Raw genomic sequence first — 57,671 nt, 5'->3', positions numbered from 1 at the left:
ACCCGCGCCCCCACCGTGTAGATGCCGAGAGCGGCGACGCCGTAGAGCGACAGGATGATCATGTCGATCGTGCGGACGATGGCGAAGTCCAGCAACCGGTTCAGCATGACGTGGATGCTGTAGCTTGAGAGCTCGCGAAAGCTCGTCAGATCGTACCCACGCATCGGCAGCCATCGCGGCTGGCTCCAGAGCCACAGGCCGCTGATCGCGCTCTGAACGACCACCTGGATCACGAGGCTGAGGGCGCCAAAGCCGGAATAGGCGCAGGCTATCCCCACGACGCCGGAGACGGCCGTTGCCACCATGGTCCTGACCGCGAGCACGCGAAAATCCATCTGGCGCTTGTAGAGTGCCTCCTGGAACAGGGTGGCAGTGCCGATCGGAAGAGAGAGAGAGGCGGCCGTCAACAGCGGCGCGAGCCCCTTGACGTCGAGCCAATGCTCGATATGCGTCGCGAGCAGAGCGATCAGGGCAGCAAGGAGCGCCGAAGCTGCAAACGAGCAGAAAAAGGGCAGCGTCACATCGGCGGGTTCGAGCGTCCGCCGCTGGATCAACGCATCGCCGAAGCCGAATTCCGCGATCGAGCTCAAGAGCAAGAGGATGAAGGCGACCAGCGCCGCAAGACCGAAATCCGCGGGATCGAGCAGCCGCGCCAGCACCAGGAACAGCACGAACGACAACGCACGGCCGCCCCAATTCTGTGCGAGCGACCAAAACAGCGCCACTACGACCTGATGTTGCTTGCCCCGAACGACGTTCATCAACAATTCGACCCAATTCCGACAGATCCAACCACAATCTCAAACGAGACCGCGCGGTGAGCGATGACGACACGCGATCACCTGTCTCCGCTCACAACGGCGACCGATTGCTCGCGACAATACGACGGAGTGATGGCAATCAGATGATCGCCATCACGATTCGATTTAGAGTGGAAGTGAGTTCAAATCGTGGACTACACTTCCTCAGTCTCTGCGATGTGATGCAAAATGGATGCCTTGATGAATTCGTCCGCCCCGCGTTCGTTCACTAACTCCAGACGCCTGCGTGTGGCGATCTACGCACCGCATTTTGCGGAATATTCCTACCGTCTCGCCTCGGGATTGGCTCGCCATTGCGACGTCCGGCTGGTGCTCAACCGCAAAGATGCCAACCAGCAATGGGAACTGGCCGATATTGCCGTGACGGCTCCATTCGAGACGAGAGTACGCGACCTGAGCCTGCGCCGCGGCGGCGCGATCGGCATCCCAGCCTCCTTCCTGGACATAATTTCGTTTCGCCCCGACGTGATTCATTGTCACGAAGTTCCGGAAATCTACACGTCCAGGCTGATCCAACTCCTTCGTCCACTCGGCATTCCCCTGGTGTTGACCGTTCATGATGCGATTCCGCATTCGGAAGGCGGCTCCGGTACTTCGCCACGCGAAGATGGTTGGCGCGGACGCATGCGCGCAGCCGCGTCGATCGTCACGACGCACGGAGAGAGCTGCATTGCCGATTTTCGCCGTGCCTCGCCCGACTTCAGGGGCGAGACGGTCTCCAGCATGCACGGCGTGCTCATGGTTCCACCGGCCGGTGGCGCGATGACTGCGCCCGAAGCCGCACGCATCCTTTTCTTTGGACGGATGTGGGCTTACAAGGGCCTGGACGTCTTCATCGACGCGATCGACATGTTGGCCCGGCGCGGTGTCGCGCACGAGGCGATCGTTGCCGGGCGCGGCCCCGAGATGACGCGGCTCGGAGCGCGCATGGAGGCGATGCCGACGGTCAAGACCATCAACGCATACATTTCGCCCGCGGATACCGGGCAGCTGTTTCAATCCGCCACCGTGGTCGCCTTGCCTTATAAGGATGCAACACAGAGCGGCGTGCTCGCATCCGCTTACGGCAATTCTCGTCCCGTCGTCGCCAGCGCCACCGGCGGCATTCCCGACGTGGTGACGGACGGCGTGAACGGCCTCCTGGTTCCTCCCGGCGATGTCACTGCATTGGCCGATGCACTCGAACGCGTGCTGACCTCGAAGCCGCTTGCCGCGACGCTGACCGACGGCGCGCGGCAAACCGCGACCGGCATCTTGAACTGGGATCGCATCGCCGAGGGATTGCTGGGCTCCTATCGCAAGCTCGCCGGCCGTACCGTGAGCTGATACGACGGGCAGATGGTCTCTCAGACCGATTGCCCGATCTTCAGCGGTCGAAAGACCATGCCGCGGATCGCGCCGTCCAACAGGCGCCGCAGCCTCACCTCGATCAGCTCATGGCTGATCGCGCTCGCAACCAATGACATCACCAGCCCGAGCCCGATGAAGGCGGCCCACAGCAGCCATCGATCGACACCGACGGCGACCAGCTTCAGGCCGATCACCTGCAAGGGGAAGAGCACGAAGGGATGCACGAGATAGAGGCTGTAGCTGATCTTGCCGACATATTGCAGGGCCGGCGCGCTCAGAGCCTTGCCGAGGCCGGACCCCGGAGCAAGCACCATGCCGAACAGCAGGAAGCCGGGAACGAGCCCCACGAACGGGTGAAACAACACCAGACTCGCATACATGGCTGCTCCGCAAGCAAGGCCTGCGATCAAGCCGAGACGCCCGGGAATCGAGATGCGAAAGCCGGTGGCGCTGAACAGCATGCCGATGCAGAAGAAGGCCGTGATCGGCCAATGCAGCAGGCAGGCGACGCCCAGAAGGATAAGCGGCGCGGCCAGCATCTTGCCACCAACGCGCAGCATCGAAAACGTCGCTGCGAACCAGATGTAGAACGCCCATTCGTAGGTCAACGTCCAGGCATTCTGCTGGGCAATGGGCAAACCAAGCGCATCCTGCACGAAGAACAGATTGGCTGCGAAGATTGTGAGATAGCTCGTCAGATCGATCCCACGGAAGAACTTGTAGGCCACGATCGGACCGATCGCGAACAGCGCGATATGCAGGACGACGAACACCGGCATGATGCGCAGGACGCGATCGAAGAAGAACCGCGGCAGCGATCCATGCCGCACCAGGCTGGCCGGGATCAGGAAGCCGCTGATCATGAAGAACAGCTCGACGCCATGCCCGCCGACATTGATCACCGATTGCAGCCAGGGCCAGAGCGGCGGCAGGAACCCCGGATTCGCAATGTCGTACATGCCGCCCTTCGGCATGTCGTAGAAATGATCCATCAGCACGCTGAGCGCCGCAATGCCGCGAAGCCCCTGCACCGACGGAACGAACGACCCGTCGTAGGCGCCCCCCTGGTGGTGCGGAACCCCGGTCACTCTGCGGCGCCTTGCGTACTGAGGGCAGGCTCGAGAACCACCTTCTTGCGCCGCGCCGAGCGGAAACGGTGCCCAAAGGCAATGCTGGGTTTCTCGACGAACGTAAACGTCATCCAGCTGACGAGAAGCGACAGAGCCAGGATCACAGCCAGGAAGATCGACCATCCGAGCGGCCCATCGCCGAACCAGACGAGGCGATGGACCAAGACGATCGCGAACGGCGACATCAGATAGACCGAGTAGCTGATGACGCCAACGAACGCCATCGGGCGCCAGGCCATTCTCTCGCCGAACACGGCGAAGCCGATGAAGACCAGCGCCGCGCAGACATAGGCAGATCCTATCGAATAGCTATGGAAGAAATTCTCGTGATACACGCCTCCGAACCGCCGGTCGGACAGGGTGATGGCGAAGATCGTATAGAGGAACGTGCAGCCGAGCACATGGGTCCATCGCAGCTTTCCGCCGATGACGGTGTCGCGGATGATCTTGCCCAGGAACATGGCCGACAGGTTCAGCCCGACCTCCATCACCGAGGAGACGGTCCTGTTCTCCACCAGCAGCGCAGCGGTGGTCCCGATCAGCGCGGCGGCAACGACGATCGTCACCGCCGTGAAGCGCTGGTTCAGCAATCCCAGCGCAAAGAGGATGGTGCACCCGACGTAGAACAGCAGCTCGATCGCCAGCGTCCAGTAGAACACCCACAGGTTCGGGACGTTCACGAAGGTCTGCAACATCGTCACGTTGGCGGCGACCTGCCCCAGCGGATAGACCTTCGACTCCAGCAGCTGCATCGTCACCAGCCCGACCACGAGCGAGGTCCAGTAGGCCGGGTAGAGCCGGAAGAAGCGACTGATCGCAAAGTCCCGCCCCGGTGTGGCGCTGTCCGGAAAGCTGAACGGAATGACGAAGCCGCTGACGAAGAAGAACAGCACGACGCCGAACCGGCCGAAGTTCATGTAGTAGCCGAACACATCGTGGATCGGCCAGTAGAAGGCGCCCGTCGGGTGCTTCTCCACGATGATCTCGAGCACATGCTGGACCAGGACGGACAACACGGCAATGCCGCGGAGCGTATCGATGAAAGCGAGCCGTTTATGCATCATTCGTTCTCACCTGCTTCCGCTCGCCGCCGGTAGATCCGGGCGGAATCCTTCCAATGACGGCATCGGCGGCCGCATGACAACTGGCACGGTCTCCCCCGCCCGTGCGGAGGTCGCACGGCGAGAGAACACTTCGCTGAAGCTCAACGCGATGATCAGCAGGCCTGACGCCGGGCCGTAGTTCAACACCGTGATGGTGAACAGGTTGACGACGAAGATCAGCGTCAGCTTGTAGACGTCGGTCGCTCCGAACGTCGCCCGGAACACCATCACCATGAAGGCCACGAACGGAAGACCGAACATCAGGTAGGTCCCGATGTAGAAATTGTCGACCGGCACCCAGAAATGTGCCAGCGGCGAGAACAGTTTCTGCGGATAGTTGAAGCAGCCCGCGCCGCAGCCGGTGATGAGACCTATCGGCATCAGCTGGTTCATGTAGACGAACGGCAGCTGCCAGCTGTTGTTGATGCGATCGACGATGCTGAACAGCGTCGAATGCGGCACGGCAGCGGTGCCGGACGCGACCACAATCATGAAGAAGGGCACAAAGATCGCGGCAAACGACCAAAGCGCGATGGTCCGAATGGCGGGAAAACGCGACTTCTCGGGCAGCATCCGAACGAGTACCAGCAGGAGCAAATACAGCACGAGGACGATCATGGTCGTCTTGCTCGTGGTCAGCTTGATGGCATAGATCGCGATGGAACCGAACAGGATGCACCACGTCGTGCTCATGCGAATGGACGTGATCGCGAACGAGATCAAGATGAAGAAGGCCGCCATCGTGCTCTCGGCGGCGAAACCTGTCAGACGTTGATCGTCGCCGCCATAGGCCCACCAGAGACGGCCAGCCTCGCGAACTGCGCCGAAGGACTCATATTTGTAGCCCACCCAAGGCATGAGGTAGAACTTCGTTAGAAAAACGCCGACCAGCGAGAGATAGAAGGTCGTGGAGATGACCGACAGTAGCTTCCGGTACCCGCCCAAACTCGAATCACAGAAGCAGAAACCGACGAAGACCGGCAGCATCATCTTGAACGACGACATCGCGGCGTTGACCGTTCCCAGCATGAAGTAGCCGAGCACCAGCGACAGCATGATCTGCACCAGGACGACGGCGGCCATGATGCTGCGATTGCGCAAGATGCAATGGATGACGAACTGCACCAGACACAGAAGTGCAATGCCATCGGGCACGAACCAGAGCGCATCAAGATGCAAGATGCTGGTGTAATAGCGCATCACACCACCGAAAGCGTCCCGAACCAAGTAAGCCGCGAGCGCGATCGCCTCGATGTTGAGGCTGACCACCGTCATCCGGGAGCGCTGCAACGTAAGAGACGTCACGTCTGCCTCAATTCGTCAGTTGCGCCGACGGCGCATGAGAGGAACCGAATCCCGACCGGCCTCCAAGCAGATTTCGCAGCAGCCTGCTTCCTGGAATTTCGACGTAGAGGTAAGTCAGGTTGGCGACTGCCAGCACCGCAGCCAATGAAACAATGAGGTTTAGCGTAGAGGGCAATCCCGCCCAGATCCGATCCAATGCCGCAATCGGCCCTGCTCCGAGCGCCCTCACGGCGTACTCGGCAAACAGAACTACCAGCGCATGAACCATATAGATGGAGTACGAACGGCGCCCGAGCCAAACGAGAGGCTTGGCGGCCAGAATACGGGGTAACGGCAGCGCATTGGGAAAGGCCAGCAGACTACCGAGGAAGATCGCAAAGGTCACGGGCGCAAGGATGGTTGACGCAGGATTGGCCTCTGCCAACGACACCAGGGCGATACTGGCGATCATGGCGACGAATTGCAGCACACCTTCGACCGCCCGACCCGGCTTGACCGGCAGCCGGTCGACGATCCTGACCGTGAGCACACCCAGAAAGAAGCTCACGAAACAGCGCAGAATGCCAAACTCGGTTTGCAGCTCGAGGCTCCTCTTGCCGAGCACGAAGATGATGACGACCAGACTTCCGACCGCGAGCGCGCCGCAGAGCACGTAGAACCACAGCAACGAGCGCATGCGCTGGGCAAGGAGCACGATCAGGCCGAACACCAGATAGGTGTAGAACTCGACGCTGATGCTCCAGCTCGGCCCATTCCAGCTGAGATAGTCGATGAACCCCATCGAATGCAGCAGCAGGACGTTGAGAAAGAAGGAATAGGCGTTGTTCACCTCGAACGCCGCCGGCGCGGCGACGACGACGCCCGCCATGACCAGGCTGATGCGCAGAAGGCGAAACAACAGATTTGCCATCAGCATGACGATGTGCAGCGGATAGACCCTCGCCAGCCGCCGAACCATGAACTCGCGCAGCGAGAAGCGCCCGAAGTCGCTCTCGACGTAGCTGAGCGACATGACCATCCCGCTGAGAACGAAGAACAAATCGACCAGCAGCCAAGCGCTTCTGAAGAACGAGCAGTTGATCCACGCATTGTGCGGGAACGCCGCAAGAAAAGTCGGCATCAGCAGGAGATGGTGAATCACCACCGAAGTCGCGGCAATCCCCCGGATGCTGTCGAGCGGCAGGACATGCGTCTTCTCACGATGAACCAACTCCGTCACATCAGCATTCCATAGCTATTGCACCGCAGCAGTGTGTATCAGGTCTCGGGCATGTTCAATCTCTGCGATCGCGGACTCGCACTCGATGCATGACAACCGACGATTCTTTCAATGCTCGCAGATCATTCGGACATGCGAGCGCCAACTTCATGCCATTTTTTGTTTGAGGCCCGCGTGCTTCGGGCGCAAATGTCATCAGCTGTGATGATTGCGAGTGTTTGCGTGGAAAGTGTGCGCGAAATTCGGCGCTGTTGCGATGGAGGCCAGTGCTGAGACATTGATCTCTCCGCATGCAAATGTCGCACATGTCGCGCGGAAACTTTTCTGCAGACAAGGAACAATAGTCGCGCCTGGCGCTTGTGTCGGTTTTGCGACGCGTGCTTGCGGCGCCTCGACATGCGAACGCCTCTTTTGTTTTCAAACTGCAACATTCCTGTGCGCGAACATGCCGATCTCGCAGGCATTGCACATCCTCATTTTGCAACCGGCCGGAAGCAGCTCACGCATTCGGTGTCGGCGATCGATGCATCCAGCTTTTGCGTCGCACAAAAATTGACACAGTTAGCTGCCAGGTTTCGGGTGTTCTCCTACTGCAACAGGGAGGAAGGGACACGGATGGGCTGCGGAGCAACACGTCGTCATATGAAGCCGCGATGGCTCCCGGTCGCCTTGGCAGGTTCTGCTCTGATCGCCATGAGTGTCGATGTTTGCCACGCCCAGTGCGTCGAATTCTCGGACCGAGCCTCGCAGCTCGAGCTCGACACCTTCGTAAAGTCGCCGTCGTCGCTTCTGGAGCGACTGCGCAATGACAAGGAGAAGTTGCGATATCGGCTCTCTACTTATATCGCGACGAATCCATCGGTGTTGCCGTCCGTGCAGACGCTCATCTCAGCATCGGCTTCAACCGATCGGTCAGCCATCGGCGCCGCGCTGCGGATTGCCGAAGGACGGTGCACATCGACGAAACCTGACGCGGCGCGCAAGATCAGGGATTTCGTGCAGCGGATCGGAGATCTCAACGTGCAAGCAGGCTATTCCGCGGCGGGAGAGGACAACTCCGGCGCCCAGCAGGCCCAATCGCAAGGCAAGGGCCTTGCACAGCCGCCCCGAGGCGGCGCCCTGCTCGACGGCGAATGGAAGACCAAGCTGGCCAACCCATTCAAGCCCGTCCCCCTACCGAATTGATCAGCGATCCCCAAAGGCAGCGAATTTACAGATGTACCAGCCCAGAGAACATTTCCAGTCGGGCCACCGCTTCGGCATCGAATTCGGCGGAGCGGTCCTCAGCTTCGAGCGCGTGGCCGACGTGCTGCGCCGCCAGTGGCCGATCATCGCGGCTTGCGTCGGAGCTTCGCTGGCCCTGGTGATCGTGTACCTGGCCACGGCGCAGCCCATGTATACGGCGAATGCCCGCATCATGATGGATACGCGTCAGGCGCAGGTGCTCGACAAGGACAGCAACACCAGCAGCGCTCTGATCGATACCGGCTATGTCGACAGCCAGGTCGAAATCATCAATTCGGACGACCTGATTCTGTCCGTTGTCCGTCGCCTGAAGCTGACGGAGGATCCGGAGTTCAATGGTTCGAATCCGGGCCTCCTCTCCCTCATCCTCGGCAAGGTCATGTCGCCGTTTCGCTCCGGCGAACCGGCGTCCCAGGAGCGAATCGAACATGCCGTGGTCGAGCAGGTTCAAAAGAATCTGCGGACGGAACGCGTCCTGACGACGTATGTCTTGTCGCTGAACTATCGCGCGCGGAGCCCTGACAAGGCCGCCAAGATCGCCAATGCCGTTGCCAATGCCTACCTCGTCGGCGCCCTGGAAGCCAAATATCAGTCCACCAAGCGGGCAACCGAGTGGCTTCAGCAGCGCAGCCTCGAGCTGAGCGAGCAGGCAACGGCAAGTGACCGCGCCGTGCAGACCTTCAAGGCCGAGCACAACATCGTCGGAACCAGCCGCGGCCTGATGTCCGAGCAGCAATTGTCCGACCTGAATACGCAGCTGGTTCAAGCGCGGGCTGCAACGGCCGAGGCCAAGGCCCGCCTCGACCGGATCACCGCGATCTCGGACCAGGACGTCGCACAATCGACGGTGACCGACGCTCTCAACAACTCGGTCATCACGCGACTGCGCGCGCAATATCTCGATCTCGCGGCCCAGTATGCCGACTGGTCCAAGCGTTACGGCAAGACCCATCTTGCCGCGGTCAATTTGGCCAACAAGATGGAGGAAATCCGCAAGAACATGGCGGACGAACTGCATCGGATCGGAGACGCCTATCGCAGCGACTACGAGATCGCGAAGAGCCGGGAGGCTTCTCTCGACAAAAGCGTGAAGGATCTCGTCGCCCAAGCCGGTCACACCAGCCAGGCCGAAGTCAAGCTGCGCGATCTCGAAAGCGCCGCCGACACCTACCGCAACCTCTACAACAATTTCCTCGAGAAGCTGCAAAGCGCGACGCAGAATCAGAGCTTCCCGCTCAGCGAGGCCCGTCTCATCAGCACCGCCACCAAGCCGGATCGCAAGAGCTCTCCGCGCACGGTCCTGGCGCTGGTGGGCGGCCTGGTAGGCGGCCTCTGTCTCGGCTTCGGCGTCGCATTCGCGCGTGAACTGCTGAGCGACGTGTTGCGTACGCCCGGCGAGGTCGAGGACGAGCTCGGCGTGAAGTGCCTCGGCGTCCTGCCCGATATCCGACCGTCCACGAAGGCCGGCCCCTCCGATCTGTCTCGCTACGTCGTCGATCATCCGTTCTCGCGGTTTGCGGAGACGCTGCGTAACATCAAGGTGTCGATCGACGTTGCCCGCCTGACCCGCGAGATCAAGGTGATCGGCATCGTTTCTTCCCTCCCCAAGGAAGGCAAGACGACCGTCGCCGCCAACTTCGCGCAGTTGATCGCTCTCACGGGACACCGCACGGTTCTGATCGACGGCGATCTGCACACGCGCTCGCTGACGCGAGAGCTCGCGCCCAATGCCAAGAGCGGACTGGTGGAGGCGCTGAACGATCCCGCGAGCCTCGGCTACCACGTGCAGCGGAGCAAGGAAACGGGACTGGATTTCCTCCCCTCCGTGGTAGCTTCCCGCATGGTGAATTCGGCGGACGTCATCGGATCGAAGGCGATGGCCGAACTGCTCAAGGTGCTGAGAGAGCACTACGAGTACATCGTGATCGATCTCGCCCCGGTGATGCCGGTGGCGGATTCGAAGGCCGTCAGCTTCCTGATCGATGCCATGGTCTACGTCATCGAATGGGGGCAGACGACACGAAGCGCCCTCCAGGAGTCGGTTTCCGGGTCGGAAGTCCTCCAGAAGAAACTGCTCGGCGCCGTGCTCAACCGCGCCAACCCGAAGATGCTCAAGCGCATCGAGGCCTATAAGGGCAAGCACCACAACAGCTACTACGTCGAGCATGCCTGAGCGGAGGCAGCGCGCCTCCCGTTCGCGCGGGTGGAGGAGGTCGGGCGCCGTGGTTCACCCTCTCCGACACCGATGCGGAGCCTCCCCGGCGGGGTGAGCGGCTCGGCAAATCAGCGCTGATCGTGCTTCAGCTGGACTGGCTCGGATCTTGCCGGCCACAGGGCCGCGCGCTTGTTCATGGGATCGTTGGTCGAGCCAAATTGCTGCGGGGGAGGATCTCTCTCGTTCGGGAGCTGCCAAGCGGACTTGGTCCCCTGCGCGTCCGGCTCGTCTCCGTATTCGTCCGGAATCCACAACTTGCAGTTATTGCTCTAAAGCGCGATGCGATTAGGATGAATCGTCATCGCGCTTTAGGTTGTTGTTTAAGCATGATCTTTTCGGAAAACCGCTGCGCACTTTTCCGGATCATGCTTTAGCCAAAAGCAAGGATTGACGACAAAGATGGTGGCCAGGACAGTGCGGCCATTGGCGACCATCCGTCGAAAAGACGAGACAATCCTGGCCTTGACGCCTCAAATTGCCGAAACTTTAGGCATCTTTCCTTCTCGGCGCCCTGAGGCTAATCTCGCCTCATATTCCTTTCCGGTGGCTCGGATGCTGATCGTGCTTACGATTCTGACTATTTGGGTTCTGCTCAACATTCTATTTGTGTTGATCGTAGTTCCCCCGCGCAAGCCGCTCCGGCAGCCGATGACGACGACGCTCTCACCGGCGCCCATCGACCCAAGCCGGCGAGAGATCGAGCAGGACGAACCCTTCTCGATCCGCCACGTCATCGTCTCCGTTGCAATGGGGGCCTTCTTCGTGCTCGTGCCGCCGCTGCTCGCCCTGCGCGATGCCATCATGCGGCTGTTCGGCAAGCCGCCGCGGAATGGAACCTGAGGCCCTCGGGTCGCAGGTTCCGGCAACTCAGAAATTGAGCGACTAATAGGCTTCCTGGAACATCACTGCGGATGCTGTGCGGGCCATGATCTTCAGGTCGAGCCAGATGCTCCAGTTGCTGACGTACCAGACGTCATACTCGACACGTTTCTCCATCAGGTCGATCGTCGGCGTTTCTCCCCTGAAACCGTTCACTTGGGCCCAGCCCGTCAGGCCCGGCTTCATGTGATGGCGGTAGACGTACTTGCTGATGAGCTCGTCGTAGTAATTGTCATGGGCGAGCGCGTGCGGGCGCGGTCCAACCAGTGACATGTCCCCACGCAGCACGTTCCAGAGCTGCGGCAGCTCGTCGATGCTGGTCATCCGCAGGAAGCGCCCGATCTTGGTGACCCGAGCATCCCTCTTGGTCGCCTGGGCAATCGTTTCGCCGTTCTCGCAAACGGTCATGGTTCGAAACTTCCAGATCTCAAACGGCCTGCCGTTAAAGCCGCGGCGCGACTGCCGGAATATGACGGTTCCCGGTGAATCCAGCTTGATCAGCACGGCAACGGTCAGCAGCAGCGGCGTCAGCATCACGAGCGCGAACAGGGCGACACCGATGTCGAGACAGCGCTTTTGCAGCCGCTCGAGAATAGTGAGCGGGGGACGCTGGATCTCAACCGCTACGGTTCCGCTGACCGGCAGAAAAGGTCGGGTCACCAGGTCAGCGACCGGATCGTCCGGCAGCAGGCGAATGGGCTGCGGGACGGCGCGCAGATATGGACCGAGCTTGCGCAGCATCGGCAATTCGTTCCAGTCGATCGCAAGCAGATATTCATCGACATCAGCCGAACGCGACTGACGGATGACGTCGCGGATCTGTCGCTCCCAGTGCCCATCATCCCGGTCGGTTCCGAGCACGAAATGGCGCATGACGTCGAAGCCGTTCCTCCGCAGATCCTTGAAGCGGTTCGAGGTGAAGTCGAGCGGCTTCAGGCTGAGCAGGATCACCTTGCGGTCGACCAGGCGGCTTCTCGCAAAGCTCGTGCCGAACACCGCCTGCCAGCCGAAGCGGAGGCTGATCAAGCCAAGCCCGCCGATCAAGGCGAACACGATGACGGTGCCTCGCGACAGATTGTCCGTCGATTTCAGCAGGAAGGCCGCAACGGCAAGGATCGTGAGCGACGTCAGCCAGATAAACACCGCCATTCGAAGCTGCCATACGAGATTGAGCAGGCGGTGCGTGGAATAGACGTCCCGGAAATAGGCAATCCCGACGAACACCACGCCGACAAACAATCCGGCTCCCACCGATGCGCCGTCGGGAGGCGAAGCGACGGCCATACCATACAACGAAGCACCCGCCGCATAGCTCAACAGGATCAACAGAAAGTCAGCAGCGATGACGACGATCTGAAAAGGCCTCTGAAGAGCGCTGCCGCGCGCGGATGACAGCGCATGAGCGTTCTCAGAACCATAAGTTGCAACAGCCATTCGAACCTCTGCTTATCGAGAGAGTGCCTGACGCTCGTCGTGATGCTGAAGACTCGTCAATTCCCCGCACGGAAAGTGTTGATTGATCGCAGCGACATTGTGGCGCTGCACGCAAAACTTTTGCGGCGCACGGACGATGCGTCGTGCTGAAGTACGCACGCGAATTCGACGCGCTGAAAATCTCGTCACAGTGCTGACATATGAGCGAACGGACTGCCCTATTTTGAATCAAGTTCCGCGTCCGATGCGATACCGATCGTTGCATCAACGCTACTTCGCTCAACTTTGAGGCGCTGCGTTGCTCCCGCCGAAGCAAAGCCGAGGCCGGCACGAGAACTTTCCCGGATTTCTATCTATGGATGCATGCGAAGATTTGCTCCGAGTCATGCAGACTTGCCGCAAGCTTCGAAGCAGCGATGCAATTCCTGCGGGCCACTCCTGTTCCTGGACCCCCGCCGTCCCTGCCGCCGAAACAGGGTCGGCAAAAGATGCCGCGCCCTTCTTTTGGCGCGATCAGGTCGGAGAACAAAGGCGCGGCCCCACCGAATTCGCGTTGTTCGTGTTGGATGGAAGCTCTCCGGTGCCTGCGACTTGGGGACATTTTTTCGACCACCCGATCGATTGAGCGCCATGAACCCTCTCGCGCGACCACGCCCGCCGATTCCCAAACCGCAATTGCCGGACGGCGTCCGCATCTATGCGATCTCGGATATTCACGGCTGCGCGCATTTGCTCCAGCCCATGCTGCGGGTGATCGACGCCGACGTCGAGCGCAGCCGGCCGCGCTATGCCGTCGAAGTGTTCATGGGCGATTACATCGATCGCGGCCCGGATACGCGCTCGACCCTCGACATCCTGGTCGAGCGGAGCCGCCGGGGAAATGCGGTTTTCCTCAAGGGCAACCACGAGGCCTTTCTGGTGAGGGTGTTCGAAGACCCTTCCCTGTTCGAGGACTGGATTGCCTTCGGCGGGGCCCAGACATTGATGTCGTACGGACTTGCCCCGCCGGATCTCAAGCGCGACGAACCGGCGTCGATCATGCGCGATTTGATTCGCGCGATGCCGACCGAGCATCTGGAATTCCTGGACAACCTGCGGCTGAGCTTCAGTTGCGGAGACTTCTTTTTCGTCCACGCCGGCGTTCGCCCGGGCGTTCCTTTGGCCGAGCAGACGGAGCGCGATCTGCTCTGGATTCGCGAGGAATTCCTCCGGAGCGAGGAGCAGTTCGGCAAGTATATTGTCCACGGTCATACGCCGGTCCGCAGCGCGGAATTCCTGACCAACCGCGTCAACATCGACACCGGCGCCTATGCGACCGGCAACCTCACCCTGATGAGCATCCAGGGAAGCCGCATGCTCGCGGTGTGACACGGACGCGGCATGCCCGCCATGGCGAAGGGCTTCGCCTAGTTCAGCAAGCGGGGCTTCTCCACCCGGGCACGGGTTTCGGCCATCCAGTCGTTCCAGGCCCGCTCATGTTTGACGTAGAGCTCGAGCCAACGCTCGTTCTCGCCCTCGCGAACACAACGCTGCTCGTCAGCCAAACCAGCGCTCAAGCGAGCATTCGGATTGTCCAGGGTTTCGAATTCGATTGTCTCGGAGATCGTCAACCCAACGAGCACACGCTGTCCGGCGCCATCGACGATGTAGCGCCGAGGCGCGTCCTTCTTGGGTTCACTCATACGTCATGCCCCATTCGTTTCAGTGAGACCCCGGATCCCTGCGCCCCAATCGGACCTTACCTAAAAGGCTCGCCGGGCATGGCCGAATGTCGAGGTGGGAGTCGACCGGGCCACTCGACGCGAGATGCCGCAGGATGAGTTCGCAGGTCCTCGCTGGACGCGCCAGGCGCGCAATGCGTATCCCAAGATGAGGCCTGTGCCGAAAATGGAAGCGGTGACAAGTGCAGAAGCCATAGGAGTCGTCCCGGATAGTGCGAGACTTATCAAGGCCAAGCAGTGTGTCGACATCATGGTTTTCATCGATTCCTGGCGCCGAAAGATTGTTCAGACGTGATCTCTCGTGCGCATGCAGCGCTTGTGCCGGCCCGGCGGGCCTCCCGTGCATCTCATCTCGGCAGCAACGCTCGAGTTCTTTCCACAAGGGCCACTCTCTATATAGAGAGGGAGTGCTCGATATAGAGAGAGTGCTCGCGGCCTTCGCATCCTGTTGCCGTCGAACGGACGCCTCTTTCTCGCGCACGAAATTTAGAACAATCGAGCCAGCCCACGCCCTTGCAACCATCTGGAACCCGTCGCATTATTTCGTATCTCATTCACGAGGGATACAATCCAATGAACTTCCGCGCCGTTATCTCATCCATTGCCCTGTCTGCCCTCGGCCTCACCTTGGCGGTATCCGTCGCTCCGGCCGCCGAGCTCTCCCTTGCTCCGGCACATCAGCGGTCGGCCCACGTCCAAGGCGGATTTGTGCTATGGGATGACGTCTACCCGCCCGCAATTTACGGCCCCCAGCTTCGCCCGGTCGAGGAAGTCGCAGCCATGAAGGCGCAGGCGCGCCCGGTGTCCCAGCGCTGGTGGGGATATTGGTACGTCCGGTAGGAAACCGGAGCGAATCGACCTCAGCTACTTGACGCTGAACACCAAAGGCCCCGGATTGACCGGGGTCGATCGCCTGATCTGAGCCGGCGCATTCTCCAAGGCTGCTTCTCGTCATTTTGGCTCGAGCAAGGTATCGCCCAGATGCCTCGCGAGTGACAGCAGGTAAACCTGCAAGCCGAAGGCATAGTCTGACGGATCGTACCCAAGCTGGGTGATGCGCAAGACGTCACGGCGCGCCATTTCACCGCTGCAACCCCGGGTCGGCTCTCGCTCACAGATCACCTGCATCCCGACTGAGGAGGGCTAGCAGTATCGGGCTGCCGTCATGGACCTTCTCGAGGTCCTGGGCGATACGCGACCACATGCGCTCGAACTCGTATCATCCGCGCTGACGATCGCGATCCGTCAGCCACGGTCCGCTGCCGGATTGATCAATCGTTCCGATGGCGGCGTGCCGTGTGCCCCCAAGGAACATCCCACGCGGCAAAGCAACCAGGAGGCGAATTCGGGTAAGATTGAAACGGGTCATTGTTGAAGCAGGATAAGGGAGAGCCGCCATTTCTCCCTTGCGGATTGCAGCGTCCCCAATCGTCGGTTTTACAGATCCAGCTGGCTGCGCAAAGCGTCACGCTCGTCGAGAAGTTCTCGTAGTTGTCGAGCATTGTCGGATTGAGTCTCCTGCCACTCGATGCGGTCCTCGGCAGTCCACAGGAAAGACTCGCGATTGAACCGAGCTTTCTCTGCCCTATCAAACTCCGTAAAGAGCTTGATGTCGCGCTCAACCTGGTCCAGTTGCTCCTGGAGAGTTCTTGGCATCAGCCGTTCCCTCGGCCCTGCCTCTAGCCCATTTCGATTTTCCGAGTATTCGGCGTAGCGATCAATAGGCATTCACTCCCCTCGGGCGCATGGATCGTCGCTCGGACATCACCGCAGAGGTTGCATTTTCTGGGTCTACATATCCCTACTTTTCGATTGAGGTCAAACGAGGACGGCTGCGGCGCGACGTTTGATCTGGAGCGGCCGAGAGCCGTGGGTTGTTCGATCCGGGATACCTCACCGGTCATGCCGAGGCCCGAGCATCGAAGGTCATGACCTTCCGACAATCCCGTGGACGCGCACTTGGGACTTGCCCGCTTCGCAGGAGCCGCAGTCAGCCGAGCCTAGGCTCTGGCCGCGAGTGCCGAATGAGAGTGCAACAGGATTGCTGCAAATCACTTGCCCTGAGAACAGCTCGCAAGAGCTGCATGTAATTTAACGTTGGTGTCGCGCGAAATCTCTCCGGTCGTCGATTAGCCACGGCCGAAGCTCCGAAAATCGCGATGAACCGGTGATGTTCATATCGGACTCCGCGATGATGTCGGCCCAAACGCCCGAGCTTATTGATCGCATCGCCCAACCAACCAATCGCTTCGTTTCATTCCATGGTTGGTGCATCAACGCCCTTTGGTTGACCGGATGGTGCTGGATCTGTTGCACGTCGTCCGCCGGAAGACGACGCAGGACCAGGAATCCCAGACCCGGAGGTCAAGCTAACTAGCTAGCGGCGCGGATCGGATTGCTCTGAGAGTGCATTGCGGGACTTGTCCCCACCGGACGCGCGGCGATCGCGCACGACCCGCGCGGGCTCGCCAATGGCCACGACCTCGGGAGGAACGTCCCTGAGCACGGTGCTCCGCGCGCCGACGACGGCGCCTCTGCCCACCTTCACGCCCGGCGCAACAAACACGTCGCTGGCGATCCAGACTTGATCGCCGACCTTGATCGGGGCGGTGATGTAGCTGAACGTGATGTCGTCCATGTCATGCGATCCCGTGCAGAGATAGGATCGTTGCGAAATTACCGAATGAGAGCCGATCGAAATGAAATCCAGACTATACAGTTCGACGTGATCACCGACCCAGGAAAAGTCCCCTATCTCGGTCTTCCAGGGGTAGGTCACGCGGACCGTCGGGCGCAGCAGCACCTTACGGCCGATCTTTGCTCCGAACAGACGCAACAGAAAACGCCGCCATGCAAAAAAGGGCTGAGGCGAAAGTGCAAAGAGCGTCGATTGAACGACCTGCCAAAGCACCACGACGACCGCTCCCCGTCCGCGAAACCCCGGCGGCACACGAAACTGATCCAACTTCTGGAACTCGCGCATTCTGGTAAATTCGGCCGAGAGGGAGGATTATGTTTCACCCGTTGTCTATGGCGGATGCCTGGGTCGTCAGGTAGGCCTCGTAGGCGCGCCGCATCCCGGCCTCCAACGGAGTCCTGGCCTGCCACCCGAGTGCTGAGAGACGACTGACATCAAGCAGCTTGCGCGGCGTTCCGTCGGGACGCGTCGGGTCGAAGACGACGTCTCCCTGATAGTCGACGATACCGGCGATCACATGGGCGAGCTCAGCGATGGTAATGTCGCTGCCAGTCCCGATGTTGATCGGCCTCTCGTCGGAATATTTCTTCATCAGGTGAATACAAGCATCCGCCATGTCGTCAACGAAGAGAAACTCGCGGCGCGGCGAGCCGCTCCCCCAGACGACGACGCTCTTGTTTCCGGCGACCTTGGCTTCGTGAAAGCGTCGGATCAGGGCCGCTGCGACATGGCTGTATTCCGGGTGATAGTTGTCCCCGGGGCCATAGAGATTGCTCGGCATCACGCTGATGAAGTCGGAGCCATATTGGCGCCGATAAGCCTCCGCCATCTTGATGCCGGCGATCTTGGCGATGGCATAGGGCTCGTTGGTCGGCTCAAGCAGACCAGTCAAGATCGATTCTTCGCGCAGCGGCTGAGGCGCGAATTTCGGATAGATACAGGATGAACCGAGAAACATCAGCTTCTCGGCACCGTTTGCATGTGCAGCGTGGATGACGTTAGCCGCGATTGCAATGTTCTCGTAGATGAACTCGGCGCGAAGCTTGTCGTTCGCGGCAATTCCTCCCACCTTGGCCGCTGCGACGAACACGACCTGCGGCCGCATCCTTGCGAACCAATCGAACACCTGAGCTTGGTTGGTCAGGTCGATTTCGCTTCGCTTCGCGGTGAGCAACCGTACGTCTTCTTGCGCGAGCCTGCGCACCAGCGCAGCACCGACCATCCCACGATGCCCGGCGACGTAGACGCTCTTGCCCTTCAGATCAAACTCCGTGGCTGGCACTCGATCGCTCCCGCCTTGCATCCTTCAGATCGCTTGCCACCATCTCGTGCACCAGCTGGCCGAACGTCCGCTTCGGCTTCCAACCCAGCACCCGGTTCGCCTTGCTGGCATCGCCAACCAGAATGTCCACCTCGGTTGGCCGGAAGTAGGTCGGGTCGATTCGAACCACCGTCTTGCCGCTGCTTCGGTCGACGCCAATCTCATCAACGCCCTTGCCGCGCCATTCGATCTCGCGTCCCACCTCCCTGAAGGAGAGTTCAACCATCTCGCGCACCGAGCGGGTCTCACCAGTGGCAAGCACGAAATCGCCCGGCTTATCCGCCTGCATGATCAAGTGCATCCCTTCGACATAGTCCTTGGCATGCCCCCAGTCTCGTTTCGCCTCGAGATTGCCGAGGTAAAGCGTATCCTCGATCCCGACCTCGATGCGGGCCACAGCGCGCGTGATCTTGCGGGTTACGAACGTTTCACCGCGGATGGGGCTCTCGTGGTTGAACAGGATGCCGTTGCTGGCAAACATCCCGTAGGCCTCGCGGTAGTTGACCGTGATCCAGTATCCGTAGAGCTTCGCGACACCGTAGGGCGAGCGCGGATAGAACGGCGTTGTCTCCCTCTGCGGGATCTCCTGCACCAACCCATACAGTTCGGACGTGGATGCCTGGTAGAACCGCGTATCCTTCTCCATGCCCAGGATGCGGATCGCCTCCAAAAGCCTCAGTACCCCGATTGCGTCGGCGTTCGCGGTGTATTCGGGACTCTCAAAACTGACGCCGACATGGCTCTGCGCCGCCAGATTGTAGATCTCCGTCGGCTTGATCTGCTGCACGAGCCTGATCAGATTGGTGGAATCCGTCATGTCGCCGTAGTGCATCAGGAATGGTACCTCACCAACGTGCGGGTCCCGATATAGATGATCGACACGAGCCGTATTGAAGGAAGACGAACGCCGTTTGATGCCATGAACGACATAACCGAGCGACACGAGGTGCTCGGCGAGATATGCACCGTCTTGTCCAGTAACGCCCGTAATTAGCGCAACACGTCCACTCATATGCGAAAACCTGCCGTTGACCGCCGGGATTGGAGACAAATACGATGATGATAGAATGGCTCAACCACCGGAGACATGTAGAAGCGACCTTCCATGCAGGTCAATCGTAGCCGGCACGGATCATTAACGCAGGAGACATCCTGACGTGTCGCGTCAGGACAGAGGAAGAGCGTCATCGATCGATGCCGCCGCCTTGCCGGAAACCACACCTGGCCCGTGTTCAGATCTGCCCGGCCGACCGCAGATCGAACCCATGCTCGCGATCCAGCGACGCACGATGGTACGGCGGTCCCAACGCTCGATGGAACGCTTTCGTCCCTCTGCACCGAGCCTCTCGCGAAGAGAGGGATCTTCGCTCAACTGAAGAATGGCATCTGCAAGCGATCGAACGTCTCCCGCCGGAACGAGCAGGCCGGCACCCTGCACTTCGGCAGCAAGCCCCGTGCCCCGTTCTGCCATCGCGACGACGGGACGCGCGGACGCAAACATCGCCCCCAACTTGGACGGCAATACGAGATCGGCCGCCTCCGCCCTCTGCGGGACTACGTGAAGGTCGGCCGTCGCCAGCAATTCGTTGAAACTTTCGTTCGGCTGCAGTCCCAGGAAATGGACTCTCGGATTCTCAGAGGCCATCTCCACCAGTCTTGCCTTGTGTGGCCCTTCACCTGCCAGAATGAAATGCAGTCGCGGATTGCGCCGAAGAAGGGCGGCGGCTTCGACGAGGAGGTCAAGTCCTTGCTTGGCCGACATGGTCCCGGAGTAGAGAGCAACGACGTCATCTTCGTCGATATTCAGGGATGTGCGATATCTGGTCTGCTTCGGACGGGGAAATATCGCATCCGTGTCGATCCAGTTCCGGATCTCGGTCGTTCTCTGCGGATCAACGTCTTTGTCCCACAAACGCTCCACCATTTGCGGACAGATGCTGGAAACGCGATCAAACGATCTGAGGACCGCCGCCTCCGCCTTGAGCATCACCTTTCGCAGTGAAGCATTCCGGAGCAGGCCCAGACCGTATGCGGCATCAATCTCGAAGTCTTGCACGTGAAGCCACGACTTGGCATCGATACGACGAGCAACAAAGGAAGCAAATCGGGCCGACATCAACGACGGCGCGACTGAAATGATGATGTCGGGCCGCCAGCAATATGCATCGATCAGCGCCGGCACCAGGCTTGTCAGTGCAAAGGACAGGTGATGAATCAGACGCTTTGCACCGGTCGGCTGCCTGGGAACGTAGATCGGCGCTCGCACGACGCTCACGCCCTCCATCATCGAGCGCCTGAAATAGGAGGTATTCAAACCGGCGGGGATGCTCCAGGCCGGATAGTAGGGAGGCGCCGTAACGACCCTCACCTCATGGCCCTCGGCAACAAGGCTTTCGCAAAGCTCCGTATTGTATTTGGCCACACCGATCAGATCGGGAGCGTAATTGATGCCGACCAAAAGAATGCGCATTCAATCCAATTCCTGAACGATAACTCGTATCCAAAACTCGAGACAGCCAAGGATCACCGCATTGGCTCAACAGCCTCCGCTGAACGATCGCTGCCGCGGCGGCTAATCGCCGCTTGAACTCCGGTGCGAAATCAAGGGAACTACGCCTGGTACAGGCCCGCCAATCATCGGAGACGAGCTTCGCTCCACGTCGACACGGCACGGCTTGTGCCAATCTTGGCAGCCTGATCTTGGCAGCCTGACCGAACTCAGCCCCGCAGTCCGTGAACCTTCGGGCCAGAACGTGCGCTTGCGCAACGCGCCAGTCTCTCGCTCCCCACACTTTCGCTGCGAGGTGGTGGCAGCTCTCATTAACGGAGTAAAGAAATGATCATTTTAATGATGAACGCGCACCGCCGAGAGCCGTCAAGCGCGACAAGCAACAACGGAAGCCTTCCGAGAAACGCCCCTCCTAGTAAGCCCGGCGAAGGATTGGGCTGGTCTCCGCTATACAGACCCGGTCCCAATACCAGCCGTAGGGAGTTTCCACGCGAACTTGAGGGCAACGCCGCCGCGGCACATAGCGGTAAGGATAAGATTGAGCCCAGAAGGTGACCGGCAACACGTGCTCGACCGGCGCCGGGACAACGGGTGCCGAGACTAGGGGTGCCGGCAACTGCATCGCAGCGATTGCCTGCGGCCCGGCCAACAGGACCATTGCCGATACCAACAACCCCAAACGCCGGATAGTCTTCTTCGCCATCGCCTTCCCCTGCGCTCGCCAGCCGGCGACGAAATTCGCCAAACTAGAATATTTCAAAATTCAGCCGGATATCGAGTTTATTGTTTATCAACGGGATCAGAAAAAGGCAACGGACCATGGCGCGCCCATCCACCACCACGGAATGTCTCATCGGGTCCGCTAGAAGGCGCCCGCCCCCTCCTTTTCCGGCGCTCGCCGGTATTCGCCCCTGACGAATTGTGTGCTGACAGCCTGAAACAGCGGCGCGTTCTCCCGGCCAAGACCCGCGAAGACCAGGATGTCGCGCAGCGTTCGCCACCGACTTTCGTCGTATTCGCCTATTCGAGCGCCAACAGGCAGCACAAGCGACCGCTGCTGCTCCAATTCGAACTTGACGCGCTCAGGAACGAGGCGCGACCGGTCAAAATCGACAATGATCGGAATCGCCCGGCTGTAGTCGGCATAGGCAAATTGCCACCCCCGAACCAAGCCGTGCAACAGGTCGGCCATTGCGGACGGCCGGTCTCGAATCAGATCGTTGCTGGCGAAATAAACCTGTCCAGGCACGTGGATTGCGTAGTCCTGAGGTTTCATGACGCTCAACGGGACGTAGTCCGCGCTTGTCTGGCTGGGCTGCTGATCGATCGGGACAACGATTGCGTCCACGTCCCCAGACCTCAACGCCTGGAAGTTAGCCCGGTCGGGGACTTTGACAATCCGACTACGTGGCAATCGAAGCTTGGCCATCATGGCGTCAAAGACGACCTCTGCCTCACTCCCCTCGCGGCAACCGATGCGCTTGCCGATGAGGTCGTCCGGGCGATGCAAGCCCGACCGCTCCAGCGCAAAAATCGCCACCGAGGTGTCAAGAAAGCTGGCTGCAAAGGCAGTGACAGGAGTCCCCCGCCAAACGGCAAGCAAGAACTTCTGACCCGTCGTCACCCCGATTGCATTCTCCCGCGCAACCGTTTCGACGAAACCAGGATCGTCTGGAAGGGCTCTCAATGCGACGCCTCGCCTGAAATAGCCCTCCCTGGCAGCAATCATCTCCCCAGCGAAGCGGGCGGAGTAGGGCCCATCCAGGAAGAAGCCGGCGTGAAACGAGGAATCGGCGGGGGTGTGGACGGGCGCGACATCAGGAACCAAGGCAAAGACAACAAGGCCGGTCGCGGACAGCGCCGCGAGACCAATCGCCACCCGGCGCGTCACCGTTGATCCCGATCGCCGCCCTCGGTGACGCATGCACGTATCCTCTTCCGACCTTCGAATTTTGTGTTCCAAATGGCAGATTTAGGATAATGAGATCACAAGAAGTAAGGTTATTTTTTCATTCGTCTTTCGGCTACTGCCTTTCCTGATAGCACCCAACCCGATCTTCCTTGTCCTGAGTTGATATTATGACAATTGCATCGGCTCGCCCGACCTCCGCCGCGGACAGTCCGGTAGAAATTCACGTGCTCGACGAGGCGAATCCGGCACGTGCAAGTTTAGTAGTCAGATGGTGGCGACCCAACATTGTTGAACTGCTGGCTCTTGTGGCCGACGCCATCATCATCGTGGCAAGCGGCGTTGGCTGTGCTGCCGGATACCAGATCTATGCGCGGCCGGAGCACGACCAGCTCGACGTCTACACCGCGCTCAGCTTCGTCGTCGCGCTCAACTTCGTGCTTCTGATCAAGGTTCAGCACGGCTACGCTCTCAAGAACTTTACCGACCTGCCGCGGCTATTCAAAAAGACACTGGCGACGTGGACCGCCCTGTTCGGCGCGCTGATCGTTATCACCTTCGCGATAAAGGCCAGCAATCAAATCTCGCGCGGCACGATAATCTCGTTCTACCTGGTCGCGCCGGTTCTGCTTCTGCCGGCGAAGGCAGCCATTGCGCGATTTGTCACAACTGCGTTGCGGAACGGCGGTGCCTTCGCCAGGCGCCGCGCCGTGGCGATCGCCGAGCGCGGGTTGGCATCATCGGAGGCCATGGCAGAACTCACGCAGCATGGCTACCGGATCACGCGGATCATGGAGCTCCGCCCGGAGTGCCTGACTTCGCCGTCGTTGATTCCGTCGATCGGTCCGCGCCTTGACGACTTTATCGCCTACGCGCGAGAGAACCAGATCGAACAGGTGTTCCTGCTGCTCAGGTGGGATCATTGGCACGCGATCGACATGATCGCGGACGCGATGAGAATCCTTCCGATACCGGTAAATCTCGTCTCCGATCCAGACGTCTCGAGGTTCTTGCGCTACCCGGTCGCGACGGCCGGAAGCAGCATGATTGCAGAGATACGGCGCGCACCGATTTCGCGGCAAGAACAGGCTCTCAAACGCGCGTTCGACCTGATCGGCGCCAGCCTCGGCCTGCTGGTGTTCGCACCGGTCATGCTGATGACCGCGATCCTGATCAAATGCACATCGAGCGGCCCGGCGCTCTTTCGGCAAACCCGGAACGGCTTCAACGGTCGCGCCTTCAAGATCTACAAGTTTCGGACGATGCGCGTGCTGGAAGACGGGCCGATCATTCTGCAGGCGCGCAGGAACGATCCTCGCGTAACTCCGGTCGGCAGATGGCTACGCAAGACCTCGATCGACGAACTGCCGCAGCTCTTCAATGTCCTGCTGGGCGACATGTCGCTGGTCGGCCCCCGCCCTCACGCGGCTGCGCACAACTCGGAGTATGAACAGGTCATCAGCAACTACGCGTTTCGCCAACACGTTAAACCAGGCATCACTGGCTGGGCTCAGGTCAACGGCTACCGCGGCGAAACGCTGACCGTCAGTATGATGAAGTCCAGGGTCGACCTGGACCTGTGGTACATCAACAACTGGAGCATCTGGCTCGACGCGAAGATCATCTTGCGCACCGTGGTACAAGTGACTCGCGATCCCGTGGCCTACTGATGTCTTGCCCCGCCTCCCTCCAGTAGAGGCAGCCCATTCATCCAGCGATGCTGCCAATCGTATGGGCGCGCGCCCGATCGCGGATTCGTTCACTCAGAATGAGAATTAGGCGATTAACTTTGTCCTCAAACAAGCTCGCATCAGGGCTCCGCATCATCCTATAACGTTGTGCGATCAGAGCACCACCGCCAAGCCCCAGCGCCCGCCAGCAGCAATCCAGTTTCAGGAAGATGAAAACCTACCTCATCAAATATTTGGTCCTGGGCAGCGAGCAGGTCATCTTCAGCTTCTCAAATTTCTTCTACCTGGCGGTGATTGCGCGCCGGCTGCCGCTGGCTGAATTCGCCGAGCTGAGCCTTGGATATACCTGCTATCTCATTCTCATTGGCGCTCATCACGCGGTCATCTGCGATCCCATCATCGCGACCGGAATCAGCGCACAGGCCAGTCAACAATCATTGTTGCGGCGCCTGTGGACGGTCAATGTATCCTTCGGCTGCCTTGCACTGGCCGCAGGATGCGCACTCGTCTTGAACAGCAGCACTCACGAGGTGCAAACGCTCACAGTTGTTGCTCTAGCTTGCCTGTTCTTCAGCTTTGCCGGTCCGGTCCAGTTCGTTCGACGAATCATGCACATTCAGGGACACGTGCAAGCCTCCGCCATCGCAGCAGCGGCTTACGCAACAGTCCTGATCGGGTCAGCCTGGATGCTGCCCCACGTCAATCTGGAATCGCACTTTGCATATACCGTACCCTTCATCCTCGGCAATCTGGTCTTCCTTGTCTCAGCCTGGCGAAACATCCCTGACAGGCTCAACGACAGCCAGAACATCTCCCTGAAGTCCCATTTCCGGGCGGGGTACTCGTTCCTGATCAACAACCTCCTCGGCCTCGCGACGACAAATGTCTATCCGTTCGTGTTCGTGTTTCTGAACTCGCCCGAAGCCGTTGCAAGCTATCGACTGATGTTCGCCGTGATAGCTCCATTCGCTCAGTTGCTTGGCGGGCTCTCAGGATTCATCACGCCGCGCATTGCAGTCGCGAAGATCAGCCAGATTGAAACTCCTCACCTGCTCATCCTGACCCTGATCGTCTTCGCTCCGCTTCCGTTGGCCGTGATGGCAATCTGGTTCGGCAACGACGCGGCCTCTCTCATCTTCGGAGCCAAGTATGTCGCACTCGGAGGCTCCATCCCCGTTGCATTGATCTCGACGAGCTTCGCCCTCGCACTTGCCACCGTGAGCATGTGGTTAAGGGCCAATCAGCGGCTGGGACTGATGCAGGCCGGCAGCTTGATCGCCGCGGCAATAACCGCCGTCATCGCGATCCCCAGTTGCCTGGCCCTTGGAGTTACCGGCGCGTTCGTCTCCCTGGCGATTGCCAATGGCGCCGCGGCGCTTTGGGTAGCATTCAAGGGAGCCTCGGGCCGTATCCGAACGCAGCCCGGTTAACCTCTCACTTCTGCGAGGTCTCGGGCATCGCCCCGCGGCGAATTGAGGGGGGTGCAGGAACATAGACAGCGCGTTTGGTGAGGAGGAGCATGACCGCCGAAGCCATGACGGTAGAGCTATGGATTGCCCATTCCGACCACCCCACTTGAAACGGGCCGCGGAGCAAGATCATGCAAAGCATCGGCGAAAGACAGAGAATGAAGTACAGCGGCGACAGCCTTTGGGCAGTGAGGCCGCGACGTTCTACCCGATCGAGAACATAGACGATCGCGACAGACATCAGCATCGCCCCAACAATCCCGAAGCTGAAATAGCCCTCGATCGGCGGCGGAGCCGAAACGTTGTCGGTGCCGAAGCCTTTCAGGATGAAGATGTAGTCATGCATGATCTCACCGACCGTTCTTCCCTTCCCGGCCCAAAGATCGCGGGGAACGAAGAACAGCAGTGCGCCCATGATGTTCGATCCCCATTCCAGGCCCTTCATTTCGACCCACATGATGGCATAGCAGAACAGATCGAGGCCTGAGAAATCAGGATGAACAAAGAACTGGGAGAACGGCCGCTGATCGAGAGAGACGTTCGCGTACCGGAAAATGGATCCGAATATGGGCGACGCCAGCAATCCGGCGAAATAGGTGACAAGAAACAAACGGACGCTTCTTGGGCCAAATATCGCAAGCACGCAGAATACAATCAATGTCGAGGAGCGAAAACGCGCAGAAATGAGCGGGTTGTTGATGAAGAGACCCGCCAGAAGCAGAATTGCAAAACACGTCACCCAGCCGGTGTTCCGGCGAGCCAAGGCGACACTCGCACCGATGACGGGAGCAACCAGCGTGAATGGCCGGAAGAATGCCGTGACCAGAATGTTGATCATCTTGCTTTCGCCAACCACCGAACCGAAGGCCTCGCGATTCACCTGAAGCAATGACGAGCCAAGATAGCCAACCAATCCCAGCGATACGACGAGCGAGGCAGCTGCCAAAAGGGTGTAGTTCGGGTTTTGCTCGGCGGCGAGGCTTCTGTCCAGAAACCGGTTATGGCGGGGTTCGGGAGCGCGAAAGGGGCGATAGATGACGAAGCAGAGGCCCACGATCGTCATGAATGCGCAAAGGACGCTGGCCGGCACGACCAGGCTTACATCAGCCAGAATTGGATCGAAGTCGTTTCCGATCTGCTGAAGAGGCGCCACGGCCAGAAACAGAAGGTTGAAGACGAAAAAGACGACGAACAGCAAGTAGGATCTGGCCAGGGCGATCTTCAATCCGAACAGGGAAACAATCCCGTTCACCCCGAGTATCACTGCTGCGATCAACGATGCACGCGGGTTCGACCAGGCCTGGGTGAACGAAAGGAGCAAGTAGCCTCCGCCTGAGCCGATCACGACATAGTCGAAGACGCTCTTCGGCGTGACATACAACTGGGAAGCGGCTGCGTTACGCGAGAGCTGGTTCATAACCCAAAAACATCAGAGTTCGCCGAGCTCCGCGTTGCGGCGCCGGCTCTGGAAAGAGCACATCCCACCGCAGTTCAACCTCGGTGCAGATCGTACAATACATATCTCGGTCGCGTTAACGCTTCGAACTCGCTCACCTTGCGGCCAAAACTCAGGTGAGATATCCTTGTAATATATAGAAGATATCAACGGAATACTTACTTGAATGCCCTTTCCCCCGGCCCGGATTTACGAAGACCTTGAGCTGCATGCCCGTATGGACCGGCGTCAGCTTCTTTCCGCCGGCATCCTCCTCGCGGGAGCATCTTCAATGCCGGCCTCGGCAGTGGCCGCGGCGAGTTCGGGAGCGAAGACGAAGAAAGTTTACGCTCATTGGCATTGGTTTCCGACCTCGTTTGATAACTGGCCAGCGGACAAAGATCAGTATGCCGACTATCTGTCGCCAGACGGGTCCCAAGGCAAACTTCGGGCCGAAGGCGGCTTCGTTCGCGAACGGCCCCTGCCTCGACCTCCACGCCCGGAGGCAAACTGGGCTGTGCTTGACATGCTTGATGAGATCAAGGCCGCACATCGCATCGGGCTGGATGGCTTCCTGTTCAACATGGGAGGCATAGACGACGAATCCCCGTACATGATTCATCTACGCAACATGCTCGACGCCGCCCGACGGGGCCCGCCGGGATTTGAAGTCATACTATCGATCGATACCGTGATTCTGGTGAAGACACCGGTCGATGCGATCGCCGACGCAATCCTCAAGCTGGCGCGGAACTCCCACGTCGCGCGCCAATCGGACGGCCGACTGATCCTGGGGGCCTTTTCTCCCGAGCAGTGGGACGTTGGCCGATGGAATGAACTGTTGCAGCGACTGATGGCCGGCGGAGAGAAGGTCTTCTTCTACCCAACATTTCTCGATGTGCGCAAAACGATCGATTTCATGGAGTTGATCGATGGTGCATCGATGTGGGGAGTCGACAAATTGAGCGACATCCCTCTCCTCAAGAAAGTGGGAAAGTTGGCCAAACAGGCTGGGAAGGTCTGGGCATCCGTGGTGTGGCCGCAGGACTTCCGGCCGCACAATCGCTGGTTCTCGGAATGCCACAACAGTGAATTGTTCCGGGCTTCATGGATCGCGGCAATGGAAATCGGCTCCGACGCGGTCAACATCGCCACCTGGAACGACTATTCCGAAGGATCCGAAATTCGACCGTCCACCAGCATTCAGTATGCTTTTTATGATCTCGCTGCGTTCTATATCGCTTGGTTCAAGAACGGCACGATGCCGCCGATCACTGAAGACGTACTCTACTATTTTCACCGAATCGAGTCCACCGACGCGGCCGGGACCGGCTCTGCGCAACCGTTTAGGTTCGCAACAAATTTGGTCAGTCGCTTCGCCGATCCGCCTCAGAATGACATCGAGCTGCTTGCGTTCCTGAAGGAGCCGGGCGAGCTCACGATAGCGACCGCGAAGGGCTCAAAGAGCCTGAAGGCGAAAGCTGGAATCACGTCGTTTCGAACTCCGCTCGTGCCGGGCAAAGTGAGTTTTCGGCTCAGCCGCGGGGACGCCAGCATCATAGACCTGCCGAGCGCGTTCGAAATTCGTGAGACCTCGGCCTATCAGGATTTGCTGTATCACGGCGGGTCGTCGTCCCGACCGCCGGTCTAGAACATTCCGGTCGTGGTACAGACGAGGACTGCCTGGATATTTGGCCGTCATTTCTCTTGAGCGCACCAGCGTCAGTGAGTCCCATGCATTCAACTTTCTTCCCGGAATTGGCCGCTGGCGGATTTTCCAGAATCGACGGCACGATTGCGTTTTATCAGCGCGTGAATGCACTCGTGACGCCGAGCACCAGAATGATCGATTTCGGCGCAGGCCGTGGCGCGATCCATGAAGACGCCAGCTCGGAGTACCGGCGCAATCTCTGCAATTTCAAGGGACGCGTCGCCCAAGTCATCGGATTGGACGTCGACGAAGCCGTCTTCACCAATCCGTCGCTGGACGAGGCGATGCTCTTGGATCCGACGGGACGTGCGCCGCTGCCCGCCAATTGCGCCGACATCATCCTGTCGGATTGCACATTCGAGCATATTCCGGATCCGGCTCAGAGCTCCGCCGAGATGGACAGACTCTTGAAGCCCGGCGGCTGGATCTGCGCGCGAACCCCAAACAGGTACGGCTACATCGCATTGGCCAACCGCCTGATCCCGAGCGGAATTAGCCGCACCATACTCAGCTCGGCACAACCCGAGCGCAAGGATGAGGACATCTTTCCGGCGGTCTATCGTTTGAACACGCCGGCTACGCTGCGGAGGTATTTCCCACCCGCGCGGTTTGACCATTTTGTATATGCCTGGGATGCGGAGCCAGCCTACCACGCCAACAACCGCGGCATCTACCGTGCATTTCAACTCGTTCAGTTTCTTACGCCTCACGCCTTCAAGACGGTCCTGATGGTCTTCATCCGGAAGAAGCTCGACCGTCCGGCGGAAGCCGCCTAGCTTTTGCGTTGGTGAATTCGCGTCCTCGAGGCAATACACTATCGAAATAAACCTTAAAGCCGAGATCTTGACCAAACCGCAGCACTTTCGGCTATTTTGGCTGGCGCGAGGAACGACTATGCTGAAAATTGTTATTCAAGTTTTATTCCTTTTCTTCCCCTGGAAACTCCGTCGGCTGGTCCTCAACACGATCCCTGGTTTTTCCATCCATCGCGACGCGCGGATCGGCCTCTCCTTGATCCTCGCCGACGAATGCATCATGGAAGCGAAGACCTACATCGGTCATCTCAACTATATCGGCCGGCTTGATCGGTTGCAGATGGATGAAGATGCGGTCATTGGCAATCTGAACTGGATCGGTGGACTGTCGACTCGCCTGAATTCGCCGGCCTTCCGAACCAGAACGAAGCGACGTTCGGATCTTATAATGCGCAAAGCGAGTCTGGTGATGAGTCAGCATTACATAGATTGCACAGACCGGATCGAGTTTCGTCAGTTCTGCGGTCTCGCCGGATTCCGCAGCCAGTTGTTGACCCACGGGGTCAATCCAATGTCTGCCCGGCAGACATGCTCTCCTATCACGATAGGAGCCTATACGATGATCGGCACCGGCGTGATCATTCTGCAGGGCGTCACCATCCCGGACTATTGCGTTGTGGCTTCGGGTGCCGTTGTAACCCACGTCGCGCCCCAGGAATATTCGATGATCGGCGGCAATCCGGCGGTTCACCAGCGGGACATCCCCAAGACCGCAAAGATCTTTCACCGGACCGCCTTCACAGTCACGTAATACTCGGACACGGCTCGTAGCCGCGTCCGGGCAGGCCCCATGCGTCGCGCACGCTGACCTGGCCTCGACAGTCCGTTGGGCGACATTGGAGATCCGCGGCGCTGTCTCGCCAAAATGCTGCGCTCGCCATCGACCATGCGTTTGCTGACATGCTGAAGGATCGACGACCTCGTGCCCGGTAAAATGATCGTTGTAGCGGGTCCCCTTCCTCCGCCGGTCCATGGCGCAGCTCTCATCACCAGGCGAGCGGCCGATACTCTGCGCGCTGCAGGATTTCAACTCGCGTTCGGCGATACCTCGCCAGGCCATGCTCCCAATCGATGGCGGCATCATTTCAATCGCGCACTGGCATACGCCAGATGCGGACGAACCATCCTTCACCACCCGGAGGCCTCGATACTCTACCTTTCTCTGTCCGGCGGATATGGACTGCTTTATGATCTCCTGGTCGTCGTCCTTGCGCGGTGGCTAGGGAAGACGATCGCGTTCCATCATCACAGCTTTGCATACCTGACGAAGCGCAGCGCTATCCTGGCGTCCATTGTTCGCATGGCCGGCGCCAACCAGTTTCATGTTGCGCTCTGTCCCAGGATGGCGACGACACTTTCGGAGCTGTATGGCAAGCATCTAAGAACGGTCGTCGTTTCCAACCTGGCGTTCATCGATTTGCCCGCGGTCGGACCGCGGAGCTGTGACCGGACATTCGGCTCGATTGGCTATCTATCGAACATCTCGCTCGAAAAGGGTATCGACCGCTTTCTCGACCTGATGGCTCGACTGCGAGAGAGCGGATCCGGCCTGACGGCACGAATCGCTGGTCCCTGCTCCGATTTGGAAATCGAGGACTACATCAAGCGCCGCGCGAGCGAGATCGGTGGAATTGAATATGTGGGGCCCGTATACGATGACGCCAAGGTCCACTTTCTCTCCTCGATAGACGTTCTGGTATTTCCGACGAGATATGTCAACGAGGCGCAGCCTGTCGTGATCTATGAGGCGCAGATGGCAGGCATCATCGTCGCCGCCTCCAGCCGCGGATGCATCGCCAACATGGTGTCGGAAGAATTGCTGCTCGATCCGAGCGCGTCAGATCTGAACGGGATCGCGGAACAAATCCTCGCGTGGGAAAGGTCGGGCGCCGACTTTCGAGCCGTTCTGAACGAGACCAAGCGCAACCGCGCAGCGTTGCTCATTCAGCGCGAAGATGACGCCAGAAAGTTCCTGGGGCTTTTCGAGGACCCCGCGATTGGATGAGCAGACAGCGCGGCAGGGTCATCTCTGCGATAGTGAATATCGAAAGGTCGACATCTTCATCGTTCCCAGAATCGTGTCGACGCGCTGATAGCCGTAGACGGTCGCATCCTTGCAGTGATCACTATGGTAATAGCAGATCTTGACCCTGATCATTCGAGAGCAGTTGTTCTTGACGCTCACGATATGATCCATCAGCTCTCCGTTCGCGACATGCCCTTTGGCAGCCGCCTCGACATTGAGGCAAGGACGATTGGCGCCGTCACGGATGACAGGTGATTCCGATGTGTCGGCGTCGCCTTGCATCGTGAATTTTGACTTAGTGCTTTGTGCGTGAGCTGATGGAAGGTTCTGGATCAATGTCCAGGCCGCAGCCATGCAGATCAGCAGGACAAGCCGAAAGAGCGATCGAACCATTAACGCCACATCCTTTCAGGCAACTCGACTCCCGGCACGGCAGCCTTCACGCCTTCATACGCCAGCCGCTTCGCAAAGGCTTCACGGGCGACCAGGCCAACGCCCCCGAGGCTCGCCAGCAATCTATCCTTCTGAGGCCAACCGACCCCCGTCAGAATGCGCGCCGCGTCATCGGTGAACTCGCTTTCGACCATGCCGGCGAACTCGGCAACGACCTTTTGCTGCAGCTGTTCGCCAAGCAATGGAAATATCGCAAGCGCCAGCCTGTTGCGACGGAGCGCAATCCAGCCTTCGTATGGTCCAGCCGCGTACGACCGTTCGAGATAGCGGATATTTCCCGCGTCGAAACCGTCACGCTCGTTCTTCACCCAATACAGCAACAGCCAGAGAAAAGCGTCGGCCGGATCGAGCATCAAAGACGACTTCAGCTTGTTCTCCGCGGCCGACAATTTGCGTTCAGGGTCCTGGGAACCCTTTCCCAGCAGGTCCTCCTCGGCGGAGCGAAGTGCAATCAGCGCTCGGGCTCGCACCAGATCGGGGTAGGAAAGGCTCGATGGCGAGCCGGCGTCCATACGCGCCGCGATCGACTCCACGGTCCCCGGCTTGAGCTGTTCACCGACCAAAATGTGCGTGGCGACGGAGCTGACCTGCAGATCGGCCCAGAACGACGGCAGCACGATCAACGACCAGGCAACTCCGGCGATACCCGTCAGAAGCAATACGCCCCTGCAACATTTCCGCCAAACCTCGCCCATGCTAGTCGACGTAGCCGTAACGGGCATAGTTCTTCTTGTAATAGTAACGGCTGTGATAGGACTCGTAGCGAGCAAGGCGCTTCGTATCTGCCTTGTTGAGAACGACGCCGAGCAACTTGTCCTGGATTTCCTGAGAACCACGCAGATTGTGCCTGACGACATCCATCAGGGTCTTGCCCCACTCCACGACGAATATGTAGGAGTCAACGAAAGTCGACGTCACGCGCACGTCCACTACCGGCGCCATGGGCGGCATGTCGAGCACGATGTAGTCGAACTTGTCCCTCAGCTCACCGATCAGGCCGTGCATCATCTTGGATGCCAATATCTCGTTGGTATGAAGAAGCTTGGAGGTCGTACCTGCAGCCAGAATCGAGAGCCCCGTTTGCGCATCAACCGTCAACGCTTGCTCCAATTTGGCCTTATGCGCGAGGATCTCGACCAAACCAGACTCCGCGTCGGGCGTCAGCGCGCGTGAGAGCGAGGGATTGCGGAGGTCGCAATCGATCAGGAGAACGCGCGCACCGCCATGGGCCATCAATTGCGCAAGGTTGGCAGACAGCGTGCTCTTGCCTTCATTCGGAAGAGTCGACGTAAACGCCAGCACGCGGTTCTCTCGAACAATCGAGTTTAGATCGACTGCCACCTTCGTCGAGCGCACCGCTTCGGAGAAGCGCGAGAGAGGATGATCAACGACATAACGCAGCAATTTCGCCCCGGCGTCCTTGGTCGCAGCTGCGTTCACCGTCGGCAGCAGCGCTATGCAACTCGCACCGAGCACCTCTTCGACCTGTTGGGTCGTCCTGAACACCCGGTCCATCATTTCACGCACGATCGCCAGGACGAAGCTCAGCACCAGGCCGCCGAAAAGAGCCACGCCCAGCACGACAAGAGTCTTTGGATAGCTCTTGACCAGCGGTGTCGTTGCTGCACTGATCACACGCGCTTCACTGATCGGGAAGGATTGCTGCTGGACGGATTCCATGTAGCGCTGCAGGAAATTATCGTACATCGCCTGGTACGACTGCGCATTGCTATCGAGCTCGCGTAGCCGAACCTGCGCCTGATTCGTCAGCTGGGACTCCGAAACCACCGTGGCCAAACTGGCCTTGATGCTGTCCTCGCGCGTGACGGCGATATCATAGTCGCTCTTGTAAGATTCCTGAATGCGCTTGAGCTCGTCGACGATGTTACGCTTGATCTCGTCCATCTGGCGACGCAGGTTCACCGCGGCAAGATGATCCTGGCCATACTTGGCCGACCAGATCGCTTCCTTGGCGGCCATGTCGACATACTGCCCCCGCAGCTTGACGATGGTTTCGTTCCGAAGAGCATCCGCCACCGCCGCATCCGGGATTTCGCGCTTCAGGATATCGTTGATGCGGTCCAGCCGCGCCCTGGCCTCGGCCGTCGAAGCATGTGCCCCAACCAGCTGGCTGTTCACTTCGGCGAGCTGTTGCTCGTTCATCAAGCGACCGCCGGTATCGACAATGTTGTTGGCCGTCTTGAAATCGACGACCGCCTTCTGTGCCGCGGATGCCTGAGCGCGCAACTCCTTGATGCGATCCTGCAACCAGACGCTGGCACGACGCGTCGATTGGTACTTGGCTTCCAGCTGGTCAACGATGTAGGCGTCAGCGATCGCATTGGCGATCTGCGCCGCCTTCGCGGGATCACGCGACGTGAAGCCAATCTCCATGACGTATGTGAGACCGAGGCGCTTGATGGTACGATTGTTCTCAAAGCGCTGCAGAGCCTTGCGCTGCAATCTGAATTCGGAACCGGCACGGCCGCTGGAAAACAGATCGGAAAAGAAATTGCCGATCGACCCGATCAAGCTTCCGCCGCTGCCGAGGAACTCCGGATCTTCGGTCAGGTGCAAGTCACGAATGACCGCCAGGCTGATGTTCTCGGACTTGAGAATTTCGACCTGCGTTTCCACCGACGCGGAGTCGGGGGCCACATCACCGAGCATCGATTGCTGTTGAAACAATTGTACTTTGCGAGTGTCGATGACGATCGAAGCCGTGGAGGTGAATTGCGGAGCTTCTGTAAAAAGATAGAGAAGTGCCAAGATCACGGAGGCGGATAGGATCGCGACAATTGTCGGGAACTGATGCCGGATGACATCCAAATGCAAAGTCAGCGATTGAAATGGGGAGCCTTGAGTCTCGGCGAATTCGCGATTGATCTCCGAGGTGGACTTGTTCAGCTGCAACATCCGGTAATTCCTGAAATCAATCAATGCCCGTACTTGGGCCGACAAGCGCGCGGCGACGTGATTTCACGTATCCGCAAATCACGCACAGTCATCGACGCATGGACGCACCCAGGTGCTTCACGGGCAATATATCGTGCGAGTCATCGCAGAAGACCAAAGGCAGCGCGTGACACGCTGCCTTGGTTTATTTTCTCTAAGGGATGCCGGCGCAAGAGGCCCGGACGTTATTGCGTCGGACTGACCGCCGGATAAGCGGTCGAGGGAGTCACCGAACCCGAATAAGTCGTCGCACTGTTCGGGTAGTGCAGGCCACCAAAGCTCTGGGCACCGGAGCCGCTGCCACCAAAGGCAAACCCGGAGCCGGTCGTTGGGCCACCACCACCGGAACCGCCACCGCCGCCCGCCGCAGCGATTGCAACGTCGCCGGTCGCGGCCTGATAGGCTGCAATCACGTCCGGATTGTTCGTTCCGGCGACGGCGGCCTGAATTTCATTGGCAAACGCCTGATCGGTCTGTGCCGCCATGCGGGCCACCTGGGCAAGACCTGCGACGATCGCGCGCAACTGATCCTTCGTTGTCGCCGGGTTCTTCAACAATTCGATCAGACCCGGCACCGTCGTCGGATCCGACGCTCCGAGGTCTCGGACGCGCGAAATCAACTGCGGACCGCCATCAGGATATTGCTGCAAAAGCGTTGCAGGAGATCCCTTGAATTCGGAGATGATTTGAGCCTGCAGTTGCCGGCTGGGCGGATAAACAGCCGCGCTGGCAGCGGAGGATATCGAGCTTGCGACCGCAATCACCGCTACGGCTCGAACCGTAAACCTGACAAGGTTCATAATTTCCTCAACAACGAGTTTGCCTCAATGGCTGGAACGAAAACGATGGGAAAATAGTCCAAAGAGGCAGCCCTGTCCACCAATTCTAAAGGAATAGTTAAGGCTCAAGTGCCTGGAAAGAGGACTGTTTTGGCGATCCCGAGGTGCGAGCGCGGGTCGGCAGCGCATTTGCCGCAGTCCCTTGCGGCTCAACGCTCCCCTCGCCGGAGTGGAAGGATTGCGCCAGACCGACCCCGAAGAGCGCAAAGAAGGGGATGCTGTAGCCCGGTATCTGCAACGTGAAATCGAGGCTGGAATGGAGCAACGCCAGCAGTGCGATGCCGATGGCTGCCAGGGGAATCGAAGCGTCACGCTTTCGGCTGAACACCCCGCGCGCGAGCACTGTGAGCATCACCGCCCAACCGGCCGACAGGAGCAGCGTCATCGGAATTCCGGCCTCCAAAGCGACCTCCAGAGGGGTCGAATGGGCTGCATTCCAAGTGCCGCGCATGGAAATATTCGGGCTGCGGAAGGGCGGAAACGCCGACTGGAAAGTCCCCATCCCAGTGCCGAACCAGGGATTATCGGCGATGATGCGCAGCGAGGACTTCCACCCCTCCAGCCGGCCGCTATCGGTCAGCCCCTGGCTGTCGAAGCGGCTCACGACACGACCACCGAGCAATTCCAGGAGAACGAGAGCTACCAAAACGGCGGCCGCCAATGCCATCCAGACGCCGGTGCGCGGCGGAAGGTCCTTCCGCAGGAAAACGACAAAGACGAAGATCATGGAGAGGAGCGAAACAGCCACGCCCGCCCGCGAGCCGGTCATGAACATCGCCATGACGCAGATCAGGAGTGCGGCGAATTTCAGAGCGATCAAAGCCTGCGGAATTTTGGCCAGATCGCGGGAGAGATTGCTCCACCTGAAGCGTCGTCCGGGAAGGTGGCGGCGCACGTCCGTAAGAATCAGAAGCATCCAGATGACGGCACATGAGCCGAAATAGGCAGCCGCGGTATTGCGGTTGATGAACGTACCGGTGACGCTGCTGAGATAGGCGGTCTTGTCGCGCCACAGAATCATGGTCGGTTCGATGAGGAACGAGAGCACGCCATACGCAGCGTAGAAGCTGCCTGAGAGCGCAATCACCAGCATGATCTGGCGTGCACGCCTCGCATCGACGCCAATGACAAGCCCCACCAGAATGGCCAGAATGTTTGCAAGCGGCGCGCCCAGAGCAAAGAAAGCTTCATGCCTGACAATCGAGGCCGATGGCGCAACGGCTGAATCGAACAGCGAGCCGAGCTGCTTCCAGATCGGATGATATGGCGCAATCCACGGGCTGTCGGACAGTTGTTCGTGCAGCACGCCCCCGTAAGCCGCAACAACAATGAAGATGCCGGCGATGATCCAGAGATGGGGACGACGCAAGGCCCTCGTCGGCGCAAATATCAACGCGATTCCCAGACAAGCGCACCAGAAGGCAATGGCCACATTGTTGGTCGACCCGAACGGGAACGGCGCGCTTGCTACAACAAAGAACAGTACACAGCTGGCTACGAGATCAGCCGACCAGCGAATGTTCATCGAAACACGGCCCATCGCTTTCGTCTGACGCCCCCCAGTGGAGAATACATTAGAGCGGATGATCCCGCAGGCGTCCAGCAAGTGCCGCACTCGGAAGAGGCGGCGGTGGATGATCCATTCTGAACCGTACCCCGCCTACAGAGGTTAATTTCCGCCGTCAACTCGTCCGGGAGCACAGTCACGAGGTAGAACATTCTGCCGGCCCTGCTCCGCAATGCTTCCCGATCCACGCAGCCTCGAGTTTGTTAACAGGGCGGCTCACCCCAAGCGCGGATCTCATCCGATGAAGGGGCTGGACGGTCCCAATTTCAATCATCTACGCTGGATTTCGGCAACGTGGTCCGGTAGTGCTTCGCCCGCACCGCATCTCCAGGCTTGAGAAGCCCCGCGTCGCCAATTGCCGGCAGACTGTTTACGGGAGAATTCCTGCTTGTGATCGAACGTTTCCACGAAGTTCTTATGTCAGACGACCGGCGTTGCTGGCCGTCTCTTTGCGAGGGTAAATTGAATATTGACGTCATCTTAGCGACACGCGGCAGACCGACGGACGTTCAAGTTCTTCTAGACCAGCTTCGACTTCAGGAACGCGCGCCTGACAGCGTCATGCTTGTGGGCGCTGAACCCAAGGACTTGCCCGGTGGTGCGGCCGTCCCGAATGATCTCGGCGTGCACCGGCTGGTTTCTCCTCGGCCGGGACTGACGTCGCAGAGAAACCACGGCATACAAACGGCCAAGAGGACGAGCACTCCCGAGGCCTGGCTTGCGAAGATCATTGTCTTTTTCGACGATGACTTCAGGCCTGCAGCCGATTGGCTGCAGAAGTGCGAAGCGCTGTTTGCGGCCAGTCCACAGGTCCTCGCCATTACGGGAGCGGTGATCATGGACGGGGCAAGAGGCAGCATCGCAATCACCGAAGAGCAGGCTTTGGATGCGCTGGCGCAGCCTCGGGCGAGCGATCAGATCGGATACAGCAAGTGGAAGGAAGGACTGTACGGCTGCAATATGGCTTTCAGAGCGACAGTCTTCGACCAATGTGCATTCGACGAGAATCTGCCGCTCTATGGCTGGCTGGAGGATACGGATTTTTCCGGACAGATCAGGAAGTTCTCGGACATCTATCGAGATTCGAACTTGATCGGTGTGCATCTTGGGTCAAAGTCTGGACGGGTCAGTGGCTACAAATATGGCTACTCGCAACTCGCTAATCCGCTCTACCTTGCGCGCAAAGGAACAATTACCCTCGGAAAATGCGCATACTTTTGGACGCGAGCGCTCGCGTCCAATGCGCTGCGCTCGCTTCGCGAGCATCCGATGATCGACTATCGAGGCAGGCTCGCCGGAAACATGGCTGCAGTGGCGGACTTGATTGCCGGATCAATTCATCCAACCAACATATTGTCTTTCCGCCGCTAGAAACGCATTGCGACCGCTACGCTCATCACAACCTGGACACGAGCACGAAAATCATGATTGATGAAAACCTCATTTACGATCTCGGCGCCCATAAGGGTGAAGACACTGGGTTCTATCTCAAAAAGGGATTCAAGGTCGTTGCCATCGAAGCTGTGCCGGAATTCTGTACCGCACTTGGCCAGCAGTTTTCCCAGCAGGTGGCAGCAGGGCAACTGAAGATCCTCAACCTGGCCGTCGCCAAGACGCCGGGGAATATCGACTTCTACGTCAACACGGAGCACTCGGTCTGGGGAACGGCCAATCTCGAGTGGGTCAAGCGAAACCAGATGCTGGGCGCAGCGAGCGTGCAAAAGATAACAGTCAAGGCCGAGCGGCTGGCCGATATCATGCGCGACCACGGCATTCCCAGATATTGCAAGATCGACATCGAAGGGAACGATCTTGACGCGTTGTCGTCGCTCGAGAATATTTCCGAACCCCCGCGATTTGTGTCGATCGAGTCCGAGAAGAAGAACTGGAATGATCTCGTAAGGGAGTTCGAACTGCTCAGGAGCCTGGGCTATTCCAAGTACAAGATTGTGGATCAAAGCCTCGTCTCCCTGCAGGAGCCGCCTCAGCCGGCGACCGAAGGCTGTTTCCAGTCGCACAGATTCGAACACGGCAGCAGCGGACTGTTCGGCAACGAATTGCCCGGGCGGTGGATGGACATGTTCGAAGCGCTCGAGGTCTACAAGGGGATCTTCCGCGGCTATACGCTGGCGGGAGACGCAGGCATCTTCCAGGGGCGAAAGAGTGTGTTCCGCATGCTTGGCGGGATTCAGGCAGTGCTGGTACGCGCGGCCGGGCGAAAGGATTACCGCTTCCCGGACTTTCCCCCAGCTGGCTGGTACGACACGCACGCAGCGCGATAGCGCGTCGGGAGCGGATCAGCCGGGAAGCAATGAGCCCGTTTGCCGAGGCTGATTGCTCCTTGCCCGGTTCTGTTCGGATTTGCGGGCTCGGACTTTCGATGAACCGTCAGCCGCAACGGTCGTCGTTCGCATCAACTGCCTTGCCTGGACTCAAGAGGGCAATCGATTGAATAGATCTTGAGATCCACATTCAGGCGGCTGTTCCGGGTCTGCGCCCGGAAGGCATAGAATGCCCCAAGGCTATCGCTCCCGGGATCGAGTTTTATTCCGGGGGTTAATTCGTCGGGCGGGACCAGAAGACCGATGTGCCGGTTGAGGGCGGAGATCTCGATCCGCCCCTCGCCATCCGCAAAATGCCCGCCGAGCTGGGTCGCCGTGACCTTCGGCAGGCCGCGGCGCTGATGGCAGACATCCTCCTCCCAGAGCTTGGTCTGTCGCACCAGCGGTTTGCCCGCGCCATCGGGAACGACGATATCGGGAAAAGACGGGCGCAGCATGCCGAAGAACTTGCTCTCTTTGGAGTTCGCCGAGAGACGGACGGTCAAGGACAGCTCGCCCTTGGCGCCCTTGAGGCGCGACAGCACGGGAGCATCGGGCTCGGCGGACACCATCACATCGATGCGGTGGCGGACGCCCTTCTCTGCGGCAGCGCCGAGCCCCGGCCCGACCGGTGCAAGGACGAAGGCAACAGGACCCAGAGCCAGAAGACGGCGAAACGTTCGAAAGCGCATGAAGCCCCTTGCAACGCTGCGGGGTGAGCGATGACCGGCGCGCCGCGCTCAGTCGCGTCTTGATCCAAATCCTGAACGCATAGCCGCAGCAGAACCGCTTCGATTGCTAAACGAAAATGGCACCGGGACAAAGCCCCGGTGCCATCGTCTTTGGTCGATCAAGTCGGCGTCTTACGGCGCCGTCTTGATGTTGTTGCGGAAGATCAGGGCATCGTTGGCGAGGTTCACGGCATCGCTGCCGGTCGCCATGATCACACGCAGGTAGGTCAGGAACTTGGCGACTTCGACGTTGCGCGAGTTCGAGACGTAGATGATGTCCTGGTTCTTCATCATGACCTTGGTGGCGAGGAAGAAGCCGCCCGGGTCGCGGAAGTTCACGTTGAAGATGACCGGGATCGTCTCCGACGTGTACTTGCTCACGTCAATGCCGAGCTGGGCAGCGACTTCGCGCGGCTCGCGGCGATACAGATACACCGCGGCCGGATCGGCTTGGCCATCCAAGAGACCGCCGGCCTTGCCGACGGCTTCGCCGAGGTTGATGCGCCAGGCATCGAAGTTGAACTCGCCGCTCTGCCCGCTGGCACCGAACGCCAGGAACTTCTGCTGTTCGCGATAGACGTAGATGCTGTCATCCGGGCGAACATAGACGTTGTTCTCGGGCGCCATCACGAGATTTTCGAACGGCACGGTCGCCCGCTTGCCGCCGCGCTCCAGCATGACCCAGGTCTCGAAGCCTTGGCCCTTGATGCCGCCGGCGCGGGTGATCGCGTCGAGCACGCGATCCTTCGCACCCGCCGCGCTCGCCGGATAACGCGCCGGCGAATTGACTTCACCGAGCACGCTGATGAGCTGGGTGCGCTGCGAGGACATCGCCACGACCGCCTGCGGCTCGATGGCGCGGTTGCCGATCTTGTCGATGATCGAGCGCTGGATCTGGACTGCCGTCAGCCCCGCGGCCTTGACCTGGCCGGCATAGGGCACCGTGATGAAGCCGTCATTGTCCACCGCCTGATCCGGGATGGTCACGAAGTTGCCCGGACGGACGCCGGCTTCCGCCGGGATGAACAGACCGCCGGCCGCGGCTTCGAAGATGGTGACGCTGACCACGTCGCCGATGCCGAACACGATGCTGGCGGGCGGGCGGCGATCGGTGAACATGCCGGCGAGCCCCTTGGGCTCATGGGTGTGCAGGATTTTTACGGTCGCCGGATTGAGCGGCACAAGCTCATAGGCCGGCGCATTCTCAGTCTGGACCTTGTTGTTGACGTCGTCCGTCAGCGGGCCCGATCCCGGATTGGTCGAACAGGCTCCGAGCGCTAAAGCGATCGCCAGAAACGCCGGCTTCAAAACATAGGTCTTGGCAATAGATGACATGAATCGCGCCCGAGAGTCCCCAATTGGCGTAAATTGGTACGGCCTGGGGGATGGTGCGACAAGGGTTCCAGGTGGTTAACCGTGCGATCCGCCGGCTACTGTTGCCTGCAAGCCACTCTTTGGGGCCGGGTTTAAGCCTTTGTGACTATTTGTTGTATTTCGTGTGCGCGGCCCGCGAGCAAAATACGCAACTTGGGGCCCGGCATGTCGGGCGGAGGCGTCGCCCTTTGCTAAGGCCGGGTCCATTAAAGATAGGACTCCCGTGTCTGACCTCCTTTTGATCCCGCTGTTGGCAGGTTCCCTCCTCGGCGCCGCTGATCGTCCGTGGAGCGCTGCCGCCCCCTGCCCTGGCCGCGCAGAATTCTCGTGTCGCGAAGCGCCAATTGCCGCGATCGCCCACCCGGCCCCCTCCTCCGTCTGGAAATTCACCCGGGCCCAGGGGGCCAGGGACGGCGAGAGCTTCGCCGCCATCACGAAGACCGCGAATACGGCCCAGTCAGACCCGGACTTTGCCGGCCTGATCGTCCGCTGTGCGCCAAAGGGCAAGATCGACGTGCTGGTGGCCCTGATCCGTCCCTTCCCGCCGCGGAGCAGGCCCAAGGTCACGATCGCCGCGACCGGCGGCGGCACCTTGACCTTCGACGCCCGCATGGCGGCCGCAGGCGCTACCGTGCTGCTCCCCGACGAGGTCTCCGCCTTTGCCGCCGGCAAGTGGCAGACAGCGGCCTCGCTGTCCGTGGCGGTCAGCGAAGGCGACAGCGAGATCAAGGGCGTGGTCGCCCTGAACGGGCTGCGAGAGGCCTATCATTCGCTGCTGGCAAATTGCGGCCAATAGGCTAAATTTAGCCATACAACTTAAGGGTCTTTTTAGGGTGGGGAACCTAGGGTCCGGAGCACGGAGAGTGTTTCGGATGACCGCGTTTTTGATTTTCAGCTTTCTCGTCGGTGCCGTGCTGGGGCAGCGTTTCCGCGTCCTTGTGCTTCTGCCGTTGATCTTCGTCATGTTGCTCACCGCCGTCCCGGTCGGCTTGATGGTCGATCTGACGGTGGTCGAGAGCCTGAAAGGCATGGTGTTCGCAGCCATTGCCCTGCAGGGCGGCTATCTCTTCGGGTCAGGGGCCCGCTTTGGCCTTGCTGCCGCGCGTGCCGGGCGCGTATTCGCCCGCCCGGTCAAGTCCGTGCGCTGACGACGCCGGGCTGACGCTGCCACGAGCCGTTCGCAGGGCGTGCAAAAGCCATGCTCGTTTGGCCCGCGAAGACCTCTGCTTGAAAACCCACCGCTCGCTTGTATGGTGACCTGACCGTTTCAGGACTCCGAGCGCCGTTTGTCCCTCGCTTATTTTACCCTCATCGTTTGCATCGTTTCCGCTTCCGCTCTCGAAATCGCCGGCGCCAAGTTCGCTCCACAGCTCGCGACGATGGCCGCAGCACTGAGCTTGCTGGCGGCCGCATCGAGCACGCGCAAGGCCGGCCACGATCACTATGTTCGCGCGACCTCGTGGAGCCGGTGGATCCTGACCGCCATTCCGCTGTGTATCGCAGCCCAACTCGTCCCGCTTCCGCTGCGCTGGGCGCATCCGATCTGGGCCAGCGCTCACGACGTCCTCGGCGGCCTGCCGCTCGGGCCGATCACAGCCGATATCGGCTCGACCGTGAACGCGCTGCTGCTGGCGCTTGCGGCGATCTCATTGCTTGGCGTCACCGTCCTGGTGGTGCGCAACCGCAGCCGTGCCCAGCTGATCCTTTTTGTGCTGAGCGGAGTAACCGCGGTCTCAGCGTTGATGCTGGACTTGCATCGGCTGTTGCCGGCGCTTGCCGCAGACGTGCCCCATGACCTCACGACGACCTTGGCCGGCTTCGGCCTCATGCTCAATCTGGCGGTCATGCAGCTCGCCGCTGAACGTGCCGAAACGCATCACTCGGTGCTTCGATCGGTCGCGATCGGCCTTTGCGGCCTGGTCGGAGCTTTGGTCAGCGCCGCCGCGATCTCTGGGTTTTCCGGAACGAACAGCGCGATCGCAGCGGCTTTTGGCGTTGTGCTGATGCTGCTGATCCTCGTCATCCGCAGACTGGACCTGTCACCATTGGCCGCGAGCGCATTGTCGGTGGCAGCCCTGATCGGCGCGGCGATCGTCCTGACTTTCCTCTTCGAGAAGAGCTCCGGACCGGTCCTGATGCGGCTCGCCCCGGAGATGGGAGCCGAGACCAAGGCCGCCCTCGAGCACATGTTGGCCGACACACGCTGGTTCGGCGCTGGTGCCGGGACCTTTGCCGCGGTGGGCAGGATCTATCTGAGCGACGCCGGAGCTGTCTTGACCGCGCCCTCGGCGGCCATGGCCGTCTTTGCAGGGATGGGATGGATTGGCCTGGCGGCCATGATAGCGGCGAGCCTGATCGCTTTGGTCCGCCTGTTCGTCGGCGCTCTGCGGCGCGGGCGCGACTCGTTCTTTCCCGCGGCGGCCGCGGCCTGTGTTCTGTTTGCTCTCGTCCAGAGCTTCGCAGGCGCAGGATTGCTGCGCCCGGCAGCAATTCTGTGCCTTTCGGTGATCGTGGGGCTCGGGCTGTCGCAGAGCGTCAGCCAGTCCTCACGATGAAGCCCGGCCTGTCTCAGACGGCGCGATCGCCGAGTGCGGCCCAGTAGTTCGGGTTCTTGGGCGATTGGATGCGGACCCAGCGATAGGATTTCTTCGACCAGGGCATGATGTGGCCGGAGAGATTGTCCAGCACGAGATCGCCTGAGAAGGTCCGGACCACGACCACGAGATGATGCTCGCCCCAGGTGGTCACGACCTCGCTCAGCAGTACAGAGCGCGCCGAAAAACCCCTGGCGATCAACTCGTGGCGTTTTGTCACGGCGTAGTCGTTGCAGTCGCCGCTCGCCGGATGCAGCAGCCATTTCTCGCCGCGCAGTCCTTCCAGATTGGCCTCGGGACGGATGGCGGCATTGACCTGCCGGTTGACCTCTTGCATCTGGGCCAGCCGCTGGGGTGTGAGCTTCAAGCGACCGCCCCTGAACACGATCTGCTGTGGCCGCGGCTTGCACTCGTCCTTGTACTTCAGGCAAAACAGCGTGAACGCCATCGGCGCCAGCGTCGGCTGGTCGAACTTGATGTACTGGATGGCACCTCGCAGCCCCAAGGGCGCGCCGACAAAGGCGGCTTCCGCGCTCTGCTGCGCCCCGACAGCAACAACAACAGCGGCCACGGCCGCCAGAAACTTCACAACTTTGCGCATGTCGCGCTCCCCGTTCTTGTTGGGGGAGACGCTACGCGAGAGATCTTGAAATACGGCTCAAAGGCCGCGCGATCCTTTAATCAAAATGCGGGCCAATCGGTCGCAAACAATTAAGAATACCGATGTGTGACATGTTCTGCTAAGAGCGGTCACGACGTTCCGCTCGTGACGCTGGATGCGATTCGACCGACCCGATGGGCCTTTCCTCACGCTTTCGAAAGAAGATCAAGCCTCGGCTCCCCGACGGCGTTCGCGTCTATGCGATCGGCGACGTGCACGGCCGCGCCGATTTGCTTCAATCGCTGTTAACCGTCATCGACGCCGACCTTGCCCGCTCGGCCCCCGAACGCGCAATTCAGGTCTTTCTCGGAGACTATGTCGACCGCGGCCCGGACTCGCGCGCCGTCCTTGATCTCTTGATCGAACGCTCGAAATCGCACGAGACGGTTTGTCTGAAGGGCAACCACGAGGTCTTCCTGCTCGAGGTCCTCAAGGACCCCGCCCGCCTGCAGGAGTGGCGCCACTATGGCGGCCTCCTGACGCTGGTCTCCTACGGCATCACCCCGACCATGAATCCGTCCGCGGAGCAGCAGGTCGAACTGATCGCGGGATTGAAACGCGCGCTGCCGCCCGAGCACCTCGCTTTCCTGCAGCAATTGCCCTCGTCCTTCACCTGCGGCGACTTCTTCTTCGTCCATGCCGGCGTCAAGCCGGGCATCGCGCTCGATCGCCAAAAGGATGAGGATCTGCTCTGGATCCGCGAGGAATTCCTGGCCTCCGAGGAGCGCTTCGGCAAGTATGTCGTGCACGGCCACACGCCGGTCAGCGCGCCCGATATCCGCCCGAACCGCATCAACATCGACACCGGTGCCTACGCGACCGGAAACTTGACGCTGCTGACGATCCAGGGCGATAGTCTGCTGGCAATCTAAAGGGTTCTGGCTGGACCTCGGTCCCGCCGTCGGGCCCGCCCGCACAAGCCTCGCCAATTCCTCCATGAACCGCATGATCCTGCTTCGCGTCGTCGGCATCTGCATCGCAATCGTGCTGGCGCTTTACGCCGGCATGGCGTTCTACGGCGATCTGATACGGCCGAACTTTCGCGCCGGCGATTTGTTCTCGGGCGAGGTTCCGCCCGACAAGGCGAAGCTTGCAGCCGCCGCTCGTTTGGCCGCGTTTTCATGGGATGGCGACCTGCTCGCGAACTACGCGGCAGCGATGGCCGCTGACGTTATTCAACGTCCGTCGACCGAGGCGGGCGGCAGGGCCAGCGAAAACAAGGCAGCCCAGGCCGCTGTCCTGGCTGCCTTGAAAGTTTCACCGATCCGGCCCGCATTGTGGCTCGCGCTCGGCACGCTACGGGTCCAATCCGGCGAGATTGTCACGCCGGCGGTGAAGATGTCCTACTTGACCGGGGCGGTGCCGATCGACGTTGCCTTCTCTCGCGTCCGGACCGTGACGTCGAGCGCGGCGGCGACCGATGAAGAGGTCAAGCTCCTGGCGCAATCCGACATCCGGTCGGCGCTGGCCAGCCGCTCGCGCTACGAGCCGCTGCTGATCGCGGCCTACGTGCAGGCAACTGCGCAAGGCAAGTCACTGCTGCTCGAAACCACGAAAGTGACCGATCCCAAATTCAACGAGATCTTGCAGCGGTACTGAGCCCGCTCCAGCCTTGTTGCTATCGCTTCGGAGGCTGCAGCGAATTCGTTAAAGCGCGATGCGATTAGGAGAATCGTCATCGCGCTTCAGGTTGTTGTTTAAGCATGATCTCCGCGCAAACGCGTTCCGCGTTTGTCGCGAGGGAAAACCGCTGCGCACTTTCCCGGATCATGCTTTAGCGCACGGATTTCGGGTTGACGGGCACAAAGTCCTGATCGCGGCGCGGTTGGTCGGATCGGCCCTGGTAGACGAACATGCCTTTCTTGGTCGCGACGATGTCGCCTCGCTGCAGGCTTTCATCGTTGAGCAGGCGTTCGGTCGCGACAAGGTCCGGGTCCTCCGGAATCGGCTTGTAGAGTTCCGGATGCTCCCGCCGCTCGCGCGAGACCTCCCTGGCACGTCGCCGTGCGTCCTCGATGCGTTGCCGCCATTCGTCGCGCGATACTTCCGGCTCGCTTGGTGGCAGATAGTCGTTGAGAGACGGCTCCGGCTCGGCCTGAGCAAGGCATGAGAGCGGACAGGCAACATAGAGGGCCAATCCGACAGCGGCGCCCGCGGTCGCCCTGAGCGGCGCGCGTCCCAGGATCCAGCGATCCGATACGGAATTGCGGCGAGTGGATCGCACTCCGATGACTCCAAGGTGGGCCCGACAGCAGCCAGAGGCCGCAGCAACTTCAGCTTATGCGGTGGCCAATTGCAACAATTGTCAGAGCCCATAAAAATCGAAAAACAACCCCATGCACAGTAGCCGGCACCAGTCGAATCAATGGGTTACGCCTTTTCCGAAGCTAAATTGACTCGTCGGGCAAAACAGGGGCAAGATGGCATGATCCGGAGAGAGCCCGACCGGACAATCGATGTACCTGATATTCGGATGTGATCTGCCTAGGGGGCAGCTTTGTTCTAAGACCTCGTTATGTCACGCTGCCAAATTCGGCGTCCGCTCGTGGAGTTGCCGCGAATGCGCGCAAGACCGGTATTGCTGTTGGTTGTTGCCGTGGCGGCTTCCGCCATGTGTGGCCTCGTGGCTCACGCGAGCCCCGTCTGCATCAAGGAGCGGACGCCGTTTGCCTTTTCGGAGGATACGGTGAGATGGACGATGTCGATCGCCCCTGGGGCGGACTGCATCCAGGGGCTGCGCTGGTCGTACATGCAAATCTTCAACGTATCCGTCGTGAGCGGACCATCACGCGGACAATTGACCGTAGTCGGGTCCGGCTTCCGCTATTCGGCAGGAAACGAAACGCATGGCAGCGACAAGTTCACGCTGCTGATCTCGGGCAAGAACGTCCATCATCTCGGGACATCGACCCTCGAGGTTGAAGTCAACCCGCAATAGCCTGTCGCACGACGCGACCGAAGAGTGGTCGGCGCGACTAGACTAGCGTGGCTCAAAGCGAGCCGCAGTCGCGCATCGCGCCTTCGGCGTGTTCGATTCACTCAGCTAGGCGGATGCTCTAACGACGGCTTGATCCGCTGCCTCGGGTTCTGTTCCCGTGATAGGGCCGGGCGTATCCGCCCCTCGTCACGGGGGGCTCTATTCGACTCGGAATATTTGGTGTCGCCGTGGAGGGTGATGGCTGCGACGGATTGACGATGATCACGTTGCGATTGGGCGTCGAGGGGTCATTGACGCCCTGGGCCCAGGCGCCGGCTGGCGCGACAAATGCCAGTATGATCAAGACCAATCGTTTCATGCGACATCTCCCGAGCAAGAACGTCAGGGAGGCGAACACCGTTCCTTCACGGCCGCTTCACGGTTACTTGCACCCTTACCGAGGCACGGCAATCAGCTTTCCATCCCTCCAGACGCCTTGGGCTGCCCTTCCGGCAGGCAGGCTCCCCGTCACATTCCGGACAGCAGTTGGCCGAGACGCAGCCTGGGTGGTCTGCGTCTTTTTCACAGGTGTCGTCACAATGCTGGAACTGGTGGTGTTGGGCTGATCCTTGACCCCTTGCGCAGAAGCAGACTGAACCAGGAAGCCCAAAAGCATGATTGCTGTCAAAATGACGCGCATCGTCAAACACCGGAAAGAGGAGCTGGGCGAAATGTCACAGGTTTCTGTCCAAAAGCAAGCTCTTCGAGACGATCACACAGGACCTTTGCAGATTGGATCCAACAGAGCATCCACCGCGGCCGGGGGAACTCCGGGGTGAAAAAGCCTAGCGAAACAGCAGTATCCGGGCTAGTTGATCGACCTTGATGACCGAGCCCGGCGACACTGCAGCCAACGCCTCGAAGGCGCAAGAAATCAAGGCCGGACTTGTCCGCCTGCTGTCAGGACGGATCCGCGAAATCTCCGACGATCCCCGGCAGATGCGGGATGTCGTGTACGAGTTGGCCCGCATCAGGCTCCTGGAACAATTCACCCACGCCAACGCGCGCGAGGCGCACGAGCTCCAGCAAGTTCTCGAACACGCCATTCGGGAGGTCGAGCGGTCCTTTGAGCGAAGCGAGACGTCCTCACGGGCTAAGGCTGCCGCGGCCCTCGCGGCGAATTCCCCGCCAGTCGACGTCCCTGTTCCCCCGCCGATTCCAACGCCGGCTGCCTCGGCTTCACCAGCTGCCCCGAAGGCGGCGGAGCCGTCGCGCCGTTCTGTCGCACCGTCAGGATCGTTCGACCAACCCAAGCGGAGCGGCGCCTTCAATTCTCTCTTTCGACTGACCGCGATCCTCCTGCTCATCGCGGCCGCTGGCGCCGCGGTTGTGTTTTGGCCACGGCTGAGGCCACAACTGGCCGCATTGCCGCAGATGGCGCTTCCGTCCGAGCGCGCACTGAAAGGCCCGGAACCTCAACCGAGTGCTGTGTCGAATCCCCCGCCGGCCAAGACCGTGGAACGGACGCCGGATAGCCCAAGGGAGCCGGCGCAAGCTGCACAACCCGCGATGCCTCTGCCGACAACGTTCGGCGTCTACGCGTTGAGCGAGGGGCAGCTCCATGAACTCAAGCCGGTGCCGGGCAAGATTCCGGACCGGCGCGTTGCGATCTCGGCAGCCATCAACACGCCGAGCGTGACCACATTGACGGACGGCGACGTCAAATTCATCGTGTTCAGGCCCGACGGAGGTGTCGATGCAAGCGGGACCGAAGTTCGGGTGGTCGCGAAAGTCTCCCGGGCGATGGGCGTCGATGCCACCGGGAAAGCCGCCATGGTCAGCGCCGGCGATTCCTGGGTCATCCGCAGCATGTCCTACCCTTACAAGGTAGGTCCGGTCGACGACCAGCCGAGAATGCTTTTGCTGCAGCCGGAGCAAGACGGCTTTGCGCTCGCTCCCGGCCGCTACGTCGTCGTGGTCAAGGGCATGGGCTACGACTTCACGGTGGCCGGAACGATCACCGATCCCAATCAATGCGTCGAACGCATCGATGCGACCAACGGGGCGTTCTACTCGCCCTGTCCTCCGCCCCGACGCTAAAGCGCGATGCGATCGGGATGAATCGTCATCGCGCTTCAGGTTGTTGTTTGAGCATGATCTCCGCGCAAACGCGTTCCGCGTTTGTCGCGAGGGAAAACCGCTGCGCACTCTTCCGGATCATGCCTTAGCCGCAGCGCCCCTATTTTGCCGGCTTGTTGTCCTTCGCGTCCGCCGGCACGTCGTCGACCTTGCCGTTGTTGGCGATGCATTTCTGGAGGTATTCGCGGCGATCCTTGGCCGTTCCCTTGGCGCTCCCCGCCGCGGGGTTGCCGATTTGTCTGGGCGGAAAGGCCTTGGCCAGCGCCGCATCGCATGCGCGCGCCACTTCGGCGGTGATGGCCGAAGCCGTCGCCGGCGCGGCCAGCGTCAAAACACCTGCCAATCCAACCAACGTCCGCAGATTTTTGGCCGGCACCTCTTCTCTCCTTCAAATCCGTGAATGCTTGTTGGAACCATATCAAAAAGGATCGAAGCGCCAAACGGCAAAGCGGTGCCGAATCGTCTCGCGGTCGCGCCTCCGTGCCGCAGGGCCATCGCATATGACTCTCGGCGGCGGCCCGAGCGCTCGCCTCGTCCTTCGAGACGGCGCTTACGCACCTCCTCAGCAAGAGGCTAGCCGGGTTCAGTGCCCGTCGAGACTGCCGCCGCGCAGTCCGTCCTCATCCCGAGGAGCCCGCCCAAAGCGGGCGTCTCGAAGGATGGTCGCAGAGCGCGCAGCAAGATCCCCGATATTAGGGCGTGTACTCATAAATCAGCGCGGTCCGAAGGCGATATCAGCTTCGACGCCAACAGCGGACATCGGCGGCTAACCAAGGGATGTTCGCTTTAGGCCAGAAGGAGACATTGCCGGCGGTCAGCTAGTGGGCGTCCGGAGTGTTGGCTCGTTCCGGCGGTGTGACAAATCTTCCCGCACCGCTGCATCGTTCCTAACTTAGCAAGATCAAACTCTCGCCAACTGCAGCGCGGCCTCAACGCCGCCTTCCAGGATCTGCTCTGCCTGGATGGTGTCGGGGACGGCCCGCGCGAACTGGAGGGTGCCCACCATGAGACCGAAGATGGCGGTCGCGCGACGGCGGCTCGCTGCAGAGTCGGCACCCGGGAGTAGTGCAGCCAGCGAGGAAACGTAGCTTCGCAGCGCTTTCTCGTAGTCCTGCCGAGTGGACAGGGGCTGGCGGGCGACTTCCGGGAGCAACGCCGCCGAAGGGCAGCCGTTCGCCGGGTCTTCGAGGTGAGCGCGGTTGAGGTATCTCCGGATCGCCCCCTCAAGGGCTAGGCCCGTCCGCCGATCCTCATCGAGGCGATGTTGTTGGTCGCTGAGCGCGCTCGCCAGCGCCTCGCGAACGAGTGCGTCTTTAGACTCGAAGTGCGGAGAGAATGCGCCTTTGGTCAGTCCGGCCTCGCCCATGATCCCGGCGATCCCGGCGGCGGAGATACCGTCTTGGCGTATGCACTTCGAGGCTACATCGATGATGTGTCGTCGCGTCGCTGCCTTGTGTCCTTTCTCGAAACGCATCTTCTCTCCACTCCATCAATATCCGTTAAGCTGCGGCCGCTTCCAATAGGGCCTGGAGGTCGCGATCAAGTTGCTGGGCAACTGCATTCACATGTTCGCTGCCAAACTGACTGAACACGGATGCCGGCCGATCATATTCAAACGCGACACCGCCATCTTCATCCTCGCGCAGAAGGACGCGAATGGGTGCATAGAGCCCCGCCGACAATCGATGGCGGGTCATCTTGGATGCGGTGAGCGGATTTCCGATATCAAACTGGATGGATCGGCGTGTCAGCCCAGCAACAGCTAGGAGCGCGCCGTGGTCACGCTGCCCGAAAATAGTGAGCGGCGGATATGCCTCCAACTCTCGAAGCGCGCGCTCACTTTCACCGTATCGCAAGAGAGTGAATATCCCGTCATCGATGCGTGGCGCCAAGGTCGCGAGCTTGGCTCGAACGTCCTCGAAGGGCTTTGTTGAGCGGATGGTAACGTGCTCGACCGGAATGGCACGCGTTGAGTGCAGTGCATTGGACATCTGGTGATGCTCTAATCTTTTGTCGCTGTCTGCAGGACCCCTTCGCCCCGCGAAGCAACCACGACACTAGGTTGAACCGGACTTGGCACCCAAGATGCCTTCGATACCGCGGGCAAGGTTTAGAAGCCGCTGATCACTCCTTAGGGGGCCATCCAGTTCGAGCCCAATCGGCAGCCCGGCGCGAGACAGGCCGACAGGAAGGCTGATACCGGGTAGTCCCACGCTGCTTGCCGACACGGTGTGGTTCGCCAGAGCGAGGTAGCTAACGTCCTGCCCCGCGATGTGGACGGTCGCCTGTTCCCCGATCGAAGGCGCCGTGCAGGGCGTGGTCGGTTGCAAAATGGCCAACGCCCCATGAGCGACGAACGCCATGTCGAGGCGACGCTGAATTTCCGGCCGACTCACGTTGAGCGCCACCTGATAGGCCTCTGCGGAGGTGGCACCTGCACCACCTGGCAATACGATGTGCTCCCACGCCTGCCGAAGCTGAGGCTTAAGGCTTTCGTGAATGGCCTCAAACGTGGTCGGAAGCGCGTGGCGCCGAAGAAACTCCGAAATCGCGCCCATCGTCTCATGAGCGAAGATGCCCCATGTCGCCGTTTGGACGAGGGAATTGAAATCGTGGCCAAGGTCCATTTCCACGACCTCGGCGCCGGCGTCCTGCAGTTGCCGCACCACCGCACGGAATCGGGACTCGACTTCGGGGTCAACCAGATCCAGGAACTGTCGCGGGGCGAAGGCAAGCCGGGCTCCCTTCAAGCCGTAGTCGCCCTCTGGGGACTCCGCAGCCTGTTCGCCAGTCACGACGTCGTCAACCAGAATGCAGTCCTCAACGCTTCGGGCAAATACGCCCGTCGTGTCGAGTGTATGGGAGATCGGAGCAACACCGTTGCGCGGCCAACGCCCCGTGGTTGGCTTGAAGCCCACGACTCCACAGAACGATGCGGGCACCCGAATGGACCCCACGGTGTCACCGCCCAAGGACGCGGGAACGAGTCCAGCAGCCACGGATGCGGCGGAGCCGCTTGAGGAGCCCCCTGACATGTGATCCCGCGCGTGCGGATTCTTCACCTGACCATAGCGTGCGTTGTGACCGGTCAAGCCGTAAGACATCTCGACAAGATTGTTCTTGCCGAAGATCAACGCGCCCGCCTCCCTAATGGCCCGGACAGCGTCGGCATCTGCGCGCGGCACAAAATGAGCCAGACTTTCGATTCCCAGACTAGTGGGTAGCCCTTTCGTCAAATAACTGTCCTTCACCCCAAGCGGCATGCCAAGGAGCGGGGCCGCCGATCCGGCCGCACGCAACTTGTCTGCGGCCCTCGCGGCCGCCAGCACCTTCGCCTCGTCGATAGTGATGAAGGCGTTCAGTTCGGCAAGCGCTCGGGCGCGCTGCAAAAGGGCCGCGGTGTAGGCCTCGGAGGTGATGTCGCCGTTGCGAACCGCTGCTGCAGCGGCTGCGAGCCCAAGCGAGCTGACATCTGCGGTTTGTCGTGATGAGGCAGTGGTCGTGTCGTCCATGAAATCCTCGCCAGGAGCTGTTTGGCGGCACCCGGCCGCCGCCCAAGAGCGGTCCAGCTCAATGCCATTACGGTCATAATATAAAATTACGAGCGTAATTCAATGAAGATGGCGACTTGCTAGGGACACAAGCGCGTGAAGTGCCGATGGACGATTACGGGCAATGATTGGTTCAGCGACTTCTGCATTGAGTCACAAGCGCCGTTTTGAGCAGCGGTCGGGCGCGACCGGTTTACCCCCGGCTCCGGACCTCTCGGCACGACGCACTAACGGTAGCGATGGGCCACAAGCGGAGGTCTGATTTGCACCGGATGATCGACACCTCGATTGTCCGCGTGCATGAGCACGGAGCTTGCATCGCAAAGAACCAGCGCCAATCGATGGGAAGATCACGCGGCGGATTGACTAGCAAAATCCACGCGGTGGTCGATAGCAATGGTTTGCCGGTACGATTGGCGTTGAGTCCCGGCGAAGCCTACGACGTTCGACCTGCAGGAAAACTGCTCTCTCGTCTAGAATCTGGATCGATCCTGCTTGCCGATCGTGGCTATGACGCCCACTGGATCAGAGAGCTTGCTATGAAAAAGGGGGCGTGGGCCAACATCCCGCCGAAAGCAATCGCAGCCATCCGATCTGCTTCAGCCCCTATCTCTACCGCGCTCGCAACCAGGTCGAACGGTTCTTCAACAGGCTCAAACAATGTCGTCGTGTGGCGACGCGTTACGACAGGCTTGCGGGAAACTACCTTGCCTTAGTCCAACTCGCATCTATCCGCCTATGGCTGGCTGCGCGTTATGAGTCCACGCCCTAGCTGTTGAGTTGCGGCGACTTGAAATCCGGGAAACGCGTGAGCATTGCGGTCTTGACGAACTTCAAGTGGGCAATGGTGCTTGCCAATTCCTTGAGCCGTCGCTGGCCGTTCGAGATGTCCGCCGCAAAGAGATCCTGATGATAATTGTCGAGCGGCTCCCGCTCGAGATATTCATCGGTGCCGTTTCCGAAGGTGACGGAGGCACGCGCGAGGGCATCGTCGACACGGCGGTTGAGCCCGGCCTGCTCCCTCTCCGCCTCCTGCAATGCTGTTTCGATCGCGGCCAGGACGGCACCGATCCGCGCGCGGTCGGTCTCCGCATCGCGCTCGACGGCGCGGGCTTTGAAACCTTTGTCCTCGCGGCGGGAGCCGAGAAGATTGTGCGCGCGCGCTCTCAGGAACAGCTGAAACATTTGGGCCATCCCACATTCGAGATTTAGGCGGCTACCATCGGTCAGGCATAGTTAACAAAGCCTGAATTTCGGGTGCGCTCTGCCTGGCTTTGTGCAATCCACGCCTGCCGAGTTCCTTCGTGCCTGGAATGGAGCTCGCGCCAGCGGATTTCGTCCGCCGGGACGGCTCCTTCGCGGACGCATATCTCCGATACGAATTGCACCGTCTCGTTCAGTGCAAGATCCAGCGCTTCGAGCTCCGCCGTCTCTTCCAGCGACAGGCCGATCAGGACGCGATGCCCCTGGGCATCGATGAAAGACCCGCGAGGCGCGTTGTGTCTCCGTTCAATCGTTTGAATGGGCCCCGTTCATGATCCTGGGACCTGGAAGTTCTTTCAGTCGCCGATCAAAGGTGCGAACGAACGCGATCAGAACGAGGAGGCAAGTGGCACCCGGCAACGCAATCAAATACGCCATCCACGCCCACCCATGCGAGCCGCGAAAGATATCGAGGCGGCTAAACTCAGCCGGCGATGTTAACCCCTGTTCACATCGGCAAGCAGGCTCAACGAAACGCGCCGTGGCCGGGCAGAGCTGCGATCTGCACGACATGCCTCCGGCACGTGAATGCATCTCGCGGCCACCGCGGACGACGCTGGCTGGCGAAACTCATCCGTGGTTATACGGAGCGTCATGCGCCAACTTCATCCCGGTAAGGTTGAGAGGTTAGCTTAATCCGCGTTGTTTGTTGCGAATTCTCGCGCTTTGCTTATCCATCTCTCGCACCGGGCTTCCCCAAGGTCCGGCCCCACCCAAGCAAAGCCGTCGAGCGATCATGGGTCCGCTTGGCGGCTTTGTCGTTGTGTCGACGAGAGGATCATTTCGGTTATGGCGCGCAGGCCCTGGTCGTTCAAGGAAGATCGTCGGCTCATGGAGCTGGCCAAGTCTTCAGCCTCGCTGGAACAAGCGGCAAAAGCTCTCGGGCGCTCGCCTGATGCGATCAGGCGCATGGCGTTGCGGCTGGGTCTCTCGTTGAAGTCGAAGGCGGCCAAGAAGACCTGACTGCGGAAACGCGGTAGTGACGGGAAGAGATCTGCTTCCCCTGCAGGGTGCTAAGCCGCCCGAGTATCACCCTGAAGACAGGCTTGTGCCAGCAGGCCATTGAAGGCGGCCATGGCCTTTAACGATGTTCTCCGCTTTCGAGCCAGACGCGCGACCAGTGTTGTATGTTGGCGCATGCGCAGGAACCACCTCATTGCAGCCGCGAGCATCTGTCTTGCGCTGATCGCCTATGCCACGCTGGCGAGGCTGGCGGGAAGACCCGCGCTCATGGGGCATCACGAGGCCTATTGGGTTGTCGTGATCGAGCGCTTCAGCGCTTATGGGCTGCTCGGCTTCCTTCTTTCGTTCCTTCTGCCTGGACGGCTCGGTTTGGCTTGCTCTCTCGTGATAGCGGTCGCTCTCGGGCTGGAGCTCATGCAAGCGTTCATACCGGACCGGGATCCGGGCTTCCTCGACGTGCTGCAGAAGGCGGCGGGAGGCACGGTAGGCGTCATGCTCGCCCAGATGATCCTGGCGTTCCTGCCCAGACCACCTTCCTAAAGCATGATCCGGAAAAGTGCGCAGCGGTTTTCCCTCGCGACAAACGCGGAACGCGTTTGCGCGGAGATCATGCTTAAACAACAACCTAAAGCGCGATGACGATTCGTCCTAATCGCATCGCGCTTTAGCGCGGTCTCTGCTTCGTCATCCGACCGCGCAACTCGCCGCCCGGATTCGCGGCCGCATGGATGTTCGGCGCCATTTTCGGGCCAGCGGATCTGCCGCCTGCGCGTCGGTGAGCGCAGCACTGCGTTGATCGGGCTTTGCGCATGTCGAATGGCAGGACGATGCCAGCATTCCTGCCGGCCTCGCCGGGGCTGTGGATATGCGCCCCCATTTCGGGGCAACGGTCGCGGGACTTGGCCTTCGCAAACGGTCATGCGCCGGAACGCGCAGCGGGCTCAAGCCACCCCACGCCTGTTGTGGAGCCCGGAAGGAGCCAGGAGTTCGGCCATCTGCCGGTGGGTATCGCGCAGCGCTTCAATGGCGCAATCGAAATCGAAATCCGCCTCGCGAACGGATGCGAGGAATTTGACCGTCAGTGCCAGATCGAGTTTGACGCGCGTCGCCCCGTCGCGACTCCTGCGACGATCGAGCGACAAATGAATGGCGCGATCCCGGGCCTCCATTGCGCCGCAGCCGCAAAGCGCGCCGAGTTCGTCGTATGTCATCCAGATTTGAGGCATGTTCTTCCACCATGCTTGATCGGCCGCAAACTAGAGCGTTTCACGTTTTGACTGAAGCATAGCCGGCGTTGGCAAAGTAGTTTGCGCATTCACGAGGCTGGATGTCTTGGA

54 protein-coding genes and 1 pseudogene (1 of these 55 running past the window's edge) are annotated in these 57,671 nt (G+C 60.1%); 25 read left to right on the top strand and 30 right to left on the bottom strand.

Translation table 11 applies throughout. The annotated features are described in order from the left end of the window. Positions 1-761 carry the 5' portion of a lipopolysaccharide biosynthesis protein gene (locus XH87_RS28560; RefSeq protein ID WP_271589806.1) on the bottom strand. The gene continues 697 nt to the left of window position 1, outside the view, so the window shows 761 of its 1,458 coding nt (coding positions 1-761); the start codon lies at positions 759-761; its stop codon lies off the left edge, out of view. 240 nt (positions 762-1,001) lie between these two features. On the opposite strand from XH87_RS28560, the gene XH87_RS28555 reads away from it, so the two are divergent. Continuing rightward, on the top strand, positions 1,002-2,147 hold the full coding sequence (locus tag XH87_RS28555) for a glycosyltransferase family 4 protein (protein WP_271589805.1): 1,146 nt from the start codon (positions 1,002-1,004) through the stop codon (positions 2,145-2,147). Between the two features lie 20 nt (positions 2,148-2,167). Here the strand turns inward: XH87_RS28555 and XH87_RS28550 are convergent, their stop codons facing one another. Genes XH87_RS28550 through XH87_RS28535 form a run of 4 tightly spaced genes read right to left on the bottom strand, consistent with a single transcriptional unit; the run spans position 2,168 to position 6,928 of the window. After that, positions 2,168-3,259, bottom strand: coding sequence for an acyltransferase family protein (locus tag XH87_RS28550; RefSeq protein ID WP_271589804.1), 1,092 nt, complete (start codon positions 3,257-3,259; stop codon positions 2,168-2,170). Then, positions 3,256-4,365, bottom strand: a complete 1,110-nt coding sequence (locus XH87_RS28545) for an acyltransferase family protein (RefSeq protein WP_271589803.1) — start codon at positions 4,363-4,365, stop codon at positions 3,256-3,258. The genes XH87_RS28550 and XH87_RS28545 overlap by 4 nt, the downstream gene beginning before the upstream one ends. 6 nt (positions 4,366-4,371) lie before the next feature. Next, positions 4,372-5,709, bottom strand: a complete 1,338-nt coding sequence (locus tag XH87_RS28540; protein ID WP_271589802.1) for a hypothetical protein — start codon at positions 5,707-5,709, stop codon at positions 4,372-4,374. A 7-nt stretch (positions 5,710-5,716) separates the two neighbouring features. Then, entirely contained in the window at positions 5,717-6,928 is a 1,212-nt protein-coding gene (locus XH87_RS28535) for an acyltransferase family protein (RefSeq protein ID WP_271589801.1), read from the bottom strand. A gap of 381 nt (positions 6,929-7,309) precedes the next feature. On the opposite strand from XH87_RS28535, the gene XH87_RS28530 reads away from it, so the two are divergent. From XH87_RS28530 to XH87_RS28520, 3 genes are all read left to right on the top strand, one after another. Then, on the top strand, positions 7,310-8,113 hold the full coding sequence (locus XH87_RS28530; RefSeq protein ID WP_244429505.1) for a hypothetical protein: 804 nt from the start codon (positions 7,310-7,312) through the stop codon (positions 8,111-8,113). Between the two features lie 31 nt (positions 8,114-8,144). Then, positions 8,145-10,346 carry a Wzz/FepE/Etk N-terminal domain-containing protein gene (locus XH87_RS28525; protein ID WP_271589800.1) on the top strand — a complete coding sequence of 734 codons (2,202 nt, stop codon included), beginning with the start codon at positions 8,145-8,147 and terminating at the stop codon, positions 10,344-10,346. A 594-nt stretch (positions 10,347-10,940) separates the two neighbouring features. Next, a complete protein-coding gene (locus tag XH87_RS28520; RefSeq protein ID WP_271589799.1) occupies positions 10,941-11,228 on the top strand; it encodes a hypothetical protein in 288 nt (95 codons plus the stop codon). A gap of 42 nt (positions 11,229-11,270) precedes the next feature. Here the strand turns inward: XH87_RS28520 and XH87_RS28515 are convergent, their stop codons facing one another. Further along, entirely contained in the window at positions 11,271-12,701 is a 1,431-nt protein-coding gene (locus XH87_RS28515; protein ID WP_035700073.1) for an undecaprenyl-phosphate glucose phosphotransferase, read from the bottom strand. Between the two features lie 630 nt (positions 12,702-13,331). Between XH87_RS28515 and XH87_RS28510 the strand changes: the two genes are divergently transcribed. Beyond that, the gene (locus tag XH87_RS28510; protein ID WP_035700075.1) at positions 13,332-14,069 is read left to right on the top strand and encodes a metallophosphoesterase family protein; all 738 of its coding nucleotides are present in this window, start codon (positions 13,332-13,334) and stop codon (positions 14,067-14,069) included. 38 nt (positions 14,070-14,107) lie between these two features. Here XH87_RS28510 and XH87_RS28505 read toward each other — a convergent pair whose 3' ends face one another. Then, a complete protein-coding gene (locus XH87_RS28505) occupies positions 14,108-14,383 on the bottom strand; it encodes a hypothetical protein (protein WP_271589798.1) in 276 nt (91 codons plus the stop codon). A 612-nt stretch (positions 14,384-14,995) separates the two neighbouring features. On the opposite strand from XH87_RS28505, the gene XH87_RS28500 reads away from it, so the two are divergent. Next, entirely contained in the window at positions 14,996-15,262 is a 267-nt protein-coding gene (locus XH87_RS28500; protein WP_035700081.1) for a hypothetical protein, read from the top strand. Between the two features lie 597 nt (positions 15,263-15,859). On the opposite strand, the gene XH87_RS28495 is transcribed toward XH87_RS28500, so the two are convergent. From XH87_RS28495 to XH87_RS28475, 5 genes are all read right to left on the bottom strand, one after another. Further along, positions 15,860-16,150: a hypothetical protein gene (locus tag XH87_RS28495; RefSeq protein ID WP_244429506.1), complete on the bottom strand. Its 291-nt coding sequence runs from the start codon at positions 16,148-16,150 to the stop codon at positions 15,860-15,862. Between the two features lie 649 nt (positions 16,151-16,799). Continuing rightward, on the bottom strand, positions 16,800-17,405 hold the full coding sequence (locus tag XH87_RS28490; RefSeq protein WP_271589797.1) for a WcaF family extracellular polysaccharide biosynthesis acetyltransferase: 606 nt from the start codon (positions 17,403-17,405) through the stop codon (positions 16,800-16,802). A gap of 34 nt (positions 17,406-17,439) precedes the next feature. Continuing rightward, positions 17,440-18,402, bottom strand: coding sequence for a GDP-L-fucose synthase (fcl, locus tag XH87_RS28485; RefSeq protein WP_271589796.1), 963 nt, complete (start codon positions 18,400-18,402; stop codon positions 17,440-17,442). After that, the gene (gmd, locus tag XH87_RS28480) at positions 18,383-19,453 is read right to left on the bottom strand and encodes a GDP-mannose 4,6-dehydratase (RefSeq protein WP_035700084.1); all 1,071 of its coding nucleotides are present in this window, start codon (positions 19,451-19,453) and stop codon (positions 18,383-18,385) included. The genes fcl and gmd overlap by 20 nt, the downstream gene beginning before the upstream one ends. Positions 19,454-19,606: 153 nt before the next feature. Further along, positions 19,607-20,911: a WcaI family glycosyltransferase gene (locus tag XH87_RS28475; RefSeq protein WP_271589795.1), complete on the bottom strand. Its 1,305-nt coding sequence runs from the start codon at positions 20,909-20,911 to the stop codon at positions 19,607-19,609. Positions 20,912-21,501: 590 nt separating this feature from the next. Between XH87_RS28475 and XH87_RS28470 the strand changes: the two genes are divergently transcribed. Continuing rightward, positions 21,502-21,816, top strand: a complete 315-nt coding sequence (locus XH87_RS28470; RefSeq protein ID WP_035700086.1) for a hypothetical protein — start codon at positions 21,502-21,504, stop codon at positions 21,814-21,816. On the opposite strand, the gene XH87_RS28465 is transcribed toward XH87_RS28470, so the two are convergent. Continuing rightward, the gene (locus XH87_RS28465) at positions 21,813-22,829 is read right to left on the bottom strand and encodes an ABC transporter substrate-binding protein (RefSeq protein WP_271589794.1); all 1,017 of its coding nucleotides are present in this window, start codon (positions 22,827-22,829) and stop codon (positions 21,813-21,815) included. The two genes, XH87_RS28470 and XH87_RS28465, sit on opposite strands and share 4 nt — an antisense overlap. Before the next feature lie 200 nt (positions 22,830-23,029). On the opposite strand from XH87_RS28465, the gene XH87_RS28460 reads away from it, so the two are divergent. Together XH87_RS28460 and XH87_RS28455 are read left to right on the top strand one after the other, a co-directional pair. Further along, entirely contained in the window at positions 23,030-24,529 is a 1,500-nt protein-coding gene (locus tag XH87_RS28460) for an undecaprenyl-phosphate glucose phosphotransferase (RefSeq protein WP_271589793.1), read from the top strand. A 230-nt stretch (positions 24,530-24,759) separates the two neighbouring features. Continuing rightward, a complete protein-coding gene (locus XH87_RS28455) occupies positions 24,760-25,980 on the top strand; it encodes a hypothetical protein (protein WP_271589792.1) in 1,221 nt (406 codons plus the stop codon). A 4-nt stretch (positions 25,981-25,984) separates the two neighbouring features. Here XH87_RS28455 and XH87_RS28450 read toward each other — a convergent pair whose 3' ends face one another. Continuing rightward, the gene (locus XH87_RS28450) at positions 25,985-27,436 is read right to left on the bottom strand and encodes a hypothetical protein (RefSeq protein WP_271589791.1); all 1,452 of its coding nucleotides are present in this window, start codon (positions 27,434-27,436) and stop codon (positions 25,985-25,987) included. Between the two features lie 205 nt (positions 27,437-27,641). Between XH87_RS28450 and XH87_RS28445 the strand changes: the two genes are divergently transcribed. The 4 genes from XH87_RS28445 to XH87_RS28430 all read left to right on the top strand — a co-directional run bounded on the left by XH87_RS28445 (position 27,642) and on the right by XH87_RS28430 (position 31,985). Continuing rightward, positions 27,642-29,105, top strand: coding sequence for an endo-1,3-alpha-glucanase family glycosylhydrolase (locus XH87_RS28445; protein WP_271589790.1), 1,464 nt, complete (start codon positions 27,642-27,644; stop codon positions 29,103-29,105). Between the two features lie 56 nt (positions 29,106-29,161). Then, a complete protein-coding gene (locus XH87_RS28440; RefSeq protein WP_271589789.1) occupies positions 29,162-29,941 on the top strand; it encodes a class I SAM-dependent methyltransferase in 780 nt (259 codons plus the stop codon). Between the two features lie 118 nt (positions 29,942-30,059). After that, entirely contained in the window at positions 30,060-30,731 is a 672-nt protein-coding gene (locus XH87_RS28435) for an acyltransferase (protein ID WP_035700097.1), read from the top strand. Between the two features lie 171 nt (positions 30,732-30,902). Beyond that, entirely contained in the window at positions 30,903-31,985 is a 1,083-nt protein-coding gene (locus XH87_RS28430; RefSeq protein ID WP_271589788.1) for a glycosyltransferase family 4 protein, read from the top strand. An 18-nt stretch (positions 31,986-32,003) separates the two neighbouring features. On the opposite strand, the gene XH87_RS28425 is transcribed toward XH87_RS28430, so the two are convergent. The 5 genes from XH87_RS28425 to XH87_RS28405 all read right to left on the bottom strand — a co-directional run bounded on the left by XH87_RS28425 (position 32,004) and on the right by XH87_RS28405 (position 37,778). Next, positions 32,004-32,399 carry a hypothetical protein gene (locus XH87_RS28425; RefSeq protein ID WP_271589787.1) on the bottom strand — a complete coding sequence of 132 codons (396 nt, stop codon included), beginning with the start codon at positions 32,397-32,399 and terminating at the stop codon, positions 32,004-32,006. Then, entirely contained in the window at positions 32,399-33,082 is a 684-nt protein-coding gene (locus tag XH87_RS28420; protein ID WP_157460802.1) for a hypothetical protein, read from the bottom strand. Before XH87_RS28420 ends, XH87_RS28425 begins: the two co-directional genes overlap by 1 nt. A gap of 73 nt (positions 33,083-33,155) precedes the next feature. Next, on the bottom strand, positions 33,156-35,375 hold the full coding sequence (locus XH87_RS28415; protein WP_271589786.1) for a polysaccharide biosynthesis tyrosine autokinase: 2,220 nt from the start codon (positions 35,373-35,375) through the stop codon (positions 33,156-33,158). Positions 35,376-35,599: 224 nt separating this feature from the next. Further along, on the bottom strand, positions 35,600-36,214 hold the full coding sequence (locus XH87_RS28410) for a hypothetical protein (protein ID WP_271589785.1): 615 nt from the start codon (positions 36,212-36,214) through the stop codon (positions 35,600-35,602). Positions 36,215-36,311: 97 nt separating this feature from the next. After that, positions 36,312-37,778 (bottom strand): O-antigen ligase family protein, encoded by a 1,467-nt coding sequence (locus XH87_RS28405; protein WP_271589784.1) that lies wholly within the window; start codon positions 37,776-37,778, stop codon positions 36,312-36,314. A 432-nt stretch (positions 37,779-38,210) separates the two neighbouring features. On the opposite strand from XH87_RS28405, the gene XH87_RS28400 reads away from it, so the two are divergent. Then, positions 38,211-39,191, top strand: coding sequence for a glycosyltransferase family 2 protein (locus tag XH87_RS28400; RefSeq protein WP_271589783.1), 981 nt, complete (start codon positions 38,211-38,213; stop codon positions 39,189-39,191). 53 nt (positions 39,192-39,244) lie between these two features. Further along, a complete protein-coding gene (locus XH87_RS28395; protein ID WP_271589782.1) occupies positions 39,245-40,102 on the top strand; it encodes an FkbM family methyltransferase in 858 nt (285 codons plus the stop codon). A 131-nt stretch (positions 40,103-40,233) separates the two neighbouring features. Here XH87_RS28395 and XH87_RS28390 read toward each other — a convergent pair whose 3' ends face one another. Together XH87_RS28390 and XH87_RS28385 are read right to left on the bottom strand one after the other, a co-directional pair. Then, positions 40,234-40,713, bottom strand: a complete 480-nt coding sequence (locus tag XH87_RS28390) for a hypothetical protein (RefSeq protein ID WP_271589781.1) — start codon at positions 40,711-40,713, stop codon at positions 40,234-40,236. A 291-nt stretch (positions 40,714-41,004) separates the two neighbouring features. Continuing rightward, a complete protein-coding gene (locus XH87_RS28385) occupies positions 41,005-42,207 on the bottom strand; it encodes a polysaccharide biosynthesis/export family protein (protein ID WP_271589780.1) in 1,203 nt (400 codons plus the stop codon). A 289-nt stretch (positions 42,208-42,496) separates the two neighbouring features. Here XH87_RS28385 and XH87_RS28380 point away from each other — a divergent pair, with 289 nt between their 5' ends. From XH87_RS28380 to XH87_RS28370, 3 genes are all read left to right on the top strand, one after another. Further along, positions 42,497-43,042 carry a hypothetical protein gene (locus tag XH87_RS28380; RefSeq protein WP_271589779.1) on the top strand — a complete coding sequence of 182 codons (546 nt, stop codon included), beginning with the start codon at positions 42,497-42,499 and terminating at the stop codon, positions 43,040-43,042. A 76-nt stretch (positions 43,043-43,118) separates the two neighbouring features. Continuing rightward, entirely contained in the window at positions 43,119-43,394 is a 276-nt protein-coding gene (locus XH87_RS28375) for a hypothetical protein (protein WP_271589778.1), read from the top strand. Between the two features lie 465 nt (positions 43,395-43,859). Further along, a complete protein-coding gene (locus XH87_RS28370; protein WP_271589777.1) occupies positions 43,860-44,801 on the top strand; it encodes a hypothetical protein in 942 nt (313 codons plus the stop codon). 13 nt (positions 44,802-44,814) lie between these two features. On the opposite strand, the gene XH87_RS28365 is transcribed toward XH87_RS28370, so the two are convergent. Further along, on the bottom strand, positions 44,815-45,441 hold the full coding sequence (locus tag XH87_RS28365; RefSeq protein WP_035700134.1) for a transglutaminase-like cysteine peptidase: 627 nt from the start codon (positions 45,439-45,441) through the stop codon (positions 44,815-44,817). 194 nt (positions 45,442-45,635) lie between these two features. On the opposite strand from XH87_RS28365, the gene XH87_RS28360 reads away from it, so the two are divergent. Together XH87_RS28360 and XH87_RS28355 are read left to right on the top strand one after the other, a co-directional pair. Beyond that, positions 45,636-46,373: a metallophosphoesterase family protein gene (locus XH87_RS28360; RefSeq protein WP_035700136.1), complete on the top strand. Its 738-nt coding sequence runs from the start codon at positions 45,636-45,638 to the stop codon at positions 46,371-46,373. 112 nt (positions 46,374-46,485) lie between these two features. Further along, positions 46,486-47,100 (top strand): hypothetical protein, encoded by a 615-nt coding sequence (locus XH87_RS28355; RefSeq protein ID WP_271589776.1) that lies wholly within the window; start codon positions 46,486-46,488, stop codon positions 47,098-47,100. A 175-nt stretch (positions 47,101-47,275) separates the two neighbouring features. On the opposite strand, the gene XH87_RS28350 is transcribed toward XH87_RS28355, so the two are convergent. Further along, the gene (locus tag XH87_RS28350) at positions 47,276-47,725 is read right to left on the bottom strand and encodes a hypothetical protein (protein ID WP_271589775.1); all 450 of its coding nucleotides are present in this window, start codon (positions 47,723-47,725) and stop codon (positions 47,276-47,278) included. A 336-nt stretch (positions 47,726-48,061) separates the two neighbouring features. Here XH87_RS28350 and XH87_RS28345 point away from each other — a divergent pair, with 336 nt between their 5' ends. Together XH87_RS28345 and XH87_RS28340 are read left to right on the top strand one after the other, a co-directional pair. Beyond that, positions 48,062-48,439, top strand: coding sequence for an Ig-like domain-containing protein (locus tag XH87_RS28345; protein ID WP_035700139.1), 378 nt, complete (start codon positions 48,062-48,064; stop codon positions 48,437-48,439). 1,548 nt (positions 48,440-49,987) lie between these two features. Beyond that, positions 49,988-50,518 carry a hypothetical protein gene (locus XH87_RS28340; RefSeq protein ID WP_271589774.1) on the top strand — a complete coding sequence of 177 codons (531 nt, stop codon included), beginning with the start codon at positions 49,988-49,990 and terminating at the stop codon, positions 50,516-50,518. Positions 50,519-50,657: 139 nt separating this feature from the next. Here XH87_RS28340 and XH87_RS28335 read toward each other — a convergent pair whose 3' ends face one another. From XH87_RS28335 to XH87_RS28320, 4 genes are all read right to left on the bottom strand, one after another. Continuing rightward, positions 50,658-50,933, bottom strand: a complete 276-nt coding sequence (locus tag XH87_RS28335) for a hypothetical protein (RefSeq protein ID WP_271589773.1) — start codon at positions 50,931-50,933, stop codon at positions 50,658-50,660. Positions 50,934-51,458: 525 nt separating this feature from the next. After that, positions 51,459-52,031, bottom strand: a complete 573-nt coding sequence (locus tag XH87_RS28330) for a TetR/AcrR family transcriptional regulator (RefSeq protein ID WP_225114680.1) — start codon at positions 52,029-52,031, stop codon at positions 51,459-51,461. A gap of 25 nt (positions 52,032-52,056) precedes the next feature. After that, complete coding sequence (locus tag XH87_RS28325; RefSeq protein WP_271589772.1) at positions 52,057-52,548, bottom strand: DUF302 domain-containing protein; 492 nt, start codon at positions 52,546-52,548, stop codon at positions 52,057-52,059. 66 nt (positions 52,549-52,614) lie between these two features. Further along, positions 52,615-54,069 (bottom strand): amidase family protein, encoded by a 1,455-nt coding sequence (locus XH87_RS28320; RefSeq protein WP_271589771.1) that lies wholly within the window; start codon positions 54,067-54,069, stop codon positions 52,615-52,617. Positions 54,070-54,377: 308 nt separating this feature from the next. On the opposite strand from XH87_RS28320, the pseudogene XH87_RS28315 reads away from it, so the two are divergent. After that, positions 54,378-54,880: pseudogene (locus XH87_RS28315) on the top strand (IS5 family transposase); the annotation flags it as partial. Here the strand turns inward: XH87_RS28315 and XH87_RS28310 are convergent. Continuing rightward, positions 54,877-55,293, bottom strand: a complete 417-nt coding sequence (locus XH87_RS28310; RefSeq protein WP_271589770.1) for a hypothetical protein — start codon at positions 55,291-55,293, stop codon at positions 54,877-54,879. The pseudogene XH87_RS28315 and the gene XH87_RS28310 overlap by 4 nt on opposite strands. 867 nt (positions 55,294-56,160) lie before the next feature. Here XH87_RS28310 and XH87_RS28305 point away from each other — a divergent pair. Then, positions 56,161-56,334: a hypothetical protein gene (locus tag XH87_RS28305; protein WP_271589769.1), complete on the top strand. Its 174-nt coding sequence runs from the start codon at positions 56,161-56,163 to the stop codon at positions 56,332-56,334. A 174-nt stretch (positions 56,335-56,508) separates the two neighbouring features. After that, positions 56,509-56,874 (top strand): VanZ family protein, encoded by a 366-nt coding sequence (locus XH87_RS28300; protein ID WP_035700148.1) that lies wholly within the window; start codon positions 56,509-56,511, stop codon positions 56,872-56,874. Between the two features lie 124 nt (positions 56,875-56,998). On the opposite strand, the gene XH87_RS36855 is transcribed toward XH87_RS28300, so the two are convergent. Both XH87_RS36855 and XH87_RS28290 read right to left on the bottom strand, forming a co-directional pair. Then, positions 56,999-57,211, bottom strand: a complete 213-nt coding sequence (locus tag XH87_RS36855) for a CHRD domain-containing protein (protein ID WP_442868318.1) — start codon at positions 57,209-57,211, stop codon at positions 56,999-57,001. Between the two features lie 64 nt (positions 57,212-57,275). Beyond that, positions 57,276-57,560 carry a hypothetical protein gene (locus XH87_RS28290; RefSeq protein ID WP_271589768.1) on the bottom strand — a complete coding sequence of 95 codons (285 nt, stop codon included), beginning with the start codon at positions 57,558-57,560 and terminating at the stop codon, positions 57,276-57,278. Positions 57,561-57,671: the final 111 nt, after the last annotated feature.

Origin of the sequence: Bradyrhizobium sp. CCBAU 53415, from assembly GCF_028128735.1 — a bacterium.
Lineage (GTDB): Bacteria > Pseudomonadota > Alphaproteobacteria > Rhizobiales > Xanthobacteraceae > Bradyrhizobium.
Note: the sequence above shows the minus strand (reverse complement) of the source record. Positions and strands in the feature narration are given on the sequence as shown.

Coding starts and splice junctions, on each gene's coding strand:
- gmd (WP_035700084.1), bottom strand. CDS start 19,453: ATGAGTGGACGTGTTGCGCTAATTACGGGCGTTACTGGACAAGACGGT.
- XH87_RS28415 (WP_271589786.1), bottom strand. CDS start 35,375: ATGTTGCAGCTGAACAAGTCCACCTCGGAGATCAATCGCGAATTCGCC.
- XH87_RS28310 (WP_271589770.1), bottom strand. CDS start 55,293: ATGTTTCAGCTGTTCCTGAGAGCGCGCGCGCACAATCTTCTCGGCTCC.
- XH87_RS28445 (WP_271589790.1), top strand. CDS start 27,642: ATGCCCTTTCCCCCGGCCCGGATTTACGAAGACCTTGAGCTGCATGCC.
- XH87_RS28405 (WP_271589784.1), bottom strand. CDS start 37,778: ATGAACATTCGCTGGTCGGCTGATCTCGTAGCCAGCTGTGTACTGTTC.
- XH87_RS28545 (WP_271589803.1), bottom strand. CDS start 4,365: ATGATGCATAAACGGCTCGCTTTCATCGATACGCTCCGCGGCATTGCC.
- XH87_RS28510 (WP_035700075.1), top strand. CDS start 13,332: ATGAACCCTCTCGCGCGACCACGCCCGCCGATTCCCAAACCGCAATTG.
- XH87_RS28410 (WP_271589785.1), bottom strand. CDS start 36,214: ATGAACCTTGTCAGGTTTACGGTTCGAGCCGTAGCGGTGATTGCGGTC.
- XH87_RS28555 (WP_271589805.1), top strand. CDS start 1,002: ATGAATTCGTCCGCCCCGCGTTCGTTCACTAACTCCAGACGCCTGCGT.
- XH87_RS28450 (WP_271589791.1), bottom strand. CDS start 27,436: ATGAACCAGCTCTCGCGTAACGCAGCCGCTTCCCAGTTGTATGTCACG.
- XH87_RS28475 (WP_271589795.1), bottom strand. CDS start 20,911: ATGCGCATTCTTTTGGTCGGCATCAATTACGCTCCCGATCTGATCGGT.
- XH87_RS28495 (WP_244429506.1), bottom strand. CDS start 16,150: ATGCCTATTGATCGCTACGCCGAATACTCGGAAAATCGAAATGGGCTA.
- XH87_RS28365 (WP_035700134.1), bottom strand. CDS start 45,441: ATGCGCAAAGTTGTGAAGTTTCTGGCGGCCGTGGCCGCTGTTGTTGTT.
- XH87_RS28340 (WP_271589774.1), top strand. CDS start 49,988: ATGCCTCTGCCGACAACGTTCGGCGTCTACGCGTTGAGCGAGGGGCAG.
- XH87_RS28375 (WP_271589778.1), top strand. CDS start 43,119: ATGACCGCGTTTTTGATTTTCAGCTTTCTCGTCGGTGCCGTGCTGGGG.
- XH87_RS28505 (WP_271589798.1), bottom strand. CDS start 14,383: ATGAGTGAACCCAAGAAGGACGCGCCTCGGCGCTACATCGTCGATGGC.
- XH87_RS28390 (WP_271589781.1), bottom strand. CDS start 40,713: ATGGTGTCCGCCGAGCCCGATGCTCCCGTGCTGTCGCGCCTCAAGGGC.
- XH87_RS28305 (WP_271589769.1), top strand. CDS start 56,161: ATGGCGCGCAGGCCCTGGTCGTTCAAGGAAGATCGTCGGCTCATGGAG.
- XH87_RS28360 (WP_035700136.1), top strand. CDS start 45,636: ATGGGCCTTTCCTCACGCTTTCGAAAGAAGATCAAGCCTCGGCTCCCC.
- XH87_RS28455 (WP_271589792.1), top strand. CDS start 24,760: ATGAAAACCTACCTCATCAAATATTTGGTCCTGGGCAGCGAGCAGGTC.
- XH87_RS28320 (WP_271589771.1), bottom strand. CDS start 54,069: ATGGACGACACGACCACTGCCTCATCACGACAAACCGCAGATGTCAGC.
- XH87_RS28490 (WP_271589797.1), bottom strand. CDS start 17,405: ATGCGCGAGTTCCAGAAGTTGGATCAGTTTCGTGTGCCGCCGGGGTTT.
- XH87_RS28300 (WP_035700148.1), top strand. CDS start 56,509: ATGCGCAGGAACCACCTCATTGCAGCCGCGAGCATCTGTCTTGCGCTG.
- XH87_RS28345 (WP_035700139.1), top strand. CDS start 48,062: ATGCGCGCAAGACCGGTATTGCTGTTGGTTGTTGCCGTGGCGGCTTCC.
- XH87_RS28290 (WP_271589768.1), bottom strand. CDS start 57,560: ATGCCTCAAATCTGGATGACATACGACGAACTCGGCGCGCTTTGCGGC.
- XH87_RS28330 (WP_225114680.1), bottom strand. CDS start 52,031: ATGCGTTTCGAGAAAGGACACAAGGCAGCGACGCGACGACACATCATC.
- XH87_RS28435 (WP_035700097.1), top strand. CDS start 30,060: ATGCTGAAAATTGTTATTCAAGTTTTATTCCTTTTCTTCCCCTGGAAA.
- XH87_RS28500 (WP_035700081.1), top strand. CDS start 14,996: ATGAACTTCCGCGCCGTTATCTCATCCATTGCCCTGTCTGCCCTCGGC.
- XH87_RS28525 (WP_271589800.1), top strand. CDS start 8,145: ATGTACCAGCCCAGAGAACATTTCCAGTCGGGCCACCGCTTCGGCATC.
- XH87_RS28460 (WP_271589793.1), top strand. CDS start 23,030: ATGACAATTGCATCGGCTCGCCCGACCTCCGCCGCGGACAGTCCGGTA.
- XH87_RS28395 (WP_271589782.1), top strand. CDS start 39,245: ATGATTGATGAAAACCTCATTTACGATCTCGGCGCCCATAAGGGTGAA.
- XH87_RS28385 (WP_271589780.1), bottom strand. CDS start 42,207: ATGTCATCTATTGCCAAGACCTATGTTTTGAAGCCGGCGTTTCTGGCG.
- XH87_RS28520 (WP_271589799.1), top strand. CDS start 10,941: ATGCTGATCGTGCTTACGATTCTGACTATTTGGGTTCTGCTCAACATT.
- XH87_RS28325 (WP_271589772.1), bottom strand. CDS start 52,548: ATGTCCAATGCACTGCACTCAACGCGTGCCATTCCGGTCGAGCACGTT.
- XH87_RS28515 (WP_035700073.1), bottom strand. CDS start 12,701: ATGGCTGTTGCAACTTATGGTTCTGAGAACGCTCATGCGCTGTCATCC.
- XH87_RS28425 (WP_271589787.1), bottom strand. CDS start 32,399: ATGGTTCGATCGCTCTTTCGGCTTGTCCTGCTGATCTGCATGGCTGCG.
- XH87_RS36855 (WP_442868318.1), bottom strand. CDS start 57,211: ATGGGGGCGCATATCCACAGCCCCGGCGAGGCCGGCAGGAATGCTGGC.